This is a genomic window from Pseudoalteromonas tetraodonis (genome assembly GCF_002310835.1).
Classification (GTDB): domain Bacteria; phylum Pseudomonadota; class Gammaproteobacteria; order Enterobacterales; family Alteromonadaceae; genus Pseudoalteromonas; species Pseudoalteromonas tetraodonis.
On sequence record NZ_CP011042.1, the window covers coordinates 1 to 57,671 of the forward strand.

Sequence of the window (57,671 nt, forward strand, 5' to 3'; positions counted from 1 at the left end):
TATTTAACCATACTTAAACTTCTTTATTTATACTAAGCAATCTTAAAGGTGTAAAAATTATTTTATATGTCATGTATTTAAAAGACATGTCGCCTTAAATAGTTGTTTACAGCTAATTGAATGGACATTATACTAAACACCTAACTTTGAGGAATAAAGTATGTCTATCAATAAAAACGCGCTAGATACTTATCGACTTTTGAAAGCAACCGCAGAAGTTGCTGAAAAATCACTAGAAGGACGTATCCAACATTATCGCGCCCATCTTAAATCTGAAGAAAAAGAATTAAGAACTTACACCCAAAAAGCAGCAGCTGATTTACTTGGCTGTAATAATCGTACCTTAAAAAGACGCCATGACAATGGTGACTTTGACGATTTAAATATAAAACGCGGTGCAAACGGCCACTATGCCTACACCTTAGTTAATATTTTTGCTATGGCTGATATTATGGACATACAGCCTGATCACCGCGCATCAACAGACAAACTCCAAGTTATTGTTATTAATTCATTAAAAGGTGGTTGTGGTAAAACAACAAGCATTGTTAACATTGCTGCTGCACTCGCTACCACTAACATTAAACGTTACCGTATCGGTATAATTGATTTAGATCCTCAAGGGTCATCATCAAGCTTTTTCCCATCTTCAGAGCCCGATCCAATTACCGTTGGTGATTTGATGCGTGATTGCATTGACCTTGATGAAGGTGAAACATGGCCAGAATTTGTGTCTAATTCTTTTTTACCTACTCATATTCCTAATATTCGTGTTTTACCATCAGGTATGGATGACTTTTACTTTGAACACGAAACAGCAACATTACTCAAAGACACCTCCAATTATGAGCAAACACGCCATTACCACAAACTACTAGAACGAGTAATAAATCCGGTAAAAGATGAGTTTGACATTCTTTTAATTGATACAGCGCCAACGCTTAACTTTATGTTTTACAATGCATTAATGGCTTCAACGGCGATGCTAATTCCGGTTCACCCTGAAGCGGTAGACTTTGATGCAAATAATAAATATTTAAAACGTTTAGGTGAGATTTATCATACAGTTGCCGCTCTTGGCCATGATGGTTGGGATTTCATGCAATTTTTAGTTACTAATTATGTGAAAGGCAATCACTCACAACGCGACATAGTTAAAGATGTGCGTAGTGCTTTTGGTCGCCAAGTAATGAGCTATCCTATCAATCATAGTTCAGCAATTACCGCCAGTTCATCGTCGTTCAATACTATCTTTGACCAAAAAGCATCTGACAGCTTAGCAAGTAGAGAGTCATTAATGCGCGCACAAGAAAATATCAAAGATGTAGTTGATGAACTCGAAATGCTAATTCGTTCTAATTGGCAATCCACTCAATCTAAATTAAATACGCCTAAGTAAGGATGTTGACTAAAAATGGCTAAAAAACGTAAAAATGACACCCGCTTAGATCCCTTTGCAACCGCTGTTGGCAGTAGCAGCTTAGATGCCCTTTTAGAGCAAGCCAATGCAGGCGATGTTATTCGTATGCCTGCTCCTAGTGATCCTAATCGGGAAATTACGCTTGTTTGTAAAGTGATAGCACATAACGAGATTGAAAACTCAACTCAGGTTTATGGTAAAAATCGTCGCGTACAAGCGCTTTTAAACGAAAAGTCAGTCGCAGATATTCTTCCTGCTATTAAAGAAGATGGCCGTAATCAGCACCCTGCTCTATTGTGGGAGCAAGGTGATATGAGCCTTGTATTAGCTGGCTCTAGACGTCGTAAAGCCTGTATTTTAGGTGGCGCAGACTACCTCGTATTGAGTTCTAGTGACTTTAGCGAGCAAGATGCCAAAGTACTTGCGGTTTCATCAGATCAATACATTGCCCCAAGTCTTTGGGAGTTGGGTCAAGCGTATCAGCAAACTAGAAACGATCTTATTCAACAAGGCAAAAAAGGCTCGTACCGTGAAATTGCTGTTATTGAAGGGGTATCGCATACAGCGATTGCTGATGCGATAAAAGCGTATGAGCAAATATCTGCAGATGTTATAGCCCTTTACCCAACAGCTAATCATGTTGGTAGAGAAGTTGCTAAAAAGCTGATTAACGCAAAGGAGCGCGATGAGGAAGCATTTAACGAGTTAGTTGTTGCACTTGCCAGCAATGATGAAATTAACGCCTTAGAAGCCGACGACAAGCGCGCTATGCTAATTACTAAATACCTAACTGCAGAGCCTAAAACAGCATCAAAACGTGAAGCGGTTTTAGAAAATGACTTTATTAGTGTGCAACGCAACCTTAAAAGTGGTGACGTTTCAATTAAAATAAATAATAAAGTGATGACAGACAAGCGCTTAGAGCAACTTACTAAGTTATTAAGTGCCTTTAATTAGTTAGTAATATCGTGATCTGTAAAAGGGGTTGGGTTAGTTAAAACATGATCTAAACCTCTTTTTTAGTTGGTAAAAATCTGATCTTTAGTGGCATAAAAAGGCTAAAAACATGGCTTAAACCATCAAGGATCATATTTTTACTAACTAAACACCTCCTTTTAATGCCATTTTTCACCTTGTTAGTAAAAACCTGATCTAAGCCTAACTAAATCTCCTTTTAAAGTTAATTAATTGTTTTTATTTTGTAATTTAAACGTACTTTTTTAGTGAGCAAAATTAAACAATGATCGCCAATTCGCTATAAACCAATTTTTTACTAACCAATCAGATCCAACCAGTTTATTTTAAAAATAATATTGCTTTAGCTCAGCGCTGATAAGGCATATACTGGAAAAATTGTTTTTAAATTTTAATACTTTGAGTGACATGTCTGCTAACTTATCAAAAAATGATTTAATGGCTATTTTTGAAGAAATTAAAAATGAGCAGGCTACCCAGTTTCCTCTTTCTGAGCGATTCATAAAAAAATTATTTAAACCCGCGGTGTTGGCCAAAGGAAAATCGTACTATAAAAACGGCCAAATCAGTTGGTTAGAACATAATGCAGATTTTTCTGTGGTTGACTCTACGGTGCAAGGTGATAAAGGAATCGCGTTCAACCAACGTATTGAGATCAGTAAATTACCAACTGGTTATTCGGTCGATACCCACTGTACCTGTAATGTTAAAACAAAATGCCGCCATTTGGCCGCTATTTTGTTAAAGCTTAAAATTGAGCATTCTGGTGAGTACGGTGAAGATTATTTTATTAATGATTGGTTTAGTGAACTAAGCGCACTTAAAAACACCGACCAAGCTCAACCCTCGCAAGTATTACTGTTTGTATTAGACATAGAAAACAACAAAGTATTTTTAACCCCTAAAATTGCCAACTACGATAAAAATAATAATTATGCACTTGGGCGAAATTTAACTGAGCAACAGCTTAATAGTTTTGTAACCCCTAGCGATTTGCTCGAAAGTGATTTTAGATTATATAGCTGGATCCGATCGCAAAATGCGGTCGGTAATATTGAGCTTAAAGGTCAATGGGGTTTTAATGCGCTGCAGCAATTACTAGCCACAGACAGATTATTTTTACAACGCTCTCGAGTACCTATTAAAGCGCAACCTGGTTTACCTCTTAACTTTGTTTGGGAAAAACAAAAAGAGGTAACCCAGTTAAAAATTCACTTGGATCAAATTCCTAATTGGGCGTTAATTAAAACAACGCCGCCTATCTACTTAGATTTAGATAAATATAAATTAGGCCGTATTCGTACGCCCCTCAGTGCTGATGAAATTGCGCACTTACAAACTATACCGGCGCTGCACGATACAAACTTTGACCGAATTTATAAGCAGCTTGCTGATAACTTTGGAGTAGGTGTTATTCCCCACCCTACTAATACACCAAGCACGCCTGTTAAGTCGTTGAGTAATGCCATACTTAAAGTTAGCATGTCGGGCTCAGTAATGGCTATTTCGTTATCGTTTAAGTATAAAAATAAAAACTATTTAGCGGGCACCGCGCCTGCAAAGTTAATTAATAGCGCCTTTGAAAACACCGTTACCAATGAGTTAGTCAACTTAGGCTTCGATTTTTGTAAAGGGGGTTTACACAGCGAGTTTATTTTTAGTCAGGAATCGGCTATTCACTTACATTGGCTAGTTCACGAGGTACTGCCCAGCTTTAAACAACGCGGTTGGCAAGTATCAATGAGCAAAGTTAATGTTGCTGATACTAAAAGCCAAATCTCATTGCATGTAAACAGAGCTGCAAATCATCAAATGCATAGTAAAGTAATGCTAAACGATACCAAAGTAGCCACCCTATTAAATGTAAATAATAAACTGTATGAATCGTTAAACCGTCAAAGTGAATTATTTTATTACTACCCTGTTGGCCGTCAATTTGGGGTTATTGATAAAGCAGCGTTTAATTTATTAATTGAGTTTAAACTGCGGTTTGAATTTATTAAAACCCGTGACGAATTTAACATTCCGCTTTCATACTTACCTGAATTAGTTCAGCACACAGCTATTAATGTAGAGCTACATGACCCGTCATTAGAGCGTTACCTTGATGAACTAAATAACGATGCACTGCTATCACCTAACACTGCCATTCATGGCTTACACGATTCTGTAGTATTAAGAGAGTATCAGCAAGAAGGCGTGGCTTGGCTTAACTTTTTAAAGCGTAATCAGTTAGGTGGGATTTTAGCGGATGATATGGGCTTGGGTAAAACGTTACAAGTGATTGCCTACTTAGCAAGCTCATACAATACACCGCAAGCAGGGCCTACGCTTATTGTGTGCCCTACAAGTTTAGTGAGTAATTGGCAAAACGAAATTACCAAGTTCGCAAAAAGCTTAAAAGTGACCACTATTTTTGGTGCACACCGAAATGATTCGTTGCAGCATTTGGCACAAGCGCAGTGTATTTTAACCACGTATCCGCTATTAAAACGTGACATTGCTTATTACTCACCGCTGTATTTTGAAAACATTATTCTTGATGAAGCCCAGTATATTAAAAACGATACCGCACAAGTTTCGCGGTTGGTAAAACGTTTAAATGCCGACTTTAAGCTTTGTTTAAGTGGCACACCAATTGAAAACAATTTATTTGAATTAAAGTCATTGCTCGACTTTGCAATGCCCTCGCTTTTAGGTTCACAGGCGCACTTTAAGCAGCATTTTCAAGGCCCTATTGAACGCGAAAGCAACATTGAACGTGCAGAGCAACTAAAAGCGTTAATTATGCCGTTTATTTTGCGCCGTACTAAAGCCCAAGTGGCTCAAGAGCTGCCGCAAAAAACCGAACTTATAAAAGAGTTTGAGTTTGAACCTAAACAAAAAGATATGTATCACGGCATTACGCGTGCGCTTGAAGAAAAGCTCATCGATTTATTTGCTGAGCAAGGTGTGCAAAAAAGTAAACTCGCCTTTTTAGAAGCCTTGTTAAAGTTACGCCAAATTTGTTGTCATCCTAAACTCATTGAACCTGAAACTGAGGCAGCCAGTGCTAAATTAGAATGGTTATCGAGCCACTTACCTTTAATGCTAAGCCTTGGCCGTAAGGTCATTATATTCAGTCAGTTTACCTCTGCCCTTGATTTAATTGCCGAGCGTTTAAATGAGCTAAATATTAATTTTAGTATGCTAACGGGGCAAACGCGTCATCGGGATAAAGTAATAGACGAATTTACCAGTGGTAACACTTCTGTGTTTTTAATTAGCTTAAAAGCCGGTGGCACAGGGCTTAATTTAACCCAAGCCGACACGGTTATTCATTTTGATCCATGGTGGAACCCTGCCGTTGAAAAACAAGCCACCGATCGTGCTTATCGAATTGGGCAAACAAACCCAGTGTTTGTTTATAAACTAATTATGGCTAACTCTATTGAACAAAAAGTATTTCAAATGCAGCAAGATAAGCAAGCGCTTGTAGATGCATTATTTACCGAAAAATCAATGAGTTTTACCCAGTTTGACGAACAACAAATGCTGTCTTTAATTAAAAGCTAAAATAATTTTAAAAAATCATGACGAGTTTTTGAACTTATTTAAATTGTAGGCGTCTATTAATATGCTTGGTTAAATTGCAGTTTCTCCAAGCTTTCATGTTGATATCCCATATAGTAGTTACTAGACATAGTAATGATTAAGCCAGCCAGTAATGCGCTGGCTTTTTTTTGCTTTTAAAAATATTTATTTTTTATTTAATTTATTTTGAACTAATCACAAATGGCTGGGTCTATTATTATGCTTGTAGTTGATGTGTTGTTATACAAGTTTCATGTTGATTTCCCTGTTTGATTACTAATTTAGTAATATTGAGCCAGCTTTATTAGCTGGCTTTTTTTATGCCTCAAATTCAACTTTTTTAAAATTATTTTGAACTAATTTAATCAGAGCGCGTCTACAATTATGCTTGTAGTTGATATGTTGTTTTACAAGTTTCATGTTGATTTCCCTGTTTGATTACTAATTTACTAATTTACTAATTTAGTAATATTGAGCCAGCTTTACTAGCTGGCTTTTTTTATGCGCTTAATTTAGTGTTTTACCCTACTGCTAAAGAGCGTAATTCGTTATGATGGCATGTCACTAAATTTTAAAAGTTTATTCTATGTTTACTTCGTTTTTATCCCATTTAGATTGGTTAAGTGTTGGTACTGGCGCTATAGCCGGTATGGCTATTTTCAGCGTTGTATCAGTCCAGTTAAGTAAAAAAATAAAGCGCCAAGTGAGTGAGCAGCAACAAGAGTTATTGTTATTACAAAGCCAGTATGAGCATACGCAAAATCAATATGCCTCTTTAGTGGAAGAGCACGACTTGTTAGGGCTTACTCATCAAGAGCAACGTGATCAGGCGCAACATTTTAAAACGCGATTAACTGAGCAAGAAAAACAAAGTCAACTTTATAATCAATATTGGCGTAAAACCGAAGCCGAGCTAACCGCCCTGCGCGAGCAATACAATCTGCGCGATGTCGAGCTTAATAATATACGCACCACCCTTGAGCAAAAGCAGCAACATTTCAGCGAGCAACTCGCCCATATAGAGCAAAGTAAAGAAACGCTTAAAAAAGAATTCGAAAATTTAGCCAATCAAATCTTAGAAGAAAAATCGCAAAAATTTAAAACCCTCAATCAAGAAAGCATAGAGCAGTTACTCAAGCCGGTTCAAGGTGAGCTAAAAGGCTTTAGAGATAAAATGGAATCTATTCACGTTGAAGACTTAAAACAACGTGCTGCGCTTAAAACCGAACTATTGCATTTACAAGCCAAAAGCCAAGCCATTACCGAGCAGGCTGACAAGCTCAGTAATGCGCTGCAAGGACAAAAGAAAACCCAAGGTAATTGGGGCGAGTTAATGCTTGAAAACGTGCTTGATAGCGCAGGACTTCGAGCTGGCACAGACTATAAACGCGAAGTGTCGTTTAATACCGAAGACGGCCGTCTTCGTCCTGATGTGGTGGTGTATTTACCTCAAGGTCGCCACTTAGTGATTGATGCAAAAACATCGTTAAATGCCTATACCCGTTATGTAAATGCCGAAACAGAGCTGGAATCTCAACAAGCGATTAAAGAGCATGTAAATGCCGTAACTTCCCGTATAAATGAGCTGGCCAGTAAATCGTATGACCGTTTACCAGGGATAAACTCGCCTGAGGTTGTTATTATGTTTGTACCGATTGAATCTGCGTTTGTAGAAGCACTTAAATACCAAAGCGACATTTACCAGCAAGCAATCGAAAAAAACATTTTGGTTGCTACTCCTACTACCCTGCTAACCAGTTTAAATATTGTTAAGCAGTTATGGCGCTTTGAAGAGCAAACTAAATATTCAAAAGAGCTGGCTAATCGTGCTGAGCGTTTTTACAGTAAGCTCAACGGCTTTTTAACCAGTATGGAAGGGGTGGGTAAACAGCTCGATAAAGCCAAAGAAACCTACGATAAAGCATTCTCTCAGTTATACCGTGGTAAAGGTAACTTAATTAAACAAGCCTCAGAATTTAAAGAGTTGGGTGTATCGGTGCAAAAAGAGTTACCTCAAGAAAGCGTTGAACGCGCTCACTTAGAGCTTGATGAATAAACACCACATATAATATTTGCGCACTGAGGTTGTGCGTTTATGTGGCTAGTTATTTACTAACTGCGCAGGCACTATAATAATATCTGTCCTTTAGGATTAACCACATGCAACGCCCAACCGTCTTTTTCATTTCTCATGGTGGCGGCCCAATGCCATTACTAGGTGATGCTAACCATGCAGAAATGCGAGCCTGCTTAGAACAAGTTGCCGCTACAATCCCAAAGCCTAGCGCTATTTTAATGGTCAGCGCGCATTGGGAAGCTCAACCAATTAGTATAACTGCGCACTCTTCACCGCCGCTTATTTACGATTACTATGGTTTTCCTGAGCAGGCGTACCAATTAACTTACCCTTGTACTGGCCAGCCGCAACTTGCTAATTTAGTACAGCAAGCGCTCGCAACACATAATATTGACTCAAAACTCGATCCACAGCGTGGTTTTGATCACGGTATGTTTGTACCGTTAAAAATTATGTACCCAGAGGCCGATATTCCTTGTGTGCAAATATCCTTGCATCCAAGTCTTGATCCGCTGTTGCATGTTGAAATTGGTAAAGTGCTGCAACGTATTGATTACGATAACTTATTAATTATAGGCTCAGGCTTTACCTTCCATAATATGCGCGCTTTTGGTGTTACTCAATCAAACGATGTTAACCAGCAAAATCAGGCATTTGAAAATTGGTTGGTAAGCACAATCGCAGATCAAACATTAACCGAGCAACAGCGTGAACAGCAATTATTAGCATGGCAGCAAGCTCCAGCTGCACGCTTTAATCACCCCAGAGAAGAGCACTTGTTACCGCTACATGTATGCTATGGCGCTGCTATGTGTGCAAGCACTGAGGTATTTGAATTAAATATTGCCAATAAGCGAGCCAGTATGTATTTGTGGCAATAATAAAAAACACGCCAGACTTTGCTAGGCGTGTTTTTTGGTTCTACTGTATTTATTACAGTGGTTAAGCGTAAGCAATTACCATTTCATTTCGCCTTTATGAACTTTAGCGCCAATGCTAAGAGCCATAGGTAATACAGCCTCTGGGTATGAGTTGGTCATTTTATCTATCAGCAGCTTACTGCTATCACTACTTTGCTTAGCGTGTGCAAAATCCTTTAAATACTGGATTGAAAAATCAATATTTGCAGCATCTAATTGAGTGCCTGCTTTCATATGCCCAGGGATCACCACGTCAGGGTTGAGTGCTTTCATTTCATTAAGTTGCTTTGCCCATGCATTTTGCTCTGCCTGAGTTTGTGCATCGGCCATCCATAAATGAACATTAGCGTATACAGCCACATTCCCTAAAATAGCTTTATTATCAGGGATCCATAAATAAGGGCGATGATTATGCTCACCCTCTGCGCCACGAATTTCAATGGTATGGCCTTCTATTTTTAAGATATTACCATTAAATACCTTAGGTACGACGGGGTTTTTTGGTGCGTTTTCACCCATTTTTGGGGTCCAGAAAGCAAGTTTACCTTTAAGCTTTGCTGCTATTTTTTGGTGCACTGCGGGCGTAGTAATAACCTCTGCATTTGGGAAAAACTGCTGTAACACTTCAGCGCCAAAGTAGTAATCAGGATCGGCCTGGCTAATAAAAATAGTTTTTAGTTGTTTACCAGAGTCAATTACTTTGGCGGCAATGCGCAGTGCATCGGCTTTGGTAAATCCGGTATCAATTAAAATTGCATCGGTACGGCCATAAACCAGCGTGGCATTAACATGAAAGCTATTGCTGTCAGCGTTATACACATCAAGGGTTAATGGGGTTTCGTCTGCAATAGCGATATTGCTGGTTAATAGTGTGCTTAATAAAAGCGTGCGTAGGTTCATGGTATTTTCATCATTGGTTGCTAATGCGAGCATAATAAAGGTTTGATATGTTCAGAAAAACAACCAATAATTAGCATCATTGTTTCATAAATCGTGCAAATACTATGGATAAACTCACCGCAGCGCAGGTTTTTGTTGATGTTGCCTACTCAGGCAGTTTTACTGCCACTGCCGATCGGCTTGAAATGTCACGCCCTATGGTTACTCGTCATATTGAGTCGGCAGAAGCATGGCTCAATACTCGTTTGCTACACCGAACTACCCGCAAAGTTACACTTACCACCGCTGGCGAGGCCTGTTTACCCGAAATAGAGCAATGGTTAGCACAGGCTAACCGTTTAGTTGAACAAACTAAAAGCCAGCAACAGTTGTCAGGTAAAATTCGAGTAGCGACCAGTATGTCGTTAGGCTTTGCACAATTAGCCCCTATATTTACACGCTTTATGAAACGTCACCCTAACGTGCAAATAGACATAGATCTTGAAGACTCAACCACAGATCTAATAGAGCAGCGTGTTGACTTAGCAATACGTATTGCAGCCAATCCTGATCCTTCGTTAATAGGTAAACCTATTGCCGAGTGTGAATCTATATTAGTGGCCTCAGCTGATTACCTCGCAGATTATCCGCCAATAACGACACCACAACAGTTAAGCACTCATCAATGTTTAGGCTATAAAAACTTTGACCGATATATTTGGCATTTACACAACGGGGATGAATTTCAATCGGTTGATGTTAAATGTAATTTAAGTGCAAACGAGGCCACCACATTACTTCATGCAGCCATAGCCGGTGGTGGTATTTCAGTGCAGCCTACGTATTTGGCAAATCAATATATACTGGATGGTCGCTTGCAGCGTGTATTAGCGCCATGGACATTAAACCCAATGAAAATATATGTGCTTTACCCTTCTCGTCAGCATTTATCAGCAACAGTAAGAGCACTAATCGACACGCTCAGTGAAGAATTTAAAAATCCAGCATGGTAATTAATTATAAAAGTTTGGGTTTAAACCATAGCTTTGTGCGTTAAGCATGCTGATATTGTGTAGGTTATTTTGTTACAGTAAATGTAATAAGCGCCTTAATCTATAAAGGTCAACAGACCCAAGGAACAATAACAATGAATCTGATCAAAACATCGGGCTTGGCACTGGCCATTGTTGCGGGCTTAGGCTTGCAAGCATGTTCAAGTACCAGCATAACAACCAACAATAATGCAGCGATGAGTACCGTGAATAATCCATTAAGCCTAGCGCAAATTTATAAAGATAAAGAGTTTAAAACCCAGCGAAGCACTTACTTTAAGTGGCTAGACGATGGTACCGGCTACACTGTGCTTGAAGAGCGCGAAAGCGAAAAAGAAAAAGCAGACGATAACAACACCGATGACGACAGAGAGCACGGTGTAAAAGGCAACGACATTGTATTTTACAATGCTGACGGCACAGGCCGTAAAGTATTGGTTGAGTTTGAAAAGCTGTTGCCAGAGGGCGCAGACGAGCCATTTGCAATCGAAAGCTATCAGTGGTCAAAAGACGGTAAATGGTTGATGGTATTTACCAACAGCGAGCAAGTTTGGCGTTCGCGCAGCAGAGGCGACTTTTGGTTACTTAACCTTGAGACAAACCAATTACAGCAATTAGGTGGTAAAGACGTTGAGCCAACTAAGTTAATGTTTGCTAAGTTCTCGCCAGATAGCTCAAAAGTGGCTTACGTACGCGACAACAATATTTATATGCAAGCGGTTGGTAGTAACGATGTAACTGCGCTCACAACCGATGGCAGTGCCACCCTTGTTAACGGTAATTTTGATTGGGTATACGAAGAAGAGTTTACTATTGCCGATGGTTTTCGTTGGAGCCCCGACAACAAATCAATCGCCTATTGGCAGCTTGATACTAGTGACGTTAAATTTTTCACTATGATCAACAACACTGACGAACTGTACCCTACCCTAAAAGAATTCCCTTATCCTAAAGCCGGTGAAACCAACTCTGCCGTGCGTGTTGGTGTGGTAAGCCTTAGCGACAAACAAACCCGTTGGGCTGAGCTTGAAGGCGATAACCGCGACCGTTATATTCCGCGTATTAGCTGGGCAGGCACCGGTAATGAATTAATGATTCAAGACTTAAACCGCCCACAAAGCCATAACAAAGTGTGGTTGTTTGATTGGCAAAAGCAGCAACTGACCAAGATTTTAGAAGACAAAGACGATGCGTTTATCGAATGGTTTTATAAAGCAAACTGGTCAAAAGACGGCGAGTTTTTTATTTGGCATAGCGAACGCGACGGTTGGCGTCATCTTTACCGTGTATCGCGCGATGGCAAAACTATTATCGACCTAACCCCTGGTGATTACGACATTATTGATATGCTGAGCATCAATGAAGATAAAAACGTAATGTATTTTATTGCCTCGCCAAACGATCCTGGTCAGCGTTATTTATACAGCACACCGCTTGATGGCAGCAGCAAACCGGTACGGGTAACGCCTGCTGAGTTTGAAGGTTCAAACAGCTACTACATGTCAAAAGATGCCTCATGGGCTGTGCACACTTACTCAAAATTTGGTACGCCACCGACTAAAGAGATCATTAAAGTGAGCGATCATAGTAATGTAAAAACCTTAGTTGAAAATACAAAGCTTAAACAAAAACTGGCTGAGCAAAGCTTACCAAAGCATGAGTTTTTTAAAGTAAACGCGCAAGATGGCACCGAGCTTGACGGCTACATTATGTTCCCAGAGAACATGGATAAAAGTAAAAAATACCCAATTGTGTTTTACGTATACGGCGAACCATGGGGTTCAACCGTGCAAGACCGCTGGGAAGGTAACAGTTACTTATATAAATCGTTACTAACGCAAAAAGGCTTTATTGTGGCATCGGTTGATAATCGTGGTACACGTGCACCAAAAGGCCGCGATTGGCGTAAATCAATTTATAAAAAAATTGGCTCAATTACCGTGCAAGACCAAGTAGACGCGCTTGATGCTATGGCTAAACGTTGGGATGTAATAGACACAGACCGTGTTGGTGTGTGGGGGCATTCAGGGGGCGGTAGTTCAACCCTTAACTTATTGTTCCGCCACGGTGATAAATTTAAAGTAGGCATTGCCTCAGCACCCGTGCCAGACATTCGTTTATACGACACCATTTACCAAGAGCGTTATGCGGGTAACCCAAATACCGATCCTGAGAGTTACTATAACACCTCGCCGATTACCTTTGCTAAAAACCTAACCGGTAAGCTATTGCTTATTCACGGCACAGGCGATGATAACGTGCATTACCAAGGCTCAGAGCGTTTAATTGACGAGCTTGTAAAGCATAACAAGCAGTTTGAGTTTTTCTCATACCCTAACCGTTCACACAGCTTGCGCGAAGGCAAGGGCACCACTTTGCATTACCATACTATGATGGCTGACTTTTTTGAAAAGCACTTACTAAACAAGTAATCGCTTTAAAAAAATAAAATACTAAAGCCGCACACTAATTATTAGTATGCGGCTTTTTTAATCAAAATGTAACGGGGATTTACAGCTGGGTTTAAAGGTTAAAGGAACAAGGTCAAAGAATTTTAGTTACGGTAAGTTGGGTATAGCCGAACAAAACCCAACAAGGAAATACTGCTCAATAGGTAATAAGTGAATCGTTTAATGTTAAACACAGCTTGGTACGAGAATAGAAATAAAAAGAGTAGCATCCATGCTACTGCAAGTGCGATATTAATAAAAATTAAGAGCTTGGTTGCGAAGGTTGATACTTATTAACGAGAATGTGCTGCAAACTTTTAAGTGCTCGCTTTATCGCTTGCAGCATACTTCTTCCCTTTGTATTTACATTAATACTGGGTAGCCCAGGCAAAAGAATATTAATTTTGCATTGCTGCAAAGTGCCGTGGCGCTCACTCGAAAAATCATTTATTTGAATCTCAACTTTACGAATATTCAAAGCATGTTTTGCCAATTGGCTTTTTATCAACTTCAAAAGCGACATCTTTTCACTTGCGTTAATTATCTTGTTTTTAACTGTAAGTTTTAGCTTCATGCAATCACACCTTTTAATAGTAACTATGTTGCAGGCATGACTGTAATCTACTAACTTAGTGGCAAAGGAAAAAGCTGATTGTTTCTTACTTTAAAACAGGTATTTTCGAATGATTACCAACATTAACTACAATCACTTATATTATTTTTGGCAAGTAAGTAAGCACGGCAGTATTGCAGCGGCGAGTAAAATACTTAATTTAACGCCGCAAACGGTCAGCTCGCAAATTACTAACTTAGAGCAACGACTAGGAAAACCGCTATTTATTCGTCAAGGGCGAGGCCTACAGTTAACGGAGTTTGGCCATGTAACTCAGCAGTACACTAATGATATGTTTGCTATTGCTCACGAATGGCTAGAAACCACGCAAGGTGATACCACGCACTATTCACGAACACTAAAGGTCGGTATTTCAGATGTGTTACCCAAATCACTGGTGTCGAAGTGGCTAGCGCCTTTAATTAATAACGACCGTATTACAAACTTGCACTGTATTGACGGCCAACAAGATGAACTGCTTGCGCAAATGGCGATTCATAAGCTCGACTTAGTGTTAGCTGATAAACCACTCGATACCACCTTGCCATTTAAGGCGTTTTGCCATGAAATAGGTAAAAGCCAAATCGCTCTTTTTGGTAACGAAACATGGCATTCGCAACTACATAAGCAGTTTCCGCAGTCTTTAAACAATAAGCCTTTAGTGCTCCCCGCAAAAGAAAGCCCCGTCGCGCGAGCTATTTATTATTGGCTGCAAGAGCAAGACATTGAAATGACAATAGCTGGCCATGTTGACGACAGCGCATTAATGAAGTCACTCGGTGAGCAAGGGTTTGGTATATTCCCTGCGCCTATTTTGGTAAGAGCCGAAGTAGAGCGCCATTACGGCGTTAATTACATTGGTACAATTGATAATGTTTATCAGCATTATTATGCCTTTACACCTGACAGGCTCATTAAAGACAGTATTTATGACGAATTTATAAAGCACGCGCAAATGACGTAGATTTTAGTTAATCGTTTTAAGATTGACGGGCGTCGGGGTGCGGGTTACGGGGGGGCTAAAAGCTATTATTTAACCTCGACGCGGGGTGAACCCGCTGTTACTAGTAGCTAATACGGTAGCAGCGGCTTTATGCCTCGTCTTTTTAAGGCTCATATAAATGCTCTTATCGAGTAAACATATTGATTGCCATTACAATTAATAAGCCGGCAAATACTTTCTTTATGGTTGAAACTGGCAAATAATGGGTGGCTTTAGCACCGAGTGGCGCGGTAAACCATGAGGTGCATACAATACCCAATAAAGCGGGCAAATACACAAAACCTGCAAATCCTTGTTTTAATGTAAATAACTGGCTGCCTGAGCTGATATAACCCATTGAACCAAACAGCGCTATCACAATGCCTGAGGCCGAGGCGCAGCCAATGGCTTTTTTCATATCAACAGAAAAAAACGTCAGTAACGGCACTAATACTGCCCCGCCGCCAATACCTATCATGGCAGACAAGCCACCGGTTATGGTCGTATAAACACTTAGCAACCCTTTGCTTGGCAACGGGCGCGCTATTGCTGAATCATTCTTACCAGAAAAAATCATTTTTAGTGCAATTAGCACCACACTTACTGCAAATACCAAACGCACTACATGCTCAGGTAACAGCGCAGCTATAAAGCCACTAATAAGCGCGCCAAAGGCAACGCCCGCCATAACCCAAGGTGCAATATCCCAGGGTACATTGCCATTTTTATGATGCGCAATAGCCGACGAGGTCGAAGTAAATAAAATAGAGGCCAGCGAGGTCGCAATGGCAACCACCACTACTTGTTCAGGTGGCAAAGCATTAAAGTGCAGTAATATCATGCTGAGTATGGGCACAATCACCAGCCCGCCCCCTATCCCTAAAAGGCCAGCTAAAAAACCAACACCACTACCTAATATGGCGCAGTATATAATTAACACTATTAAATCACTCATTCCTTTTGTCTCTTCTTATGTTAAGGGTTGTTATGCTCTGTGGTGGTGAGTTGCGTGTAAAAAACGTTCAATAAAACATCTAAGCTCACCAAGGTTTATTCGAGTATATCAACAACCGTTTATGCAAATGGCACTTTAAGTACTTATAAGTATTGAATAATACTCACGTTTTGTATGAATAAATTACAACAACCGTAAAAACATCTAGAAATCTAGACTTCTAAAGTGGCTTTTGTGAGAGGGTCAAAGGCAATTCGCTGAATTTACCCATTTAACTTTGCTACAGAATGAATCTGACTCATGTTTTACCTGAAATAATACCGTTTTTCTTCATGCTACATACCGCGTATAAATTTATTAACTCTGCAGAGCACCATTACAGCTAACCCGTTATGTCGGTTTTAACAGCGAGTAATGCGTCATCAATAAAAGCAGCAACAACTCAGATTGAAAGGATACGGCTATGAGCACTGATCTTACATTTACTATTAAAAGCACTAACTTGGATGAAAACTACCATCCATCAAATAACACACGTATTACGACCAATTTCGCTAATTTAGCAAGGGGTGAAAGCCGCCAACAAAACCTGCGTAATACCCTAAAAATGATCAACAATCGTTTTAATGCTTTGGCTAGTTGGGATAACCCACAAGGGGATCGTTACGAGGTTGAGCTCGAGATCATTTCGGTTGATTTAGACATTGCAGGCAGTGGCCAAGCATTTCCGTCAATTGAGGTATTAAAAACCAATATTATTGACCACCAAACTAATGAGCGAATTGAAGGCATGGTGGGTAATAACTTTTCATCCTATGTGCGCGACTACGACTTTAGCGTGTTATTGCTTGAGCATAACAAAAGCAAACCGCAATTTAGTATCCCCGATAATTTTGGTGACTTACACGGTAAGTTGTTTAAATGCTTTGTAAACTCAGATACCTATAAACAGCATTTTAAAAAGCCGCCAGTTATTTGCTTAAGCGTGTCTGATAACAAAATCTATCAGCAAACCGAAAACTTACACCCTATCTTAGGCGTAGAGTATCAGCCTAATGAGTCGTCGTTAACAGAGCAATACTTTAAAAAAATGGGCCTACAAGTGCGCTACTTTATGCCACCAAACAGCGTTGCACCGTTAGCGTTTTACTTTTTTGGTGACCTACTTAACGACTACAGCAACCTTGAGCTAATTAGCACTATTAGCACCATGGAAACGTTTCAAAAAATTTATCGTCCAGAAATTTATAACGCTAATGCCGCCGCAGGTAGTCGTTATAAACCAAATTTAAAAAATGATGATCATTCATTAACGCAAATTGTGTATGACCGCGCAGAGCGAGGTCAATTAGCGGTTGAGCAAGGCAAATTTACCGAGCAGCACTTTATTAAGCCTTATCAGTCAGTGCTGCAGCAGTTCTCGGCAAGTATCGCTTAATCACACAACAAAATTAAAGGCAGCATTTATTATGAAAAAACTATTACCCACTTCATCAGCAGGCAGCTTGCCAAAACCGTCATGGCTTGCTGAGCCCGAAACCTTATGGTCACCGTGGAAATTACAAGGTAGTGAGCTGATTGATGGCAAACACGATGCCCTGCGTATTTCCCTGCACGATCAACAAACCGCAGGCGTAGATATAGTCAGCGATGGCGAACAAACTCGTCAGCACTTTGTAACCACCTTTATTGAACACTTAAATGGCGTTGATTTTGAAAACCGTAAAACAGTTAAAATTCGCGACCGTTACGACGCCAGCGTACCCACAGTGGTTGGCCCTGTGTCTCGTACTAAATCGGTATTTGTTGAAGACGCCAAGTTTTTACGCCAACAAACCAGCCAACCAATTAAATGGGCACTGCCTGGGCCCATGACCATGATCGACACCCTGTATGACGATCACTATAAAAGCCGTGAAAAACTAGCATGGGAATTTGCTAAAATACTTAACCAAGAAGCCAAAGAGCTAGAAGCCGCTGGGGTTGATATAATTCAATTTGATGAACCTGCTTTTAACGTGTTTTTTGACGAGGTAAACGACTGGGGCATAGCCTGCCTAGAGCGAGCTATAGAAGGGTTAAAATGCGAAACCGCCGTGCATATTTGTTACGGCTACGGCATTAAAGCCAACACCGATTGGAAGAAAACCCTCGGCACCGAGTGGCGACAATACGAAGAAGTATTCCCTAAGCTGCAAAAATCGAATATAGATATTATTTCGCTAGAATGCCAAAACTCACATGTACCCATAGAGCTACTCGAACTGGTGCGCGGTAAAAAAATAATGGTAGGCGCAATCGATGTAGCCACCAATACCATAGAAACTCCCGAAGAGGTGGCCAAAACCCTACGCGAAGCACTCAAATATGTTGATGCCGACAAACTCTACCCCTGCACCAACTGCGGCATGGCCCCCCTGCCCCGCAATATTGCAAACGGTAAGCTCAACGCCCTAAGCAAAGGCGCAGAGTTAGTACGTAACGAACTATTAGCAGCAAATGTCGCTTAATTTTTAGTTATAGCTGCTGTAAAAAGCCACACCTTAGCACATGTTGAGGTGTGGCTTTTTTAATCAAAATGTCATGGGGGTTTACACAACGAGGTTAAAGGCAAAAGGTGCTAGGTGAAAGGTTTAAGTTCGTTGAGTGTTAGTTGGGTTGAGTGCAACAAACCTAGCAAAAGTAATTAAACCTAACCGAGCCGCAAGGTATTATTGATTGAGTAGGGAGTGTCATTTGCAGAGAAAGGCAACGCCCGCCTAACATGCATTGTGTTGGTGTGGCTTTTTGCGTTGCTTGCCAAAACCATGGCAAAGTTACATTGTCCTTGTTTAACAGCTTTTTAGGCGCTTTTAGAGAGTACCTCATATTCTGGATTACCATATGAGCCAATTAATATATCTTCGCGTGTTTCTTCGCCTCTAGAATCAAAGAAATTGTAACCATCCAGATTCAGCTCGTTAGCAAGCTTTATTGCAACATCTATCTCTCGATTCTCTAAATATTGGGAAATAGACATGATTCTCTTTTCAGGGACATCATTAGAACCAAAACTTGTAACTCTAAGTACGCCATTTGTAGAAAGTACCTCTTTGATACGATTTTTATCCGCTAAATGCTTATTGACACCAATAAGGAGTGAGGTTTCCGGTGCACCTTGGTTTGGCTCATTTACAAAACTCAGTTTAGATAACTTCTCTTCTATTTTTTCTATAGAAATAGTTAACTCGTTTAATTGAACTTCGTTTTTAGGGACTTTAACTGGCTCGTTTGTCTTTTTATTTAAATAACTTGAATAATAAGAGTCTTCTTGTAGCTCTGGCCTAAATTTAGTTTGTAGTAAAAAAACAGAACCTAAAAATATTGGTACATTGATTATAGCCGCTAAAACTAATGCGCCAGACTGCCATGAATTAACATCAAAATTTGCAGCGCCAACTAAGTAACAACTATTTATAGAAAACAGACCAACTAACCAAGCTCCAAGAAGTTGGATAGGTTTAGTAATTTTTTCAGGTTTAATTTGATTTTCTGACATACTTAGATGCAACTCCTTAAGCGCCTAACGCCGCCTTGAGCGGTGAGTAATAGTTGGCTAAAATGTGAAGCGAAGCGGAACCGAGCCAACTGTTACGAACCGACTTTAAGCCCTTGTTAGGCGAAATATTGCAACCCATACTTTTTACTATTTTCTTGAACATTTTCTAATGTTTCAATTTCTGAATAATACTTATAACCATGCCCCATATCAATTTCTTTACAGAAGATTAATCGCTCATAAGGTTCTTGGTTTTTTTCAGAGAAGTGACAGAAAATATGAGGGAAATAGTCATACTCATCTCCGTAAAAATTGATAGTTTCAATATTAACAAAGGGAATTTCACCTACAAGAAAAACTCTTTCGTCACCTTGCTCTCCACTTTTGGTATCTCTGAACCTTAAGCTTCCATCTTCACAGAGTGAAAGCGCTCCAGCTTTTAAAAAAACTTGAACTCCACGATGATAAAGTTGAGCTAACTCAACCTTAAACCAAGGAGATATTCCATCATCATCTGATACTTCTGGGTAATTATCAACGCGATCTAAGTCGCGGAGAATAACCCTACGCCTTAATTTCTCGTAATTTATTTTTTGAATATATTCAGATAACTGCTGTCTTACGGCTTCTTGGTGTTTAACTTTTTCACCATTACTGGAAAACTTAGGGCCTACAACTTTAGGCTGTTTAGCATAGGGTTTTAATGCGCTAACAAATGAATCAATTAGTTTTTTCTTAACTTCAGCTTTGTCAGATATATTTTTATCACTTAATTCATAGCTAATAGGCCAACGCTTGTGAGCTAAATCGAAAGGAATATTACCATTTGCCTCACCAAAAGAAGTATTAATTACGTTAATAACTCTTTCATCGCCTAAAGCGTACATTGCATAGCCTAACTCTATTAGCACATTTGGGTTGGATAATGCTCTGCCACTTTCAGAAAATGACACAAAAGTAATATCACCAATAAAAATATCACTGCTTTCTATTTTAGATAAAATAGTTGTAGCTATATCGGGAGATCCCGGAACGCCCTTCGTATCGTGATCTTCTCGCATCGATTCTTTAAGATCGAACTCTTGATTGACTTTCTTTACAGCTGCCTTAAGGCAATCTAGTTGAAAATATCGATTGTATTTCGCATTGATATCACTTTGCCAAGAATAGAAAACCTTTATTGTCACAGATATGCCTTAATTTGAGTTTCGCCTAACATTTTAGTATTTATGCGACACGCTGTTTGTGTTGCATAATCGCTTGTTGGACTGAGCCGCTACCTGCTCGGTGTATCAGAGTTGGTGTTGTTTATGCTATGGACTTTTTATATAAAAGAAGGGCTTTTTATGACCTAAGCTAAATCAGCTAATTTAATCAGCTGACCAATTATAATTTAAGCTTTCCCTGCGTCGCTCAGTGTTCATTATTTATCCATTAAACCTAATATTTAACCGTTAAGCAAGGATATTTTTCGCTCGCACAGCCGCTATTAGCCTGAGCAGTTAAGCAGGTTAACTCATTGATTTGATGCAGCAACCAAGGCAGCTAACTTTTTCGAACTATTTCATTCGTAGCAATACCTGAGGTTATCCCTCCGATACAAAGGACAAAGGAGGAAAATCTTAACTTCAGGCATCAAATACTTTGGCTGACCCATTATCAATATTTTGCTTATCAGTAACAGTCTAAAACAATAAGATAAACAAATAACCCCTACTTTTAGCTATTACTTAGTTTGATTTCTAACTAGCACTTACAAACTCAACAGTCCTTCTACCCATTCTAAAACAAAGCGTGTGTTTTGGGTTTGTTCGCGCTGCTGATTAATTACTTTATCAACCCCCACCTACATGCGGTATTTTTAACCAAACCGTAACGGGGGTTTACAGCAACGGCTTAAAACGCGGGTGCTGTTACTGTACTTTATTAACTGATAAGGTGATTAAGCGAAGCAATAAAATTGCGTTTTAGTAACGATTTAAACAGGAGTCATTAATGGCAACTACACTGGCGTTTGATGTATACGGTACGCTTATAAACACTCATGGCGTGGTGTCGTTACTTGAAAATATGATTGGTGATAACGCGCACGCATTTTCAACTACCTGGCGTGAAAAGCAGCTTGAATACTCGTTTAGACGCGGCTTAATGCAAAACTACGTGCCGTTTTCTGTGTGTACTGAGCAGGCACTTAATTATGCGTGTTTACTGCACAAGGTAACTTTAAGCGATGAGCAAAAAGCACAGTTATTAGCACGTTATAAAACCCTCCCCGCATTTGATGATGTAAAAGCGGGGCTTGAGAGCTTAAAAGCACAAAACTATCGGTTGTTTGCGTTTTCTAATGGTGCGGCCAGTGCGGTAAATACCTTGCTCGAAACGGCGGGTATAAGTGAGCTTTTTGAAGGTGTGGTGAGCGCCGATGATATTAAAACCTTTAAACCCAACCCCGGTGTTTATAGTCATTTTTTACGTCAGGCAAATTCAACATGCGCTAATACCTGGTTGATATCGAGTAACCCGTTTGATGTTATTGGGGCGTTATCGCATGGTATGCGTGCTGCGTGGATACAGCGCTCAAGTGAGGCTATTTTTGATCCCTGGGAACTAACGCCTACAACAACGGCGTGCGATATACATGATTTAAAAACCAAGCTAGCCAGTAATAACCAATGATTTAGTTGGCAGGGGTTAAATTACACCAATGAAAGGCTAGGTTTGCGCTTACAAACCTAGCCGTTTTAGGGTCTGTTGATCTTTCAAGGTTAAATTTGCAGCAGTCTGTTTGGTATTTAGGCAAGGCAGAGCCTATGTGGTGTGGTTATTCCCCATAAATAGGCGATAACGCAGCATCAATGCCAAACAGGCGCTGCCCTTCGGGTTCTGCCTAGGGGCGATTTACTCTTTGTTGCTCGGTTTTTACTTAGCCCACTAGGTTACAAACCTCGCGCCGCGATTAAACCGCCCCTAGTTTGAACAAATTTTAATCCGCAAAGGTCAACAGACCCTAGTCTTTAATTGCAATGGCAATTTCTATTTCGTTACTGTTTTTATAATACTCAAAATCACTGGTGTAAGTACGTTCATAGCGGCAATCGTCTGAGCTGAAGTATTGCCAAATTTCGCCCCATAAATCGATTACTGCATCGGGCATTTCACCTTCACCTTTAAATACCAAATAACGCCCCGCTTGGGTGGTTACTTTTTTAGCTTCAGGGAGTTTAATTGATAAATTATCGCAGCAGGCAATTACGTCAAAATCGCCAGTGAGATCGCTTTCGTAATTAGTATACACACCATACACTTTGGTGTTTTGGGTAAGGCTGTTGGCAAACTTTTCACCAAATTTTTGCCAAAGTTCAGCTATATTTGCAGTGCCAGCGTTCATTTCATTGGCGTTGCAGGTTCTTACTTTTAAGCCGATTAAGGTCTGACTTGCTAATTGTTTTACTTCCATCATGACGTCCTTTAGCGTTAATACAAACACCAACGTAACAGAAAAACCGCCAATACTTTAAATTTTGTATTAAATATTTCATAAACAGTGATTATTGAGCTCAATTGCGTGTTTATTGCTCATGTTTAAATAGGTGCCAATCGCTAAACGTGGCTTTGCTACCGCTAAAATAATTGCTCAATTCCCCCTTTTTTAACTTTATTTTTGCATGTAATGCTTGTCGTTTAATAATATGGCTTATCGATTTTTGTTAAAAATATACGACAAGCTTATTAGCTCTAATTTAAAAAAAGTTGTTATCTAATCCTTTTTCATTATTGTAAATAGAAATCATTATCATTAAGATCCTTGCACCTAAAAAGTGTACTCAAGGAATGTTGATGTGTCTCAATCTCACGTGTTAAATATTAATACCATTGAAAAACAGGCTGTATTTGAACAAAGCGGCCTGCCCCCACAATTCAATTTAGAGCAGTTCATTAATTATCAAATAGCGTCTTTGCAAGGGTTGTCGGCGGTACAGCAAGCGATGGCTAAAGCCCAAAAGCCATTTTCAGGTGTGTCGGTAAATGCGTTAGCAAAAGTAGTAAACGATGTTGATTTATCAAAGCCTTTGGCTGACTTTCCGGCGGTGCTTGAAGAGCTAAAAGGCGTGTATTTAGATCATGCCGTGTATTTTCATCATCCTCGCTACATGGCGCATTTAAACTGCCCTGTAACCTATCCTGCTGTGGTGGCCGAACACATTATTGCTGCTATTAATACCTCGGTAGATACGTGGGATCAAAGTGCAGGTGCGACCTTAATTGAGCAAAAGCTGATTGATTGGACATGCCAAAAAGCAGCATTGCCAAGCACTGCCGATGGAGTATTTACTAGTGGCGGCACACAATCAAACTTAATGGCAATGTTAGTTGCTCGTGAAGTAGCAGTTAGCCGATATGCGCCAGAACATCAGGTAAAACTTCAGGGCTTACCAGCTGTTGCCTCGCGCTTTAAAATTTACTGCTCTGAGGTGGCGCATTTTAGTATTCAAAAAGCGGCGGCGTTATTGGGGCTCGGTTACAACGCTGTGGTGCCGGTGGCTACAAACAGCGAAATGCAAATGGATATGCATGCACTTAAAACCGCCATAGCAACAAGCAAAGCGCAAGGCGATTTACCCATTGCAGTGGTTATTACCGCAGGTACAACCGATTTTGGCTCAATCGATCCAATCCATAATATTGTCATGCTAGCTAAAGAAGAGCAGCTATGGTGCCACGTAGATGGCGCTTATGGCGGCGGTTTGTTGGTGAGCGAGCACCACCGAAATGCGCTTAATGGCATTGAGTTGGTTGATTCAATAACGATTGATTATCACAAATCATTTATGCAACCGGTTAGTTGTAGTGCCTTTTTATTAAGTGACAAACGCCATTTTAGCCACATTACTTTATATGCCGATTATTTAAACCCATTAGCAGAGGCTGGAAATGGCACGCCTAATTTGGTTGATAAAAGCCTACAAACCACCCGCCGTTTTGATGCCTTAAAGTTATGGCTAACACTGCGCACCACTGGAGAAGCACCGCTGGGTCGCGCGTTCGATAAAGTTATTGGCCTTGCGCGCCAAACGCATATTGTACTTAACGACCATCCCGACTTTGAAGTAGTAAATTACCCCGAGCTTAGTGCCTTGGTATTTAGATTTGCCCCTGATGATTTAAAACATGACCTTGATTTACTCGACTCTTTAAACCTGCATGTACGACAAACGTTTTTACAAACCGGTGAAGCCATGGTTGCCCGTACAAAAATAAATGGTCGTCATTACCTTAAATTTACATTGCTTAATGCGCAGTGCCAATTAACAGATGTACGCGCTGTTATTGAGAAAATTAGCCACATTGCATGGCAAACTTATAGGGAAATTGCATAATGGATAATCAACCTTACGATTTTATAGCTATTGGCCTTGGGCCATTTAACTTATCTTTAGCGTGTTTAAGTGAACCGCTCGAAGATGTAAAAAGCCTGTTTTTAGAGCAGCGCAGTGAATTTGATTGGCACCCAGGAATGATGCTTGAGGGCGTTACATTACAAACTCCGTTTATGTCGGATTTAGTAACCATGGCAGATCCAACCAGCCAGTATAGCTTTTTAAATTATGCCAAATTAAATAATCGTTTATACCCGTTTTATATTCGCGAAAGCTTTTTTTTATTGCGCCGTGAATACAACTTATATTGCCAATGGGTTTGCTCGCAGCTTTCAAATGTTAACTTTGAACAAACAGTCACTCACGTTGAATTTTGCCCGCAAAGTGAGTGTTATACCGTTAGCTGTAACACCCCTAATGGCATACAACATTATGTGACTCGCCATATTGTTTTGGGCACAGGGCCTGCACCGTATATTCCTGATTGCGCTGTGCAAAGTAACTCAAATAACGTAATGCACAGTAGCGATTTTTGTCATCGGCTTGATGAATTAAAAGCGGCTAAACGGGTTACCGTGGTAGGGGCTGGACAAAGTGCAGCAGAAATTTACCACACCTTATTGCAGCAAGCAGTACCGCAAGGCTTGCAGTTAGATTGGATAGCACGCTCACCGCGCTATTTTCCGCTTGAGTATACTAAACTCACCCTTGAAATGACCTCTCCTGAGTATGTAGATTACTTTTATAATTTAAAAACTGAGCAGCGAGATTGGCTCAATCAAAACCAAAAAAATCTATTTAAGGGCATTAATGGCGATTTAATTAACGACATTTTCGACACCCTCTACGCGCAAAGCCTTGATGGGCCAATTTCTACTACATTTAAAACTAACAGCAGGCTAACAGGTACTCAAAAAGTAGGTAAGCGTTTACTGACTGAGTTTTATCATCAGGAGCTTGAGCAGCCCTTTTCAATAGAAACCGACTTTTTAATTTGCGCCACGGGCTTTAAATATCAGCGCCCTGCTTTTTTAAATAATATTGCCCATCAACTACCCCAAGATGAGCAAGGTCGTTATTTAGTGAGCCGTGACTATGCGGTAGATACAGAGCAAAAACGTATTTTTGTACAAAATGCTGAGCAGCATACTCATGGTTTTGTAACTCCAGATTTAGGTATGGCTTGCTACCGTAATAGTATTATTTTACGTGAAATTTTAGGTTATTCGCCTTATCAGGTTGAGCAAAAAATTGCTTTTCAAAACTTTGATTTAAGTGATGTCACCCTATCAACACAACAGCAGAGTAGCGCCGCATGAGTCTTCGTTTAGCGCTAATTTTGCTGACGGTTATTTCGGTGGTATGCGATACCTTGCTGCTACCGTTTTATCCGCAATTTTTTGCTAGTGAATTTGCTATTAGTAACGCCACTCTAATCGGCCTCTTTGTGGCTAACTGTTGTATTACTGTAATGCTGGCTTTACCGCTATGGGCTAAGGTCGCTAAAAAATACAATGAATTGGCTTTGTGGTTAGTAACCCAAGTAGTAGCCGCTGGTTTTGGCCTGCTTTGCTACTTTGCGACCAATGTGTGGGAGTTTTGGGTTTACTACCAACTTATGTTGGTGCTCAAGGCAAGCTACCTACTTATATACCCATTTGCACTGCGATTAGAGCAACAAACTAAGCATTTATCTATTATTGGTTTGTTTTCTGTATTGATGCATTTTGGTGCGATTGGTGGTGCTTTAATTGGTGGTTACTTCTTTAGTTTAGCAGAGCCACGCTATGCGTTATTACTCAGTAGTGCCGGTGACCTAATCCAGGTTTTATTATGCGCCTACTTAATGTATTCATTAAAAACAGGTATTTATCAGCAAGTAATAGCGACTGAAAAACCGCGAGAACGTATTCCCTATTTTATTTGGCAATTTTGCTTTTTAAGTGTGGTGGTTTATTTTAGCGCGTTTTTAATTCGCCCTTTCTTTACTACTCATTGGCAAGCATTAAACGCACAAAGCAGCACCTTGCAAAGCGCTGTTGTATACGCCATTCCTGCTTTTTCAGCGCTTGTTATGCTGGTTTTTAACCATTTCAGGCAGCATCTACCACTGCCAACATTAAGCCGCACTAGCACTTTGTTATGTGCACTTATTTTAGGGGCGCTTGGGCTTTATTTACAAGCGCAGGCGTCGGTGGGGTTAGTGATTTTATCACGTGTTTTATATGGCTTTGCGCTATTTCAAGTGATGGTACTGCTAGAGGTAATGCTATTTGCTAAAAGTGAGCCTGCACATTACGGCAGCGACTTTGCCAAAGTGCACATTGCTCAAAATATCGGGGTTATTTTAGCGTCGTTACTAGTGGGTATGAGCGTAGAGCATCTTTCAACCACGGTTGTGTTTTACTTTGCTGCCATTGGCTTTGCAAGCCTTGCCTTTATTTTGCTTTGGCGGGTTAAGGCTGTTGCTCGAACTGCGCGTTCAGCGTCTTAGTTTTTAAGATTTATTGGAGTTTTTATGTATTTTTCATCTTTTGTAAGCACCCTACAGCATACCGGCAAAGTAACGATGCGGTTATTACAGCAAACAGATATGCCAACAATATGCGATTGGCTTAAGCAACCGTATGCGCACTTTTGGGGGATGCAGCAGCAAACCGAGCAACAAATAACTAAAGCGTATCAAGCTATTATTGATACGCCTCATCATCAGGCATACGTGATCGAGCAAAATAATAACCTATTGGCTTTAGTTGAGCTTTATAGCCCAGAGCACGAAAGCTTAATGAAAGCGGCGTACGAAGTTGAACCGAATGATGTGGGTATGCATATTTTATTAGCGCCTAACACGGCACCTAAGCACCATTTTAGTTTTGAAATGATGCAGTGCGTGCTGCAAAGTATTTTTGCTCAAAACAGCGCCGCTCGTGTTGTGGTTGAGCCTGACATTGCTAATAGTAAAATTCATACATTAAATAAGCGTTTGGGGTTTGTGCATACCCAGCAAATTCAACTGGGCGAAAAAGCCGCTTATTTAGGCTTTTGTAATAAAGCAGCCTTTGATAGGCACAGCCAACTATTTACTGATTCGTTAGCGCCTTTACAAACTGATTACGTGATACAGCCACATTGGCAATGGGCAAATCGGCATTTACAAGCTAAAGCACTCACCGAGCTTGTGCACGAGCGTTTATTGGCCGCAGAGACAACAAAGCAAGGCTTTAAAGTGAATGTTGAAGGCGGTTACTTTATTTTTAATGGCCGTGCTATGGCACTAAACCATATTGATATAGACGAGCCAAGCCTATGCTTTTACAACCTTAACGAAGAGCTGCAGCCGCTAGATGTGTTGCACTTTTTTAGTATGCAAGGGCCTGCGCTAGGTTTAACGGGTAAGCGCCTTGCCACCTACCTTGAAGAGCTAAATGCTACTTTAGCCAGTGCGTGCTTTAAACGCGAAAATAACACCTTAACAGCGGCGCAGTTAGCTAATTTAGGGCTGCAAAAAATAGAAGCTGCAATGAGTGAAGGTCACCCTGCGTTTGTGGCTAATAATGGCCGCATTGGTTTTAGTAAAGCTGACTTTTTACGTTATGCGCCAGAAGTAGGCAAACCGTTTAAAATACTGTGGTTAGCAGCGCATAAAGCGGTATGCGACTTTGCCCATAGTGAATACTTTGCCGATTACCCAAGCCATATAAGTGATGAGCTAGATTTAACCACCCGAGATGCGTTTAACAAAGCGCTAAAAGCTCAAAACCTTAACCCCGATGATTACTTACTCATTCCTGCTCACCCTTGGCAGTACCAACACAAATTGAGTGTGGTATTTGCAAATGAGTTGGCAAATCAGCGATTAGTGTATTTAGGTGAAGGTGACGATTTATATCAAGCGCAACAATCAATTCGGACCTTATATAATTGCTCGCACCCGCATAAGCCGTATTTAAAAGTGGCGTTGTCGATTTTAAATATGGGATTTATGCGTGGCCTATCGCGTGCTTACATGGCGGTGACTCCTGCCATTAACGATTGGGTATTTGAAAAGGTTAGCCAAGATCAACAACTCGCAGGCGCTAATTTTACAGCGCTTAGAGAATACGCCACCTTAGGTTATGCCCATCATACGTTTGAGCAACACGCCCTTGGGGATACACCCTATCGTAAAATGTTTGCCTGCTTATGGCGAGAAAACCCAAACCATAATTTAAATAGTGATGAACAACTGACCACTATGGCAGCGTTATTACACTTAGATAATAATGGCCAAAGTTTAGTGGGCGAATGGATAGCGCAAAGTGGTTTGAGCACGCAGCAGTGGTTACATGAGTACTTTAATGCCTATTTAATTCCGCTAGTACATTGCTTTTACGCGCATAAATTAGTGTTTATGCCCCACGGTGAAAACCTCATTTTAAAGCTTAAAAATTCGGTGCCAGTGGGCGCATATATGAAAGACATAGGTGAAGAGGTTGCCTTACTTAATAGCACTGAAGTATTGCCTGCAGGGGTTGAACGTATTCATGTTTCTATGCCTAAAGAGCTTGAGCTGTTAAGTATATTTACCGATGTATTTGACTGCTTCTTTAGATACTTAGTGGCAATTTTAGTGCGAGAAGAGCGTATTACAGAGCATGACTTTTGGCAGTGTGTTACGCAAAGTGTTAAAGCATATCAACATGCTAACCCTGCTTTAAATGAGCGATTTAAAGAGTATGACTTTTTTAGTGATGAGTTTGCTCACTCTTGTTTAAACCGCTTACAGCTGGGTAATAATGAGCAAATGGTTGATTTAACGGATCCGGCAGGTAGTTTGCAGTTTGCTGGTAACTTAAACAACCCCGTATCGGCAAAGCTGTATGGCTAAACCGATTACCCTTGCGCAGTTTTTATATTGCCATCAACCCGTACAACGAACTTTTAAACCGAGCTTATTATTAGTGCGCGCTTTAACAGTTCGTTGTAAGGCGCAGTACCCGACTGCGCCTAAGCAATTTATTAGTCGGCATTTGTATTTGCAGCTTTGTTGGCAAGCTATTTACGCTTATTGCTATTGGTTTGCTTGCAAGCAAAGTACGGCTGACCCCATTAACATGCCGTTAGCGGTAAATGGCGCTTATTGTCGTGGGTTTAACCTGAATAATGGCGTGTTAGTAAGTAAAGCTGAGCAAACCAAAGCGTTTACTCATTTTATAAGCCAAGTTGGTGAATGGGTAAATACCGACTACGCGCTGGGTAAAAAAGAACAAGCACGGTTATTACTCGATTCGTTAAGTAGTGCTATTGAGCGAGCTCATAGCTTAGCCCTTGCAACCACTTTACATATCAATAATTGCCATCGTCAGCTGCATACCCTTATTTGTGAGCACTTTAGCCTTGATGCGCCATTTACTGAAAACCCCCAGCGTTTAACCTGTTGCCGCTATTATTTAGCCGGTTATAGCAAATGCCAAACCTGCCCTAAAAAGGATATTAAAACCAATGAACCAACGTCTTAAAACGATTGATCTTGCGCGTGGTGCGAGCGTTTTCATTATGATTATTGTGCATACCTTATGGATGTATGCCACCACAGCGCTTCAAAGTGAAAGCGCATTTGGTACGGTTGTACATATACTTGGCAAAGGCACCGCCTCGTTTTTGGTGGCAATGGGGCTATCTATGGCGCTTTCGCGCAGGCAAACACCCTTGCTATTAATTAAGCGTGGTTTACAGCTTTTACTGCTTGCCTATTTAATGAATGCGGCCAAGTTTTGGCTACCTATTGAAGTATTTAATACCATGCCCGAGGCGTTTATAAATGCTTATGGCTGGCAAAGTCCGCTCAGTGCTGGGCAGTTACAATTTATGGTGTTAACAGGTGATATTTTACAACTGGCTGGAGTTAGCTTATTGCTGTTTGGTGTGCTTAATATTGCCCGTTGGAAAACAATATGGATTGCGGTTTTAGCCATTGCAATTGCAGTTATGAGCCAGTTTGTGAGGGGGCAACAATTTACGCTTTCACCTTATATTAGCGATTTGTTTTTTGCTAATAACTATCAAGTGTATTTTCCGGTATTTCCTTGGATAAGTGCGATATTAACGGGGTATGTACTTGGTCGTTTATACCTTAGTAATCAACAAAATGCCGATTACTTATATAAAGTATGTGCACAACTTGGTGCTGCTTTACTTGTTATTGGCGGCATATGGTTAGCCATTGATTTTAAAGGACAGTTTGGCAACTTTTTCCATTTAAATGGCGGCGGTATTAGCTATTTAGTTGGCTTAAATTTATGTGCCCTAGCGGCTATACAGTATATTTTTGCTGATAAATATAATGGTCCTATTACACGTGCTCTTTTATATGCCAGTAAACATGTAACCGCGCTATATGTTATTCAATGGGTACTTATTTGCTGGTTTATGGGGGCGCTTGGTTATCATACCCTTAGCCTTTGGCCGACACTTTGTATGATGGTACTAATGACTTTACTGACTTTTGCTGTGCATAAGGTTTATTTAAAAAGCAAACAGAGCTTCACAGACATTACGCAAAAAACTAAACGTACAGCTTAAGCTGTAAAGGGGCTTTACGGGCGCTGATTTGGGTGCCCTAGCCTGCTTTTATTGCGTTAATAACGCTATGCATACGCTTTGCTAATGGTCTATTTCGGTGATGACTCACATAAATATTTTCGCTAATTGGTTTGGTTAAATGATGCGTTTTAATAAGCGCAGGTTTATTAAAAGCACTTACTGCGTGTGCTGGTAAAACCGTAAAACCCAGCCCTAAACTTACCGGCTCCAGTATTAAACTTATTTGGTTAGAAAACCCCGTTTGCTTAATTTGATCAACATGTTCAAATTCTGGGAAATTTTCACTTAATAAAAGCTGTGCATGATGTTTTGCATCGGGGTGGCTAATAAAACCTAGTTGATTTAATGCGCTCCATGTTGGGTTTTCTATATGTGCGGGCGTTACTAATAATAGGCATTCTTTACCAATTTTGTGGCTGGTAACTTCACTAAGGGTAGGCGCTTGAGTTAAAAAGCCAATATCGGCACTATGATTGGCCACTGCTTGTTCAACACTGGTATTTGGAGCAAAGCGGTAATCTATAATTAGCTCCTTGTACTCTACTTGCAATGCTAATAGTTGATTGTAAAACTTTAGCCCGCAACTGCCTGGCGACTGTATTTTAACTAAACCGCTGTAAGGTGAATCATCTTTTAATTGCTGCTCTAAAAACTGCCATTCTTTGAGTAACTGACTACCCTGCTGATATAAATTTTGACCCTGAATAGTAAGCGTAAATTGTTTACCGTGACGCTCAAGCAAGGCGCAATCTAGTTGCTGCTCTAACTTTTTTATATGTTGGCTTACGCCTGACTGGGTCATATAAAGGCGCTCGGCGGTTTGGGTAAAATGATTTACATCAACTAAAGTACAAAACGTGTTTAACCATGTCGGATTTATCATTACAAAATATACTCAAAATGATGATTAATGATAATTTTACTTAATGTTGGTCAATTCGTAAACTAACTCCATCAACTAAACATAGTTAAGTAGGAGTATTTATTATGAGTCATACATATCCACGTAGTTTTTCGCACATTGGTATTTCAGTACCGGATGTTGAAAAAGCCGTAGAGTTTTACACTAAGGTGATGGGCTGGTACACCATAATGGAGCCGACAGTGATCACTGAAGATAACAGCCCCATTGGCGAAATGTGTACCGATGTATTTGGTCCAAATTGGGAAAAATTTAAAATAGCGCACCTTTCAACAGGCGATCGTATTGGTGTCGAAATTTTTGAATTTAAAGACCAAGAAAACCCTAAAGACAACTTTGAGTACTGGAAAACCGGTATCTTCCATTTCTGTGTACAAGACCCAGATGTAGAAGGCTTAGCAGATCGCATTGTTGCCGCAGGTGGTAAAAAACGTATGCCAGAGCCACGTTACTACTACCCTGGTGAAAAGCCGTACCGCATGATCTACATGGAAGACCCGTTTGGTAACATCCTTGAGATTTACAGCCACAGTTACGAGCTTATATATAGCGCAGGCGCATACTAAAAGCACATAGCTTAAAGTATTTAGTAAAAACAAAGCCGCAGTATTTATTACTGTGGTTTTGTGCCTAAAAAGAATACATTGCCTAGATATGTTAGTGCTGATAACGTGATAAAACAAAACTACTTATAACTCCATGTTTTAAATTAAGGACAATAATGAACATTTCATTGGAAGATATCACTTCTGCTAATTACGAAGAGGTATGCGATTTAGACGTTACCAAAGCGCAACAAGAATACGTAGCGTGTAATATGTGGTCGTTAGTTGAGGCGCACTACAATAGTGGACATACCTGTAAAGCTATTTACCAAAATAATAAGCCTGTAGGCTTTTTTATGTGGGTGCAAGAAACCCCTACAAAAGTTTCTATTTGGCGTTTTATGGTAGATGAACATCATCAAAATAAAGGTATTGGCCGCCAAGCATTATTAATGGCAATTGCAGAGATTAAAACGACTTCTAAGCTTGAACAAATCGAGATTTGTTATAACCCGCAAAACCCTGTTGCTAAGGATTTTTATTCTAGTTTTGGGTTTGAAGAAGTTGGCCTAGATGAAGACGAAGAAGATATGTTAGCCATTATTAATATAAAAAGTTAACCCAATTTTGTTTAGCGCGTTGCTTATTGCCATAAAGATTAGTGCTTAGTAAGGTGTGGAGGATGTTGCAGTGCTAATTTTTTTAGCTGTGTAATGCATGAAAGCGCTAAGTCATGATATTCATCATCGCTATACAATATCTCGTTTAGCAGATTAATAGATTGTATGAGTGCATTGTGCGCAGCACTTTGTTCGTCTAAAAAGTGAAGTGTGGAATAAAGGCGCTCTGTAAGTGAGGTAATTTGTATGATTTGCTGTTTATTCGCACAGTTATACATTTGAGCTAATAAGGACGCACTTTCAAGTGCACACCCCAAATACGGCAATGCTTGTGCAAATTGGTATCGTTTAAACAGCGCTTCGCCACTTAGCTGCGCATTTTGAATATCTATAATTGCTTGCTCTGGTTGACATAAAACATGTTGTTTGTGTCGAGCACATAAAAAAGGTAAGGCCATGGGACGTTCCATATCTGTATATTTTTTAAGACTGTAAAACAGAAATCTTAAAACATCAAATGATAATTGTTTTTATTTGCATTTATAGGTTTAAAGCAGTTTGTTGTGTATACTAACTTCATTGTTTTGATTCTTATTTTTATAAAAACCGATATGAAAAACCCATTTTTAGCACTTGTTTTACTCAGTGGATTATCAGGCTGCAGTACAAACACAGTATCAATATCTCAAAATTCATCCTTGTATAATTACGGGCTTTATAATGCAAATGGCCAGCGAGTTAATTCAATATTGTCAGAGTCCACGCTTTTGAATGCCGATGTTGTTTTAGTCGGTGAATGGCATACACACCCCGGTGTGCACTTATTTCAGGCTCAGCTATTTCAGCAATTAAGCACACAAAATAAGCCTATTGCCTTATCGCTTGAGCAATTTAGTCGCGCTGATCAGCAAACACTAAACCTTTATCTTGAGAGTAAAATAGGTGAACAATACCTAATTGATAATACTAAGGCTTGGCCTAATTATAAGAGCGATTATCGTGCGTTAGTGGAATTGGCGAAGATACAAAATAGCGATGTAATAGCTGCAAATGCGCCTAAGCATATTGTTACCTGTATTGGTCGCCAAGGTATTAATTATATTAATAAACCCGACCCACAACAGCGTAGTTTTATTGCAAAAGAGATAGATACTTCTCCAAGCCTTTATAAAGAACGCTTTATGCAATCCATGCATCATGGAACGGCGAGTAAAAACGAAAAACTTTACGCCGCGCAAGTTACTTGGGACGAAACCATGGCTGAGTCTATCGTTAACTATATTAGTCAAAATAAGGGCACGCAGGTTATACATTTAGCTGGTGACTTTCATGTGAGAAATGGTGAAGGCATAGCGCGGGTAATTAAGCGAATTGCCCCAGAGCTTAATGTTGTATGGGTTTCGCCAGTATCAAAGGTACAATCTGAGCAAAGTGGTTATCAATTAGAAGTTAACGCTTTGCCTGCTCGCTATGTGCAAAAAGCACATCAACAAGCTGCATTTAAAGCTTTAGCCAAACGAGGGGAGAAAACACAGTGCCAATAATAGGTTGGCACTGTGTTTGTGTAATACACTTTTTAATATTTACTTAAGCGTAAATGTGCTTTTCATCATGGCGTAATGGCCAGGAAAAGAGCAAAAGAAAGTGTAATCGGTTCCGGCGGTTAAGCCGCTGGTTTTAAAAGTAACGTCGGTTGTTTTACCGCCGCCAATAATGTCTGTAGCACCAATCACACGACTATCATTAGGCTTTATGTAGTGGTTGCTAAGCCCTGCAGCGTTGCCATCTGTGATAATACCTTGCATGTTTTAATCGTAGATAGCACCCAGTTATGACCCATTACATTGGCAGGTAATTTACCGGTGTGGCAAGGGCGTGTTGATCTTTGATGGTTGAATTTGCAGCAGTGTGTTTGGTTTTTAGGCAAGACAGAGCCTATGAAGTGTGGTTATTCCACATAAATAGGCGATAACGCAGCATAAATACCAAACATGCGCTGTCCTTCGGGTTCTGCCTAGGGGCGATAAACTCATTGTTGCTCGATTTTTACTTAGCCCACCAGGTTACAAATCTCGCGCCGCGACTTAATCGCCCCTAGATTGAACAAATTCCAATCCGCAAAGTTCAACACGCCCTATGCTTTACGGTCACTTGCTTACAGCTTTTAGGGGCGCTTAGTGTTTTAGTTGAAAACTGCATCATATCGTTTGCATCTATATTTAGTGTGCATTCGTCTGCATATGCAGCATTGGTACTCAGTAGCAGTGTAGTGCTTAGTAAGGCTATTAATTTTTTCATACTGTCTGTGCTAGTTGGTTTGAGCTGTTTCGAGCTTTATTTGTTAAGGCTACAAGTGCTTTTCGCACGGCTAATGGGCTATCGCACTCGTTCGCAAAATTAATAAAGTAATTACGCTTGTGGCTTTGTATATAAAAGCCTGTGGGTAGTAGGCCGCTCATTATTGGGGTGTTATCGGCTACGTTATAGTGCTGCATTAATATCAGCGACATAGCATCTTGATGATCTTCATTCATATGAGTGATCATGCTTTGCTGCTGGCTTTCATCCCACTTTTTAGGCTGAGCTTGCCACTCGTTTTGCTCAAGCCAAAATATTTTTCCAAAACCGCCAATATAACGCACCCGTACTGCATCTAATTGCCAAAGCTGAAAATCATGCGCATTGCGATAGCTTGCAGCCTCAGGGTACAAAGCTATATATTTATCAAGTAGCACTTCGCTTTGCTCTTTTGCCACAATAGAGCCATCACCTACGAGTGTTACTCGCCCATGTTCGTTTTGATCGCCATAATCGGCGGCATCAAAAATAGTCAGACTCATGCGTGAGTCCTGTTTTAAATTTTTGGTATGCTGAGCTATGTCACTAATAAAAAAGTAGATGCGACCTTGTTCGTCACACATATAAGGTGTAACAGAGCCAAACGGATAGCCGCGTAAATTATTTGAAATGGTCGACATTACGCCGGCATGGGTTTTAAAAACGAGCGTACGTGCGTCGTTTAATGCTTGCTCTCTCATGAAAACTCCTGACGTTGAGAAAAAACCATGGGCGCATCGTTATAAGGATGAGGGTTAACGTGCAATTTCATGGCGTACATTTGTTGTAAGTTTTGTGCTGTTAAAACGGTATTTATAGACCCGCTTTGCAGCACTTTTTGGTTGTGTAATAAAATAGCGTTGGTTGCATAAAGGCTTGCTAAATTAAGATCGTGTATAGCAATAATGGCGCTGTTTCCTTGCTCTACAAAGGTTCTAACACAGCTAAGTAAAGTATGTTGATGACGCATATCTAGCGCTGATGTTGGCTCATCGAGCAACATTAATTTAGGCCCCGTTTGCGCAGTAAAAGCATCTAACTGTGCTAATGTGCGCGCCATATGAACACGCTGTTGTTCGCCGCCCGAAAGCGCACTCATTCGACGTGTTAGGTAATGGGTTAAATCCATAAGTGAGGCATATTTTTGAACTTTATTGGCTTGTGTTTTAAGAGACTCTGTATAGGGATAGCGACCCATAGCAATGAGTTCAACTACACTAAAATCAAAGCCAACATGGTTACTTTGCATCATTACAGCGCGCTTGCTAGCTAATTGCTCTTTAGAAAATGAATGCAAAGGTTTGGTATTAAATAGTATATCTCCCTCAAAGGGATGCATGCCTGCCAAAGTATGCAGTAAGGTCGATTTACCTGCGCCATTTTCGCCTATCAGTGCGACAAGTTGTCCTGCTTAGATATTGCCGCTAATACCCTCTAAAACACGATGGGTGTTAAAGCCTATATTGAGGTTGTTAAACGTGATCATGACCAATCTCGCTTATTTTTAATGATCAAATATATAAATAGTGGAGCCCCAAGTAACGCCGTTATAATGCCTATCGGCAGCTCCGCAGGCATAACAACCAAGCGTGCTAACCAATCTGAAAGTAGCAACACTATGACACCTAAAAGCATACAAAGTGGCAGCATATTTCGTAAATGAGGCCCAACCATTAGGCGTGCAATATGAGGGACAACTAAACCAACAAAGCCAATTAAACCTGTTAGCGCAACCACCGCACCTACGCCCAATGCCACTAATATAATGACGTATAATTTAAGCTTGCTGGTATCGACGCCTAAGTATTGAGCTTGTGATTCACCGATAAGAAGTAGATTCATTGGCTCTTTTAATCGCCATAGCCCGATAAGGCTCAGTAAAAGCAAAGGACTCGCCTGTTTTATATTATCCCAGCTCGCACCGCCTAATGAGCCCATGGTCCAATAGTTAATTAACCGCAGTGCGCTGTCATCGGCATAAAAACTTAATAATCCAATAACAGCGAATGCCAATGCATTAATGGCGGCACCGACTAATATAAGCGTATTTATATTAATTTGTTTTTGTTGTTTTGAGACTAAATATACCAGCGACGTTACTGAGAGTGCGCCCAAAAATGAGGCATAAGGTAAGTAGTGTTGGGCGTTAAAATTAAATTGTGCACTAAGGGCGATAAAAGCAACCGCGACCATTGCAGCGCCTGCGCTTATACCAATAATAGAGGGATCAGCAAGCGGGTTACGACATAGCGCTTGGGTTGCAGCCCCTGTTTGTGCAAGTACTAACCCTACCATCACTGCAAGGACAAAACGAGGCAGGCGTATTTGTGTAACCACATTGATTTGTAGCGCATCAAATTGACTAAAATGTTCAGGAGCTAGCCATGCAATAGCTAAACGCCAATCCCATCCTGCGGCTCCATAGCCTATGCTAAGTAATGCTAAAGCAAAAATGCAGCCATAACTTAATAGCATCCACTTATGCGGGTTACTCAGTGTTATGGCGTTAAAACGATTCAAAGTTAACGTGCTCATAAGCGTGTTTTATACTCATGCAATGCTTGAATCGCAGTTGCAATACGCGGCGACATGCCCAGTGAAAGTAAGCTGTCCATGACCAGTAACTGACACTCTTGCGCTGCTTTTAATAAACGAAGTGTAGGTTGTTTACAAAAGGCTTGTTTCCCACCAAGGCTTTGCACAACATGCGCTGGCGCCACTAAAAAATCGGGCTGACTTACAGCCAGTACTTCACTGTTAATTGCTTTAAAGCCTGTATGCGTAGCAGCTATATTGGTAATGCCCGCATAATTAAACAGCAAGTTGGGCACCGTTTCTTGTCCTGCTGCGACGAGCCCACGCTCATTAGCTGAAAGTAAAAACAAAGCGTTGTGAGTCTGTGTTTTTGCTTTAGTAGGTAACGATTTTTTTATTTTAGTAATTAGGTTTTGAGCTTTTAGGTTTGCATCTAAATCACTACCAAGGCGCTTAATTAGCTCAAGTAGTTCATTTACAGAAGTCGGTTTTTTATAGTGAATAACCTTCACTCCGGTCGCTTCTATTTGCTTGAGCGCCTGCTCTCTTCCTGCACCTTCAAGTGCAAGTAACGTAGTTGGGCGCATTGAAAGCACTCCCTCAGCGGCTAGGTCTCGATAGTAACCTACCTGTGGCAACTGTGTTGCTTGTTGCGGATACATACTTGATTGGTCAACCGCGACTAAACTATTTTGTTTTTCTAGTGCGTAGATTATTTCAGTTAATGTGCCGCCAGCACTGATCACACGCTCTTTCGCGAGTGCTGATTGAGTGGCTAAAGCCAGAAAAAAAATTAGGTACTTCATAACAAACTCCGATTTTATTTTTTAGTATTATAACTACTTTAATCTAAATGATAATGATTATCATAATCAATTGATCTTATTTCGGGTTGGTTGTACCATTTGAAAGTAAATAATAACTATTATCATTTGGAGTGGAGATGAATCCCTTTTCTTTTAAATTTACAGCATTAGCCTCTTTGTTAATTAGCTCTGGTAGCGCACTGGCCGAAAATGTTATTGACGATCATATTGTGGTTAGTGGCTCTCGTTTTGAACAAAAGCTTGAAGATGTGACTGGCTCAGTAACGGTTATTACCGAACAAGATATTGAGCGTCAGCTCGCTGTAGATTTACAAACTATGTTTAAATACGATCCAAGTATCTCAAGTACTGGCAGTGGCGCAGGCGCGCAAACATTAACTGTACGGGGTGTTGGTGGCAACAGAGTTGTTTTTATTAAAGATGGAAGACGCACAAACGATGGCTACGCTGGCGGCGGCGGTTATTTAGTGGGTCGAAACTACTTTGATGTTGCGGGTGTTAAACAAGTTGAAGTTGCAAAAGGGGCGGCATCATCGCTATATGGTTCTGATGCACTAGGGGGAATTGTAGTAATAACAACTAAAGACCCGAGTGATTATTTAGTGGATCAACAAAGCTTGGTAAAAGTAGCGTTAGGCTACCAAGGCCAAAGTAATCAGGTTGCTGCTGATATTACAGCAGCAAAAGATTTAGGTGACTTTGCTATTAGCGCTGTTTATAGCCATCGCGATAGTGAAGAAGTACAAAACTACGTTGAAGATTTACCAGGTTACGATGCCCGCTCGGACGCTTTGCTGCTTAAAGTTGAGCAAAAACTTGATGAAAAACGCACCCTTAAATACACCTTAGATTACTTTAATCAAACGACAGAACAAGTAATCACTCCATCCATTCAAGAAACCGAAGACGAAGACACAAATATCTCATTTGCACTCGATTATGATTCAGATATGGCAACAGCTATATTTGATAAATGGTATGGGCAACTATCTTATAGTCGATACGAGCAACAAAGTGACCAAATAAGCGCAGCTAGAAATTACATCGATTATAATGACTACGGGTTTGAGCAAGATATTTTAGGCTTAAAAGCGGTATTTAGTAAGGAAGTTAAAGGAGAAAATACCGAGCATGAATTTGTCTATGGAATCGATATTGATTTATATGATACTACTCGACCACGCTTAAAAACCCGTGTATTAAATGATGGTACTGTTGATTTTACGAATGAAAAACAAAAAGCATTTCCTGGCGCCGATACTTCTTTAGTTGGTGTATATATGCAAGACAGTATTAAATTTAATGAGACTGATTGGTCGTTAGTTGCGGGTATTCGTTACGATTATTATGCACTTGAAGCAAAAAAAGATGCGCTATACGCTGACATCGAGCTTGATGATATTACCGAGTCTGCGTTTTCACCAAAGCTGGGTGTGATTTATCAGGTAGACGATAATTTATCTTGGTATGGGCAATATGTTCGAGGCTTTAAAATACCGCCACATGACCAAGCTTATCAAAGCCATGGTGTTGAGCCATTTTATCAAATATTACCAAATGCAGATTTAGACCCTGAAAGCAGTGACTCATTCGAGATCGGATTAAGATACGCAAGTAGCGATATTAGTGTAAATCTAAGTACTTTTTATGCTGCCTATGATGACTTTATCGAAACAACAATCGCGGGTGTTGAACCAACTTATATTCCTAATGTAAATAAAACATTTTACCAATATCAAAATATTAGCGAAACCCAGATCAGCGGTGTAGAAGCTGGTATTGCTATGTATGTTACCGACGATATTTTATTAGAAGCCAATGTTGCTTACGTAGATGGTGAAAACAAAGATTCTGACCAGCCACTCACTAGTATTAGCCCGTTAAATGGTTCTATATTAGTAAGCACTGAGTTTGGCAATGTTAATTGGACCGCTGCTTGGCGTTTAGCTAAGGCGCAGTCTGATGTAGTACTTGATACTAATGGTAATAAAACAACACAAGGTAACGGTTATGGTGTTGTTGATTTATATGCAAATTATCAGTGGCAAGCATGGCAAATGAATGTAGGTTTACTTAACCTACTCGATAAAGAGTACGTACCGTTTGAACTTATTGCTGGTCAATCCAAAGGTACTGATTTTAGCCAATATAGCCAACCAGGACGTAATGTTTCGGCTCGGATAAGCTATCAGTTTTAATTAATATTAAAAGTTGTATATATACCAATCGGCATAAATATCTGAATAATTTAACGGATTGAATTTTTTTATGTTTAAGCTGATTGGTATATAAAGCACTAGAAAACACTGCGTATTGCACCATAGTGTAAAGGGGGTTTACGTCTCTATAATTTTTGTACTGCTCATATATTTCAATAGCACTATGCATACATTTTCAAAAGAGTGCGTTTAAATCAATATTGGTTTACTAAAGGCACTTATGGCATGCGTATTCAACACGAGAAACCTAAGCTAATTATAAAAAGGAGGTATCAGCTCGAACAGGTTACATCACTCATACCAAAAGTATGCGTTAAACCATCAGAATTTTTATCAATTACTATCAGATTATTCTTTTCAATGTAAAACGTGTATTCGCGCATCCAATTGAGTTTAGCAATTCGCTTTAGCTCATAACGGCCAAATGCTAGCGGGCAATTTAAATACGCATAATGATAGGCTTTCCCCATTGCCCCAGGGTCTGCGGTATAAATATAAATAGTACGATCAGTAAACGTGTTTTGTTTGTGAATATAATCAGGCGTTGATAATGAAGAACCATTGACTAAAATCCCTAAACACAAAAAAGGAATTTGTATTACACCGACTAATGTAAGAATGATATAGAACAACCACTGGGCTATTTTATTTTTAATTATGCTTTTAATTTTTTTAGGTTTGGTGAAAAGCAGTATTAAACCCGTAATTACCAACACTAATTTTATATAAAGTAGATTATGGCTTAATGTATCCATAAGCCGTGGTGAGTGCCAATTTAACCCCCATAGCGCTCCCCCGTGCATGCTTTCTAGGAATGGTAACAATAAACATGCAGAAATAAGAAAAATAATTAACGAGCTATTATTGCTGCTTGTATCCATTTATTTTTGTCCTTTAAATCTAACCGGAGTCGCTGTATTTTAGTGTGATATTTATAACATGTTTTATAATACAGCGTACCTAAAATGTCATAATGCAGACAGCTATTTTATGATATGAAAGTGACTGTAAAGGGGGTTAACAGCGGCTATGTATTATACAAAAAAATAAAAAAGCGCCTTAACCACTACATTAAGACGCTTTGGATGAAAAACTATAAATAACTAGACGTTAAAATAGCTAATCGGGACTATGAAATTGTTAGAATTGATAGGCCAATGACATCTTAAATTGAGTAGGCGCACCGGGGTAAACCCATAATGCGTTGTAGCTACTTTGAGCATATTCTTCATCAAAAATATTGTTAACACTGATATTTAACTTGGTGCGCTCGGTTAAGTTTACCTGCCCAAAAATACCAACTAGTTGATAACTCGGTAAGTTAAATGTTAAATCGGCGGCATCGCCTAATCGTTCACTGGTGTACTGATAACTAGCCCCTAGCTCAAGCTCTTTACCAAGCAAGGCTGTTTGATGGCTAAGCGTTAGGTTTAAGTTATTTTTAGGCACATTGACTAATGGGCTGCCTTTTTTTATTGGCACGCCCCAATCAGCATTTATTATGTCGTTTGCCGTACTGGCATCTATATAAGCGTAAGATAAATTAAACTTTGTATCATCAGTAATGTAAGTACTTAAATCGAGTTCAACACCTTTACTGTTTGCTTTACCAATAGGCGCTGAAAAACCAACGTTTACAGGGTCGGCTACTAACATATTACTTTTAGTGGCATCAAATAATGCTAGGGTTCCCGTTATGCCTTGGTAGCTAAATTTAGCGCCTACTTCAAATGAGTCACTGTATTCAAAGCCAAATGGGTCGCCACTTGCATCTGTGCCACTTAATGGTAAAAAGCCTTCAGAGTAACTGCTGTATAAGGTTACAGCGTTGTTTAGCTCGTATAATAAGCCTATTCGCGGGCTTACCTGGCTCTGTGAGCTACTTGAAAGCACAGCACTTTTGGTTTCTAAAATGTCTTGATCTACGCTATCGAACCTAAGGCCAACTAATAGCTTAAATTTATCAGTCAGATCCATTTGATCTTGAACGTATATACCATAAGCATCTTGTTGTTCGTTGTTTTCGTAGAGTAAACCTACTTCAGGACGCGCAACGTTATAATTAGGTTGATAAATATCAATTGTGTAGGTGCCGTTACCGCCGCGATAACGATAAAGTCCAGTGCGTAAGTCGTATTTGTATGCATCGGCTCCCATTAATAAATGATGGGTAATGCCTGCGGTATCAAAATGCCCGCTTAGCTCAAATTTAAGGCTGGTATCATCAACTTCATAATCGCGGTAGCGCTGTTGGCGGGTAAGTGTGCGGCCATCATCGAATAATGATTGGCGCGAGGGTGCAAGTTCAGCATCAGACGAAAACCCAGTTAGTGTAGAGCTGCGGTAGTTTGCGCCTACAACGAGTGACCATTCATTGTTTATATCATGATTTAAAGTCACTTGGTGACCACGAGAATATACTTGCGTGTCACCATCGTTTGGATTGCCTAAATAGCGCGAGTTAGGGACAGTATTAAAATTATCATTAAGTACAACAACCCCACGGTCAAATAGCTGGGCTAAATCAACGTATTCAAATTCATAAGTGATGCTGGTTGAAGCGTTTATTTGATGATAAATCGATGGTGTAACCACCTTTTTATGGGTGTACACCTCATCGCGGTAGCTGTCGCTATCTTGCCATGCGCCATTTATTCTAAATGCAGTGTTATCGTTAATGCCGTTTGTATAGTCACCTTCAACGCGATTAAAATTATCACTACCTAAGCTGAGCTTTAGCTCACCCTGTTGCTCAAACTGAGGTTTTTTGGTCACGATATTAACTGTACCGCCGGGCTCTGAGCGGCCATAAAGTGCGGAGCCTGGGCCTTTTAATACTTCAATGTACTCAATGTTTGATACATCACGAGGGCCGCTGAATCCGCGCCCACCGCTAAAACCATTAATTAAGTAACCCGATGGCATGTTTTCGTTACCCGATAATCCACGAATCGAAAAGCTATCCCATAATGCGCCACTGTTATTTTTACGTGAAATACTGGCAGAAAAGTCCAGCGCATCTTGTAATTGAGTTATTCCTTTTTGATCAAGTACCGCGTTATCGAGGGTTTCGATTGATTGTGGCATTTGCTTTTGAGGAATATCGCCTCGGTAAGCTTGTTTATATGTAACCGCAATTTTCTCTATTGGTTGACTTTGGGCAAGGCTTTGTGCGCTTGCACTTAAGCAGGCTAAGTAAATTAATGAGTACTTCATAAAATGCTTTTTAGTAACGTTATATTATAACCAAAACTATAACATGTGTTACTTTATAACAAAATGTTTTTTTGCGCTCTATGTGTGCGTCTAATTTTTACACTAGCGACTATGCAGCTATCACGTTAAGATGGATAAAAATAACACAATAAGAACAATATAATGTTAACAAAAACAAATGCATTAATTTACTTTTTAGCGTTTAGTAGTGGCTTTAGTATTATGGGAATAGAGCTATTAGGTGGGCGAATTTTAGCGCCTTACTTTGGCAGTAGTGTGCATATCTGGGGCAGTATTATTACGGTATTTATGCTTAGCTTATCATTTGGGTATTTACTGGGGGGTAAGCTGTCTATTCGTCATCCTTCGTTGACCAAATATGGGTTAATCTTTTTAGTTGCCAGTATTATGGTACTACCCATTGCTTTGTTTGCTGAGCCAATTATGGCATTTATTTTTTCGCATATTGAAGACAGTCGCTATGGCTCGTTACTCGCCTCAACCGCGTTATTTTTTATACCCACCATTATTTTAGGCATGATCTCGCCCTACTCCGTACGTTTACTGGTCACAAATAGTGAGCGCAGCGGCCAAGTAGCAGGTGGCCTTTATTTTGTAAGTACCTTAGGCAGCGCACTGGGCACCATTATTACCTCTTTTTATATGGTACTGGCGTTTGATGTTAACGCGATTATTTTAGGTTTTGCTGGTGTATTGGGCACGCTTGGGCTAATTGCTATTACCTTTGACAAACTTAAAGTACGAGAGGCCGTTTATGCTTAAGTTTAAATCCCTGTTTGTTTGTATTACGGCGCTACTGCTTTCATCATACAGTGCAGCTAATGTTGTGCATAAAGAGCGCTCCTTGTATCGAAATCTACTCGTTGAAGAAACTGGCGATTTACGCTGTTTAAAGTTTGATGAAAAAACCCGACAAAGCAGCCAAAGTTGCATGTACATTAGCGACCCTAAAAAACTCGTGTTTAACTACACTAAGCTGGCTTTTTCTAGTTTGTTACTGATTGATAACCCTAAAAATGTGCTCATTATTGGTTTAGGTGGTGGAACGCTTTCTAATATGATTCACGAGCTATACCCGAGTGCGCATATTGAAAATGTAGAAATAGATCCTGCGGTAATTAAAGTGGCGCGCGATTATTTTAACTTTATAGAAACCGATAACGTAACTGCTAAAGTGCAAGATGGGCGTATTTTTATTAAACGTGCGGCGCTTAAAAAACAGCAATTTGATTGGATTATTTTAGATGCGTTTAATGGCGATTACATTCCTGAGCACTTACTCACAAAAGAGTTTTTTGAAGAGATAAAAAGCGTATTAGCCGAAGGCGGAATTGTGGCTGCTAACACGTTTTCATCAAGTAAACTCTATGAGCATGAGTCGGCAACCTATCATGCGGTATTTGGCGATTTTATTAATGTAACAGCCAATAATAATAGTAATCGTATTATTTTAGCTGGTTATAGCAATATCCCTACAGAGCAACAAATAGCGCAGCGGGTGACGCAGCTAGCTCCGTTACTTGCCCCTTATGACGTAGATATAAAGGCAATTAGCCAGCGTATGTTTTTCACCAAAGATGGTAAAGATTGGCCAAGTGATACTAAGGTGCTAACCGATCAATACTCTCCAGCAAATTTACTTAACTTTTAGTAGCTGTTATATGGTCACTTATATCCGGTGGCCATTACTTATTAAAAAGATAATATTTTAAGGAAGCGATAATGCACATTCACTTTATTATTCATGAACATTTTGAAGCGCCAGGCGCTTATGAAACCTGGGCTAAAATGAATGGTCATACGCTGTCTTATACCCGTATTTATTTAGCTGGAAACTTACCGCAACATGCTGATGATATAGACTTTTTAATCGTAATGGGTGGGCCACAATCGCCCGCTACATCGCTTGCAGAATGCGCTTATTTTGATAGCAAAAAAGAACAAGCCTTTATTGCCAGCATGATCACGGCAAACAAAGTAGTGTTGGGCGTTTGTTTGGGGTCGCAATTAATTGGTGAAGCGTTAGGCGCGGCTTATCAACCTAGTCCAGAAAAGGAAATTGGTAAGTTTGCTATTACCCTCACTGATGCAGGTTTGAATCATCCGTTATTTAGCCATTTTGGCAGTGAGCTTAATGTGGGGCATTGGCATAACGATATGCCAGGGCTGACTACTACAGCCAGTATTATTGCCTATAGCGAAGGTTGTCCAAGGCAAATAGTCGCTTATAGCGATTTAGTATTTGGTTTTCAATGCCACATGGAACTGACCACCGAGGTGGTTACCCTCCTCATTGCCAACGATGATTTAAGCAATGCCCAAAACCATCGCTTTGTAGAAAATCCCGAAAAGCTCTTAAGTCAGGACTATAGTGAAATGAACAATAAGCTTTATACTTTCTTAGATAAGCTTGCCGTACACTATTTATCTAAATAATACTTATTTACGTGAAGTTAAAATACCAAACATTTACTTAGCCTGCTAACTAATGCTAAAATTTGCTGGATATTCACAAGCAAGAGTTCCTATGAGCAGCACTATTCCTTTTCATGAAACACTCGATTTAACCTTATGCGGCAATATGGGTCGAGTGCACCGCTTATGTCGAGAAGCGGTGACAGTGGCGGTTGAACCCTTAGGTTTAACTCAGTCGCGCTGGACGGCAATGATTCACTTACATCATTTACCTTTAGGGGCAACACAGCAAGCGTTGGCGACCAGTTTAGGGATTGAAATGCCCTCATTAACGCGCACCATTAAGCAATTAGAGCAGCAAAATCTGGTTATTCGACAAGTTGATGAACACGATAAACGTAGTAAAAAATTGTACTTTACCGATGAGGGTATAAAGTTATTAGAACACTTAAAAGAGCTAACAAGCGATATTAAACAGCGTTTATATGCCGGTTTAAGTACTGAGCAACTTGATGGTATGGCGCACAGTTTAGTGCAAATGGAAGAAAACGCGCGGCGTTGTATTGCAAGCTTATCTGGAGATAAATAAGTATGACACCTGATCAAAAATTTGCCCGCTACGTTAAAGTTTCGCTTGTTGGTTTTATTGTTGTCTTTTTTTATTATATTGTTGCCGATGTATGGTTGCCGGTTACGCCACAGGCACGGGTTTATCATCCGGTTGTGCAAATATCACCGCAAATAAATGGCCGTGTTACCGATGTATTGGTCAGTAATAACCAAGCGGTTAAAGCGGGTGATGTATTATTTGAGATAGATAAAAATACTTACCAACTAGCACTTGAGCAAGCACAGCTTGCCCTTGACGATGCTAAACTTCAAAATAAACGCCTTGATACCAATGTAAAAGCGCTTGAGGCACAAATAAGTGCAGCTAACGCTAAATTGCATGAGCAGCAGCTATTAAAAAAGCGTGGCGAAACGCTTTATAAACAAAACTCTATTTCGGAACAAGAGCTTGAAAGCATTCGTGCAAATTTTGCAGCAAGCCAATCTAATTTAGCCGCCTTTGAAGCACAGCTTTCTGAAGCTGTTTTAGCGCGTGGCGATTCAGGGCAAGATAATTTAGCGCTGCGCCATGCGGCCAATCAGTTAGCGCAAGCCGAGCTTAACTTATCCTATACGCAAGTGCGTGCTTTAAGTGATGGTGTAGTGGCTAATTTACAGTTACTTGAGGGTTCCTATGCTGTTGCGGGTAAGCCATTACTTGCTATTGTGGCAAGAAAAGCAGATTTAGTGGCTGATTTTCGTGAAAAGTCACTATTAAATATGCAGCCAGGCAGTTTAGCAAAAGTAGTGTTTGACAGCCGACCTGGTGAAGTATTCGACGCTAAAATTGAAACCTTCGAAGCAGGTGTTAGTGACGGGCAACTTAGTGCGAATGGATTACTTAGCACCACCGAAACCAGCAACCGCTGGGTTCGTGACGCTCAGCGTCAACGTATTCATTTAGTGCTGCCAAATAACACTCAACTTATAAATAATATGCCCAGTGGTGCGCGTGCCACTGTGCAGTTACTTCCACAATCGGCTATAGGTCAATGGTTGGGATCAGTACAGATCCGCTTTATTAGTTGGTTACATTACATTTATTAGTGGGGCGAGTAATGACACAACATGTTAGCCAAGCGCCACAACTCGATTCAAATGGTTTACGCCAAGCGCTACGGATTGCTGGCGGCTGCACTATTGGTTTTACTTTGTGCAAGTTAATGAATTGGCCCAATGGAATATTTTTTACAGTTTACCCTATGTTATTACTCGGTTTAGTGCCAAGTATTAACAAAGGCGTGATCCGTCAATTTGTTGCCAGTGCTGCCTACAGTGCGTTTATAGTGCTTATTTTACAGGGCTTATTTTCACACTTGCCGGTGTTAATGACGCTCATTATTTTTGCCAGCTTTTGTATATTGTTTTACTTAATGAGCTCTGGTGGTGCGTTTTTATTTGGTGCGTTAGGTGCGGTGAGTTTATCGATTCAGTTGCACTTTGCCAGCCATGTTGATCAAGGAAGCAGCATTTACCCGCTTATTTTAAGTAATGGTATGGCTATTTTTATTACTATTATTATTGCGCTCTTGATGCATGGTTTGTTTCCTGATGTGACAGCGCGGCCCATGCGGGCTGTGCCACACAAGGATAAAGAAAGTATTCGTCACGAGGTGTTGCTATGCGCTAGCGTTGCGACTTTATCATTCGAGGTTTTTCAGGTACTTGACTTACAAGATTCAATTTCGGCGCAAGCGGCGTCTATTTTAATTTTGTTTTCGTTGTGTTTTAAGGCTGCGGGCACCGCAAGTTGGCAACGTATTATTGGTACACTGATAGGCTGTAATGCTGCTTTAGTTGCGCAATTGTTTTTGTATAACCATACTGACGTTTTGCTTTTTCCGGTGGCTATATTATGGATTTTGTCTTTTATATTCAGTCGTTTTCATATTTTAGGCGGTGGTCCACCGGGTGTTGGGTTTGGGGTATTGACCACGTTTGGCATTTTATTTGGTCAGTCGTTAGGCCCAGGGCAAGATTTAATATACAGCGCCATGTATCGATTTAGCTCGGTGGCTGTTGCAGTAACAGTAAGCTTAAGTGCAGTGTATGTAGTGCATCGAATCCTCAACCGATTTAGCGTCACCCGCCATCATACTTATGATTAAATTAAAGGCTGCATCCGCAGCCTTTTTTATACTAGCCTATTGCAAGTAAATTCAACGCAGTTAGCGCTGAAAATAGCTGCTTGAGATAGATTTATTATCCAGAGTTCAGATTACTTAAGTTATAGCTTAATATTACCGCGTAGGGCTTTGGTTTGGCCGTGTTTGGTTTTTTTGTCCATGCGTTTACGCTGTGAGTTACGGCTAGGTTTGGTAGCACGACGTGCTTTATTAACTTTAGTCGCGCTTAAAATTAAATCTTTTAGCCGTTTTAATGCATCTTCCCTGTTGAGCTCTTGAGTGCGGTGGCTTTGCGCTTTAATTATCAATACCCCTTCTTTGGTGATCCTTGAATCTTTTAAAGCAAGTAATCGTTCTTTATAAAAGTCAGGTAATTTAGAGCGATTAATATCAAAGCGTAAATGTATAGCACTGGCTACTTTATTAACATTTTGCCCGCCTGCACCTTGTGAGCGAATAGCGCTGAGCTCTACTTCCCATTCATCTATGGTTACGGTATTTGAAATAGTTAACATAGTGCCCCGCTCTTTTTGCAAAAAATGTATTATATCATCAGTACATTGACTTGTGGTGAATCAAGCGGTCATTGCTATTTACAGTCTAATATTTGTTAAATAAACACATAAAAACTAATTTATTCTACACTTACTATATTGCTTTTTAATTCGCTTTAATTATATGAAACAAATATCTATTTTAATGTTTTTGGTGTGTATGCTCGCTATTTCATATGCTGTTTATGCTAAATCATCACAAACATTTAGTGCTGGTGTAATTGCACAAGAACAAGTTTATCCAATCAAAGTATTAGCTTTGGGTGATTTTCAGCGTTGCTTTGTTGTTGCTGCGCAAAAAGAAGATGCTCTGTATTCTGCGTGTTATATCAAAAAGAGCGCGCAATCGATTTGGGTTGCTGAATCTGCGGGAGCGCGTTGTGAAATAAAATGTGAGTCGCATTTAAACAGTGATGGCAAAACACAGGTGCAGTACTTTACTACTGATTTATAGTAAAAATGCTGTGCCAAGGTTTCTTTATCGCGGTGGTGAGCCCTTTTATTTGTTTAATCACTTGCGTATCACAAGCTGTTTGCTTTGCATTATGAGGTCCTGACAGCATCAAATAGTGGGCTTTACCTTTTATTGCTCGTTCTGCTATGAACAGTGATGGGTTTTCCCTTAGTAGTTTTTTGTTAACGGATTTTTTAGAGGTATATGCACCATACTGGCAAAAATAAGTCTCAGTATTTTTGGTTTGCATATCGCTCCACTCCCCTATTTTTCGCCACTGTGGTGAGGCATATCGCCTTGCATCAACCATAAAGCTACCATGAAGCGCTGGTATTGAATAAACATCATTAATGGTTTGTTGTGCTTTAGCTGCATTGTTATATGGGCCTGCAACGAGGTAATAGCTATCACGACGTTCATGCTTATATAACTGCAAAGCATAGGCTGCTTTATCAATTTTATTCGCAACAGTAAGTGCCGATTGAAACTTTTTGAATACGCCTAATTGCACAAAATAAGGTGTTTGTTGGTTTGATTCAGCCGCTATTGTAGCTTGTTCAGTTAAGGTATCAGCGTTATTTGTGTATACAATAATATCTTGCAATATTATGGTATCGCCGCTTTTTTCAGTGATGACCTGCTCAGGAAGATTTTTTATAGTTATGTTTTCTGAGAGTTGCTCATTTTTTTCTATTTCAAGTATATAATTTCCTTGAGAAACATTGGGGAAATAATAATAACCATCATATTCAGTGACCGTTGAATAATGCTTTTCGCCGTCTTTTTCTTTAAGTACAACCGTCAGTCCTGCGATAGGTTTACTCTTTTCATTGCTCGATAGATAAATAGTCCCCTCAACCTCGTTGTAGACCACTAAAGGAATATTTACTTTGGTTTGTCCGCCTCTATGAGCCAATGTTTTAATTTTTCCTAAAGAGGGCTGCAAGTAAGGATTAGACAACGAGCGTAAATTAACATCTAAAACCTGGCCACCGTAACTGCTTGGTAGCAAGACCTTTCCGTCATTATTGGTGTATTTATCTCGCCATAGGTAGTTGCCAGTAAAATTAACGTCTTGAATTGGCTCATCGCCTTGGTCAAAGATTTCATTTTCATTCCAATCTATGAACGAACTAACTTCTATTTGCCCGGAATTTAATGAGCGAGGAGTGTCAAAGTTAAAGTCTGCTTCTAAATGATCAAAACTAAATGTGCCATTTAAACCTAAAGATAAGCGCCAATCTCCTTGATTATCAACTTGCCCTGATACTTGTATATTAAATATCTCATGGCGGTAAGTATATTGATGATTTAAAAGCGTACTTGCCGCAGAGTTAGACTGATACGTCAGCTGGGTTTGATTAAAGGTACTTTGTGTTTGTGGCCAGCGTAAACTACTTCTCAAACGAGTGAGTTCTGCGCCATTATTAGCCTGCCAATCTAAGGTGTTGGTCCATTTCCAAGAGGCAATATCTATTGAAGAATAAAGCCGGTTTATTAGGTTATTGGTATCGTCATCATAAAATAGTTGGCTTGACCATGTTCCTGCGACATAACTTTTATTGATGCCTAATGAGAACCGATTTTTAGTGTTAGTATTTTTACGTACTTCATTGTTCCACCTCATATTCCAGTTAAGGGAGTTAAAAAAATCAGTGCGGCCATTGAGGCTCAGTGACAGCCTATTTTTGAGTGAGTTCTCTTTTGCTACAAATAAAGCGCTAGAAAAGTTATTAAGGGCACTGTATTCAACATTAACATTGATATCGTTATAAAGTTTATTAGAAAGTAGGCCTCTAAAACCGGCAAAATAAGCATAGCCAGCATCGAGTTGTTTTGTGGCTAAAAAACGGTAACTGCCGTGATCTGTAAGTGTGTTTAGCCCAGATGATAGGTAGCTGCTGTTATTTTGTTCAGTTTGCAAATGAGTAATTTGAGCGTCATAAGTAATAAACTCACTAATGCCATAAGAGAGATTACTTTTAAAGGCATTACTCATCGCCGTTGAGGAGTTACTGGATTGATTAAAAACGCTTTTATCTGTTTCTAAAAACTCCACCTGATAGCTTATTTTTCCGGGCGATAGTGCGTCTTGCCCTATTGTATATTTTTGAGTGCGTGTAATTTGCTCACCCTGTGAGCCAAAAAGTTTAATTTCAAAGATATTGTTGCCGTAAAAAGTTTCAACATCGGTAAATCGAACCAAATTTTCGTCGTTAGCTTGAGTCGTGGCAATAAATTGGCCATTTCGATGCAGCTCTGCTTGCCAGCCCGGTAGTGCCGGTTCTTCAATGGTGATAGTTGAAAAATTTTGTGCCGAATGCGGGTTAGCATTTGAAATATAAAATCCCCGGCCTTGGTTTGAGCTAGTAATAAGCTGATCTGACTGAGATTGAATATCTCCCAATTGGTAGTGAATGCGTGCCAGTGAGTGATCTTGTTCACTTAAGTTAAAGTCTTTAGTTATTTTTAAAAAGGTATTAGCGGTGTTTTCGTTTTTGTTGAATCGTAGTTCAGCTCGATGATGAAATAAGTCAAAGTAGCTATTAAGTCTGAGTAGTCCCTTATAACGATTATTAGACGATTTATAGCTTGCTGATAGCGAATATTCAGACACGGGGTAGGTTAGCGCTTGGTATTGGTCGTCTATAAAGTGGTCGTATTGCAGTGCTTTGGACTTAATTTTTTTTGTAATACCACTCGTTACTTGGTTGTTATTATAAGTAAGCAAGTTACTAGAAAATGAAACCTGCATCAGTGAGTAATCAAAGCGCGAGTCGGTATTTAAAAGTGTATTTATAACAGATAAATCAACATAGTGGTCGTAGTCATCGACAGCCCACAATGAAACATTTTCTGAGGGGGCTAAAGTTGAGGAAAGCTCAGCATTCAGCACCTGCTCACTTGAGTCAACGTTAGCAGACAGTGTATTTTGTGACACGTTTAAGCTAATTCCCATGGTCGATTTCAGGCCGCTTATGGGAAGTAGCAACTTATTTGATTTTGAGTAGTAAGCTTCTAAGTCGGAGACAACTGAGCGCCCATTTACCCTGACATTTATAATCACAAAAGACTCCTCATCAATAGGCCATTGATAAAGAGTCGGTAACTGCTTTGCGATGATTGCTTTGGGTACAATTAACAGTAATGTACAAAGTAACAAGCGAGCCGTTATACCATAGTATAAGGCATTAATGTGTAGCATTTGTTATTTGATATTAATAGGGATCGCTAACTCGATTTTACCGCCGTAAAGCTCGTTTTCTTTGTAATTGAGTGTCACAGGCCCTGTCACAGGGGCTTGTAAAGTGATGTATACCTTGCGACGTGATAAAGGGGTATAAACGGCCACATTGGCTATTTCACCAATCATTACATTATTCTCATCGACTAATTCAAAGTTTCCATACACAGAGCGATTCCCTGTGAGTGTTTGCCAAAATGTTAGAGTCGGACGCCCATTTTGAGTAATTAATTGCGGGTTTATTAATTCTGAGTCAGCCTCTAATTGGCCATGACGAACAATAACAGGCACGCTGTAAGCAACTTTAGGTCTAATGCTTATTCCATCAATGTCGGGGTTTTGTGACTCAGAGGCTATGATTTTAAGCACCGCCCTATATTCGCCTACAGCAAGCTCAGCTTTTTTGCGAACGGTCATTCTGATAGCTTGCATCCCTTTTGGGGCAATAGTGCCGCGACGTGGAGAAAACCGTAGCATGTTTTTGGCAGAGCGTCCTTCAACTTGTTGCGGAGTAACATCTATAAGTGCTCCTTCTTCGGTCATATCTTTATGGGTAACAACAAGTTTAAAATCGAGATTTTTATTAGAGGTATTTCTGATAAGTAGTGAATTATTTTTAGTACGTCCATCAAAGTATAAACGGTATTCAGACAGCGCAAGGTTGGCACTACAAATTTCAGGTAGTAAAAGAGTTAGGCAAAGGGCGGCCCAACAAAAAAGTTTAAGAATCATGGGACAACTCAACATGATAATAAAAAGTGGAGCGCGTTGCTCCACACATTTTATTTTTAATGCGCAATTGCGCAAAAAAATAAACTGAGGCTAACTAAGTAAGTTAGCCTCAGCTTTCATAGTCTTATTGGAAAGACACATCTACAGTGTAATCTACAGTGTAAGCAGCGCCCGCTGTCAGTGTAGAATCAACTGTCATATCACCATATACACTAACAGTAATATCGGTTGCACTTGCATCAGTAGTGAAAGCAGACGCAACATTGTCAGCAGTTGTTACACTGGTTGTGCCATCTGTAGCCGTTGTTACTGGAACAAAAGTTAAGTTAGTGCCTGTGCTTCCAGATACAGTAATATTCATTGCTGAATTTGGCGCTAAACCAGATACAGTAATTCCACCTAATTGAATGTTTGCATCTGACGCATCACAGTCACCCGATACAGCGCCTGCATTATCCATCGTACAGGTTGAGCTTGTAGATAAGCGAATTTTACCAAAGTGCAGTGGGCTATCTTCTGCAAAAGTAGGCTCAGTCCAACCATTTACACTTGCTTGAAATGTTTGGTTAGATGCAAGTAAAGAAGTTGATGAAATTGCTAGCAAAGCGGAAGCAGCAAAGATTTTTTTATTCATAGTTTTTCCATTTTTAAAAATTATTATTTTTTTACTTCCGTGCAAATTAGTTTTGAGGGTTATCTCAGTCCATTGTTTCGGATTTAAACACAATTGTTATCAAAATGAAGTCTTTTGTTAACATTAAGGCTTTTTAAAAGAGATAATTAGTATGAAGTTATTAATTTTGACCAGCAAAATGCAACAAGAAAAATAGCACCGATGTTAATTATTTTTTAACGCTAGAGGGAGTTATTTTAAGGCATAGTCAAAGCGACTTAATTGATGTTGAGCCTATATGAATGTTTATAAACTATTTTTAATCTTTCATAACCACTTTGTAGTTTTTTATGGCAGTCGCTCTGTGCTTAAGCGGTGAAATAAAGTGACTGCAACATCTATGCGAAATGTTTATTTTTTGAGCATAATTTACGCGTTGTATCTCTATTGTTACCTTCCCAGTTAAAATCATTACGGATTAAACTGCATTTATCAAAGATCAGATTTTTACTAGCATGTCGGTTTAAAAGTATAAAATTTAATTTTCCAAGCCTGTTTTTTCATCGTTTTGATTGTTTTTTAGCTTTCTTTGGTAATAAGTTAGTAAAAAATCGGTTTATGCCAGCGGTATTTTATGCCTTGTTGGTAAAATACTGATCCAGTGTTATTTGAGAGAAATTTATAGCTTAAAAGGTCTCTAATTATTAGCTTCTTATATCAAAATTACCTGTTAAGGCTATGGAAAAACTTATTAAATACAGTGCTTTATTTAACTTTTAATTTCATACACGGACGTGTGTTTACTGTGTCTTTATGTATTTAGCCGGTAACAGCAACGCATCCAGAGCAAGCATTCACTTAGATAGGTTATTTTATAGCTGACTTTTAATCTTTATATAGATCACTATTTAACTAACTCAATTAAATGCCTATTGCTGCATTCAAATACAAATAAGAATTACTATCTTTTGTATTTGTTGGCGTTATAATATCGCCATCTTTTTTTAGCTATGTTTAAAAGGAATTTGCAGTTTATGCAGGCCTCCAACCGTCTTTTAGACTTTCCCAAACCCGTTTTTTCTATGTTATGGCAATTTATGCAGCGCTTTAGCTATGAATTAGCGGTTTTATCGCGTTTTTTTATTGCTATTGTTGGCGGGTATTTTTTTACAGCCGTTAGTGTGTCGCTATTAAGTGCAGTAGTGCCTGTGCCTAAAGTTGACGCGGTTTTGCTTAGTGTGTCTGCGAGTATTTTAATTTATGCCCTAGTGTTTATTTATAGCTTTTATATTCATTCATTAAAAACTGTTTGGATCAGTATTTTACTAAGTATTGCAGCGCAACTTGTCTTGTTATCGCTATTGAAGGGATGGTTATGAAAGGGAGTTTTTTTCGTTCAATGACGTGGTTACATACATGGGTGGGTTTGCTCGTGTGTTGGTTACTGTATTTAATATTTTTTGCAGGCACTATTAGCTTTTTTAGAGATGAAGTGAGCTTATGGAATCAGCCAAGTGTCCATAATATTGAGCAGCAGGCAGATCGTATTGGCGCGCAAAAACAACAAATCGTGTCGGGTGTTGAGTATTTATATGCGCAAGCACCTAATGCGCCTAATTGGCGTATAACGCTTCCTGAGGAGCGTATACCTTATTTAACGTATGGTTATGCAAAACCAAAAGAGCCTGGACAACGCAGAGCGCAGTTTGAAAATGCCCGTTTAAATCCAAATACCATGCAGCCTTTAGCACCCTTTGTAGATACTCGAGGGGGTAATTTCTTTTATCGCCTGCATTTTGATTTGCATTATATTGATGTAAAAACGGCGCGTTGGATTGTCTGCTTTGCTAGTTTATTTATGCTCATTGCGTTGATATCTGGCGTCGTTATTCACAAACGTATTTTTAAAGATATGTTTGTTTTTAGAGCTAATAAAGGCAGCCGTAGCTGGTTAGATGTGCATAATTTAAGTTCGGTATTTGCCTTACCGTTTCATTTAATGATTACTTATACGGGCATTATTACCCTGATATTTATGATTTTCCCCTACCCCGCGCAAACCGTTTATGAGGATGGAATACGAGGCTTTTTTAATGATGTTTCGCCAAGTAGTTCTGCAACAGAGTCGTTGCAAGGCACTGCACCGTTAGTGCCTATCAATACTGTTTTGGATCAGGTTTATACTAAGTGGCCAGAGGCTGATATAACTCGGGTGATTATAAATAAGCCGAATAAGGCCGCTGCGACTATTATGGTTTTGGTCAGTCCTGGAAAAACATTAAGGGATC

Annotated in this window: 49 protein-coding genes and 1 pseudogene (1 of these 50 running past the window's edge); 30 read left to right on the forward strand and 20 right to left on the reverse strand. The window is 39.8% G+C overall.

What is annotated here, in order from left to right; all coding sequences use genetic code 11:
- Positions 1-160: 160 nt before the first annotated feature.
- The 5 genes from PTET_RS15840 to PTET_RS15860 all read left to right on the forward strand — a co-directional run bounded on the left by PTET_RS15840 (position 161) and on the right by PTET_RS15860 (position 8,926).
- Positions 161-1,399: an AAA family ATPase gene (locus PTET_RS15840; protein ID WP_013462768.1), complete on the forward strand. Its 1,239-nt coding sequence runs from the start codon at positions 161-163 to the stop codon at positions 1,397-1,399.
- A 15-nt stretch (positions 1,400-1,414) separates the two neighbouring features.
- Positions 1,415-2,377 (forward strand): transcriptional regulator, encoded by a 963-nt coding sequence (locus PTET_RS15845; RefSeq protein WP_013462769.1) that lies wholly within the window; start codon positions 1,415-1,417, stop codon positions 2,375-2,377.
- Between the two features lie 426 nt (positions 2,378-2,803).
- A complete protein-coding gene (locus tag PTET_RS15850) occupies positions 2,804-5,950 on the forward strand; it encodes a DEAD/DEAH box helicase (protein WP_029609892.1) in 3,147 nt (1,048 codons plus the stop codon).
- Positions 5,951-6,554: 604 nt separating this feature from the next.
- Positions 6,555-8,024: a DNA recombination protein RmuC gene (rmuC, locus tag PTET_RS15855; RefSeq protein WP_013462772.1), complete on the forward strand. Its 1,470-nt coding sequence runs from the start codon at positions 6,555-6,557 to the stop codon at positions 8,022-8,024.
- 104 nt (positions 8,025-8,128) lie between these two features.
- Positions 8,129-8,926: a DODA-type extradiol aromatic ring-opening family dioxygenase gene (locus PTET_RS15860; protein ID WP_096038933.1), complete on the forward strand. Its 798-nt coding sequence runs from the start codon at positions 8,129-8,131 to the stop codon at positions 8,924-8,926.
- A 75-nt stretch (positions 8,927-9,001) separates the two neighbouring features.
- Here the strand turns inward: PTET_RS15860 and PTET_RS15865 are convergent, their stop codons facing one another.
- The gene (locus tag PTET_RS15865; protein WP_096038934.1) at positions 9,002-9,898 is read right to left on the reverse strand and encodes an MBL fold metallo-hydrolase; all 897 of its coding nucleotides are present in this window, start codon (positions 9,896-9,898) and stop codon (positions 9,002-9,004) included.
- Between the two features lie 71 nt (positions 9,899-9,969).
- Here PTET_RS15865 and PTET_RS15870 point away from each other — a divergent pair, with 71 nt between their 5' ends.
- Together PTET_RS15870 and PTET_RS15875 are read left to right on the forward strand one after the other, a co-directional pair.
- Positions 9,970-10,857, forward strand: a complete 888-nt coding sequence (locus PTET_RS15870) for a LysR family transcriptional regulator (RefSeq protein ID WP_058155554.1) — start codon at positions 9,970-9,972, stop codon at positions 10,855-10,857.
- Between the two features lie 134 nt (positions 10,858-10,991).
- Positions 10,992-13,328, forward strand: coding sequence for a S9 family peptidase (locus PTET_RS15875; protein WP_096038935.1), 2,337 nt, complete (start codon positions 10,992-10,994; stop codon positions 13,326-13,328).
- Positions 13,329-13,608: 280 nt separating this feature from the next.
- Here the strand turns inward: PTET_RS15875 and PTET_RS15880 are convergent, their stop codons facing one another.
- Positions 13,609-13,920: a hypothetical protein gene (locus PTET_RS15880; RefSeq protein ID WP_096038936.1), complete on the reverse strand. Its 312-nt coding sequence runs from the start codon at positions 13,918-13,920 to the stop codon at positions 13,609-13,611.
- Positions 13,921-14,029: 109 nt separating this feature from the next.
- Here PTET_RS15880 and nhaR point away from each other — a divergent pair, with 109 nt between their 5' ends.
- The gene (gene nhaR, locus PTET_RS15885) at positions 14,030-14,923 is read left to right on the forward strand and encodes a transcriptional activator NhaR (RefSeq protein ID WP_090495005.1); all 894 of its coding nucleotides are present in this window, start codon (positions 14,030-14,032) and stop codon (positions 14,921-14,923) included.
- Between the two features lie 163 nt (positions 14,924-15,086).
- Here the strand turns inward: nhaR and PTET_RS15890 are convergent, their stop codons facing one another.
- The gene (locus PTET_RS15890) at positions 15,087-15,896 is read right to left on the reverse strand and encodes a sulfite exporter TauE/SafE family protein (RefSeq protein WP_096038937.1); all 810 of its coding nucleotides are present in this window, start codon (positions 15,894-15,896) and stop codon (positions 15,087-15,089) included.
- A gap of 463 nt (positions 15,897-16,359) precedes the next feature.
- On the opposite strand from PTET_RS15890, the gene PTET_RS15895 reads away from it, so the two are divergent.
- A complete protein-coding gene (locus tag PTET_RS15895) occupies positions 16,360-17,334 on the forward strand; it encodes a DUF1852 domain-containing protein (RefSeq protein ID WP_096038938.1) in 975 nt (324 codons plus the stop codon).
- A 31-nt stretch (positions 17,335-17,365) separates the two neighbouring features.
- On the forward strand, positions 17,366-18,406 hold the full coding sequence (locus PTET_RS15900) for a methionine synthase (RefSeq protein WP_096038939.1): 1,041 nt from the start codon (positions 17,366-17,368) through the stop codon (positions 18,404-18,406).
- A 332-nt stretch (positions 18,407-18,738) separates the two neighbouring features.
- Here PTET_RS15900 and PTET_RS15905 read toward each other — a convergent pair whose 3' ends face one another.
- Complete coding sequence (locus tag PTET_RS15905) at positions 18,739-19,434, reverse strand: hypothetical protein (RefSeq protein WP_096038940.1); 696 nt, start codon at positions 19,432-19,434, stop codon at positions 18,739-18,741.
- 116 nt (positions 19,435-19,550) lie between these two features.
- Complete coding sequence (locus PTET_RS15910; protein WP_244186394.1) at positions 19,551-20,621, reverse strand: hypothetical protein; 1,071 nt, start codon at positions 20,619-20,621, stop codon at positions 19,551-19,553.
- 808 nt (positions 20,622-21,429) lie between these two features.
- Here PTET_RS15910 and PTET_RS15915 point away from each other — a divergent pair.
- The gene (locus PTET_RS15915; RefSeq protein ID WP_096038941.1) at positions 21,430-22,110 is read left to right on the forward strand and encodes a haloacid dehalogenase type II; all 681 of its coding nucleotides are present in this window, start codon (positions 21,430-21,432) and stop codon (positions 22,108-22,110) included.
- 331 nt (positions 22,111-22,441) lie between these two features.
- Here the strand turns inward: PTET_RS15915 and PTET_RS15920 are convergent, their stop codons facing one another.
- Positions 22,442-22,891 carry a GyrI-like domain-containing protein gene (locus PTET_RS15920; protein ID WP_096038942.1) on the reverse strand — a complete coding sequence of 150 codons (450 nt, stop codon included), beginning with the start codon at positions 22,889-22,891 and terminating at the stop codon, positions 22,442-22,444.
- Between the two features lie 382 nt (positions 22,892-23,273).
- On the opposite strand from PTET_RS15920, the gene PTET_RS15925 reads away from it, so the two are divergent.
- From PTET_RS15925 to PTET_RS15950, 6 genes are read left to right on the forward strand one after another with little or no spacing between them, the layout of a single operon-like run.
- Positions 23,274-24,812: a pyridoxal phosphate-dependent decarboxylase family protein gene (locus PTET_RS15925; protein ID WP_096038943.1), complete on the forward strand. Its 1,539-nt coding sequence runs from the start codon at positions 23,274-23,276 to the stop codon at positions 24,810-24,812.
- On the forward strand, positions 24,812-26,131 hold the full coding sequence (locus PTET_RS15930; RefSeq protein ID WP_096038944.1) for a lysine N(6)-hydroxylase/L-ornithine N(5)-oxygenase family protein: 1,320 nt from the start codon (positions 24,812-24,814) through the stop codon (positions 26,129-26,131). The genes PTET_RS15925 and PTET_RS15930 overlap by 1 nt, the downstream gene beginning before the upstream one ends.
- On the forward strand, positions 26,128-27,306 hold the full coding sequence (locus PTET_RS15935; protein WP_096038945.1) for an MFS transporter: 1,179 nt from the start codon (positions 26,128-26,130) through the stop codon (positions 27,304-27,306). The genes PTET_RS15930 and PTET_RS15935 overlap by 4 nt, the downstream gene beginning before the upstream one ends.
- 24 nt (positions 27,307-27,330) lie before the next feature.
- A complete protein-coding gene (locus PTET_RS15940; RefSeq protein WP_096038946.1) occupies positions 27,331-29,679 on the forward strand; it encodes a GNAT family N-acetyltransferase in 2,349 nt (782 codons plus the stop codon).
- A complete protein-coding gene (locus tag PTET_RS15945; RefSeq protein ID WP_024602452.1) occupies positions 29,672-30,310 on the forward strand; it encodes a hypothetical protein in 639 nt (212 codons plus the stop codon). Before PTET_RS15940 ends, PTET_RS15945 begins: the two co-directional genes overlap by 8 nt.
- On the forward strand, positions 30,294-31,373 hold the full coding sequence (locus tag PTET_RS15950) for a heparan-alpha-glucosaminide N-acetyltransferase domain-containing protein (RefSeq protein WP_036955546.1): 1,080 nt from the start codon (positions 30,294-30,296) through the stop codon (positions 31,371-31,373). Before PTET_RS15945 ends, PTET_RS15950 begins: the two co-directional genes overlap by 17 nt.
- A 37-nt stretch (positions 31,374-31,410) precedes the next feature.
- Here the strand turns inward: PTET_RS15950 and PTET_RS15955 are convergent, their stop codons facing one another.
- Positions 31,411-32,277 (reverse strand): LysR family transcriptional regulator, encoded by an 867-nt coding sequence (locus tag PTET_RS15955; protein ID WP_096038947.1) that lies wholly within the window; start codon positions 32,275-32,277, stop codon positions 31,411-31,413.
- 104 nt (positions 32,278-32,381) lie between these two features.
- Here PTET_RS15955 and PTET_RS15960 point away from each other — a divergent pair, with 104 nt between their 5' ends.
- Positions 32,382-32,882: a lactoylglutathione lyase family protein gene (locus PTET_RS15960; protein ID WP_008130525.1), complete on the forward strand. Its 501-nt coding sequence runs from the start codon at positions 32,382-32,384 to the stop codon at positions 32,880-32,882.
- Positions 32,883-33,037: 155 nt separating this feature from the next.
- Positions 33,038-33,481 (forward strand): GNAT family N-acetyltransferase, encoded by a 444-nt coding sequence (locus tag PTET_RS15965; RefSeq protein WP_024602449.1) that lies wholly within the window; start codon positions 33,038-33,040, stop codon positions 33,479-33,481.
- A 38-nt stretch (positions 33,482-33,519) separates the two neighbouring features.
- Here the strand turns inward: PTET_RS15965 and PTET_RS15970 are convergent, their stop codons facing one another.
- Positions 33,520-33,939, reverse strand: coding sequence for a hypothetical protein (locus PTET_RS15970; protein WP_010388755.1), 420 nt, complete (start codon positions 33,937-33,939; stop codon positions 33,520-33,522).
- Between the two features lie 153 nt (positions 33,940-34,092).
- Between PTET_RS15970 and PTET_RS15975 the strand changes: the two genes are divergently transcribed.
- Positions 34,093-35,025, forward strand: a complete 933-nt coding sequence (locus PTET_RS15975; protein WP_167378575.1) for a ChaN family lipoprotein — start codon at positions 34,093-34,095, stop codon at positions 35,023-35,025.
- Between the two features lie 39 nt (positions 35,026-35,064).
- Here PTET_RS15975 and PTET_RS15980 read toward each other — a convergent pair whose 3' ends face one another.
- The 6 genes and pseudogenes from PTET_RS15980 to PTET_RS16010 form a co-directional block, all read right to left on the reverse strand.
- The gene (locus PTET_RS15980) at positions 35,065-35,286 is read right to left on the reverse strand and encodes a plastocyanin/azurin family copper-binding protein (RefSeq protein ID WP_051385875.1); all 222 of its coding nucleotides are present in this window, start codon (positions 35,284-35,286) and stop codon (positions 35,065-35,067) included.
- 319 nt (positions 35,287-35,605) lie between these two features.
- Positions 35,606-35,779 carry a cupredoxin domain-containing protein gene (locus tag PTET_RS15990; protein ID WP_235190268.1) on the reverse strand — a complete coding sequence of 58 codons (174 nt, stop codon included), beginning with the start codon at positions 35,777-35,779 and terminating at the stop codon, positions 35,606-35,608.
- The gene (locus tag PTET_RS15995; RefSeq protein WP_024602447.1) at positions 35,776-36,519 is read right to left on the reverse strand and encodes a HugZ family pyridoxamine 5'-phosphate oxidase; all 744 of its coding nucleotides are present in this window, start codon (positions 36,517-36,519) and stop codon (positions 35,776-35,778) included. Before PTET_RS15995 ends, PTET_RS15990 begins: the two co-directional genes overlap by 4 nt.
- Positions 36,516-37,217: pseudogene (locus PTET_RS16000) on the reverse strand (ATP-binding cassette domain-containing protein); the annotation flags it as partial. The gene PTET_RS15995 and the pseudogene PTET_RS16000, both read right to left, overlap by 4 nt.
- Before the next feature lie 83 nt (positions 37,218-37,300).
- Entirely contained in the window at positions 37,301-38,353 is a 1,053-nt protein-coding gene (locus tag PTET_RS16005) for a FecCD family ABC transporter permease (protein ID WP_096038949.1), read from the reverse strand.
- Positions 38,350-39,159 (reverse strand): heme/hemin ABC transporter substrate-binding protein, encoded by an 810-nt coding sequence (locus PTET_RS16010; protein WP_024602444.1) that lies wholly within the window; start codon positions 39,157-39,159, stop codon positions 38,350-38,352. The genes PTET_RS16005 and PTET_RS16010 overlap by 4 nt, the downstream gene beginning before the upstream one ends.
- Positions 39,160-39,296: 137 nt before the next feature.
- Between PTET_RS16010 and PTET_RS16015 the strand changes: the two genes are divergently transcribed.
- Positions 39,297-41,378, forward strand: coding sequence for a TonB-dependent hemoglobin/transferrin/lactoferrin family receptor (locus tag PTET_RS16015; protein ID WP_024602443.1), 2,082 nt, complete (start codon positions 39,297-39,299; stop codon positions 41,376-41,378).
- Between the two features lie 293 nt (positions 41,379-41,671).
- Here the strand turns inward: PTET_RS16015 and PTET_RS16020 are convergent, their stop codons facing one another.
- Together PTET_RS16020 and PTET_RS16025 are read right to left on the reverse strand one after the other, a co-directional pair.
- Positions 41,672-42,280 carry a hypothetical protein gene (locus PTET_RS16020; RefSeq protein WP_024602442.1) on the reverse strand — a complete coding sequence of 203 codons (609 nt, stop codon included), beginning with the start codon at positions 42,278-42,280 and terminating at the stop codon, positions 41,672-41,674.
- A gap of 259 nt (positions 42,281-42,539) precedes the next feature.
- Complete coding sequence (locus PTET_RS16025; protein ID WP_024602441.1) at positions 42,540-44,615, reverse strand: TonB-dependent siderophore receptor; 2,076 nt, start codon at positions 44,613-44,615, stop codon at positions 42,540-42,542.
- 162 nt (positions 44,616-44,777) lie between these two features.
- Between PTET_RS16025 and PTET_RS16030 the strand changes: the two genes are divergently transcribed.
- The 6 genes from PTET_RS16030 to PTET_RS16055 all read left to right on the forward strand — a co-directional run bounded on the left by PTET_RS16030 (position 44,778) and on the right by PTET_RS16055 (position 49,768).
- Positions 44,778-45,398, forward strand: coding sequence for a fused MFS/spermidine synthase (locus PTET_RS16030; protein WP_024602440.1), 621 nt, complete (start codon positions 44,778-44,780; stop codon positions 45,396-45,398).
- Entirely contained in the window at positions 45,391-46,287 is an 897-nt protein-coding gene (locus tag PTET_RS16035) for a spermidine synthase (protein WP_024602439.1), read from the forward strand. The genes PTET_RS16030 and PTET_RS16035 overlap by 8 nt, the downstream gene beginning before the upstream one ends.
- Before the next feature lie 71 nt (positions 46,288-46,358).
- Entirely contained in the window at positions 46,359-47,072 is a 714-nt protein-coding gene (locus PTET_RS16040) for a type 1 glutamine amidotransferase (RefSeq protein ID WP_024602438.1), read from the forward strand.
- Positions 47,073-47,163: 91 nt separating this feature from the next.
- On the forward strand, positions 47,164-47,640 hold the full coding sequence (locus PTET_RS16045) for a MarR family winged helix-turn-helix transcriptional regulator (RefSeq protein WP_024602437.1): 477 nt from the start codon (positions 47,164-47,166) through the stop codon (positions 47,638-47,640).
- Positions 47,641-47,642: 2 nt separating this feature from the next.
- Positions 47,643-48,707 carry an HlyD family secretion protein gene (locus PTET_RS16050; protein ID WP_024602436.1) on the forward strand — a complete coding sequence of 355 codons (1,065 nt, stop codon included), beginning with the start codon at positions 47,643-47,645 and terminating at the stop codon, positions 48,705-48,707.
- 11 nt (positions 48,708-48,718) lie between these two features.
- On the forward strand, positions 48,719-49,768 hold the full coding sequence (locus PTET_RS16055) for a DUF2955 domain-containing protein (protein ID WP_024602435.1): 1,050 nt from the start codon (positions 48,719-48,721) through the stop codon (positions 49,766-49,768).
- Between the two features lie 119 nt (positions 49,769-49,887).
- Here PTET_RS16055 and arfB read toward each other — a convergent pair whose 3' ends face one another.
- Positions 49,888-50,301 carry an alternative ribosome rescue aminoacyl-tRNA hydrolase ArfB gene (gene arfB, locus PTET_RS16060; RefSeq protein ID WP_013462803.1) on the reverse strand — a complete coding sequence of 138 codons (414 nt, stop codon included), beginning with the start codon at positions 50,299-50,301 and terminating at the stop codon, positions 49,888-49,890.
- 163 nt (positions 50,302-50,464) lie between these two features.
- Between arfB and PTET_RS16065 the strand changes: the two genes are divergently transcribed.
- Positions 50,465-50,794 carry a hypothetical protein gene (locus PTET_RS16065; protein ID WP_024602434.1) on the forward strand — a complete coding sequence of 110 codons (330 nt, stop codon included), beginning with the start codon at positions 50,465-50,467 and terminating at the stop codon, positions 50,792-50,794.
- Here the strand turns inward: PTET_RS16065 and PTET_RS16070 are convergent.
- From PTET_RS16070 to PTET_RS16080, 3 genes are all read right to left on the reverse strand, one after another.
- Positions 50,781-53,999, reverse strand: coding sequence for an SdrD B-like domain-containing protein (locus PTET_RS16070; RefSeq protein WP_096038950.1), 3,219 nt, complete (start codon positions 53,997-53,999; stop codon positions 50,781-50,783). The genes PTET_RS16065 and PTET_RS16070 overlap by 14 nt on opposite strands.
- Before the next feature lie 3 nt (positions 54,000-54,002).
- On the reverse strand, positions 54,003-54,770 hold the full coding sequence (locus tag PTET_RS16075) for a fimbrial biogenesis chaperone (protein WP_232311369.1): 768 nt from the start codon (positions 54,768-54,770) through the stop codon (positions 54,003-54,005).
- A 124-nt stretch (positions 54,771-54,894) separates the two neighbouring features.
- On the reverse strand, positions 54,895-55,404 hold the full coding sequence (locus PTET_RS16080; protein ID WP_036955510.1) for a hypothetical protein: 510 nt from the start codon (positions 55,402-55,404) through the stop codon (positions 54,895-54,897).
- Between the two features lie 1,013 nt (positions 55,405-56,417).
- Here PTET_RS16080 and PTET_RS16085 point away from each other — a divergent pair.
- Positions 56,418-56,762 carry a hypothetical protein gene (locus PTET_RS16085; RefSeq protein ID WP_090495249.1) on the forward strand — a complete coding sequence of 115 codons (345 nt, stop codon included), beginning with the start codon at positions 56,418-56,420 and terminating at the stop codon, positions 56,760-56,762.
- On the forward strand, positions 56,759-57,671 hold the 5' portion of the coding sequence (locus PTET_RS16090) for a PepSY-associated TM helix domain-containing protein (protein ID WP_036955507.1). 677 nt of this gene lie beyond the right edge of the window; only the first 913 of its 1,590 coding nucleotides appear in the window; it begins with the start codon at positions 56,759-56,761; the stop codon falls past the right edge of the window. Before PTET_RS16085 ends, PTET_RS16090 begins: the two co-directional genes overlap by 4 nt.

Excerpts from the sequence above, each read along its gene's own strand:
- PTET_RS15975 (WP_167378575.1), top strand. The coding sequence starts at position 34,093 with ATGAAAAACCCATTTTTAGCACTTGTTTTACTCAGTGGATTATCAGGC.
- PTET_RS15880 (WP_096038936.1), bottom strand. The coding sequence starts at position 13,920 with ATGAAGCTAAAACTTACAGTTAAAAACAAGATAATTAACGCAAGTGAA.
- PTET_RS15950 (WP_036955546.1), top strand. The coding sequence starts at position 30,294 with ATGAACCAACGTCTTAAAACGATTGATCTTGCGCGTGGTGCGAGCGTT.
- PTET_RS15995 (WP_024602447.1), bottom strand. The coding sequence starts at position 36,519 with ATGAGAGAGCAAGCATTAAACGACGCACGTACGCTCGTTTTTAAAACC.
- PTET_RS15955 (WP_096038947.1), bottom strand. The coding sequence starts at position 32,277 with ATGATAAATCCGACATGGTTAAACACGTTTTGTACTTTAGTTGATGTA.
- rmuC (WP_013462772.1), top strand. The coding sequence starts at position 6,555 with ATGTTTACTTCGTTTTTATCCCATTTAGATTGGTTAAGTGTTGGTACT.
- PTET_RS15850 (WP_029609892.1), top strand. The coding sequence starts at position 2,804 with ATGTCTGCTAACTTATCAAAAAATGATTTAATGGCTATTTTTGAAGAA.
- PTET_RS15970 (WP_010388755.1), bottom strand. The coding sequence starts at position 33,939 with ATGGCCTTACCTTTTTTATGTGCTCGACACAAACAACATGTTTTATGT.
- PTET_RS15915 (WP_096038941.1), top strand. The coding sequence starts at position 21,430 with ATGGCAACTACACTGGCGTTTGATGTATACGGTACGCTTATAAACACT.
- PTET_RS16020 (WP_024602442.1), bottom strand. The coding sequence starts at position 42,280 with ATGGATACAAGCAGCAATAATAGCTCGTTAATTATTTTTCTTATTTCT.
- PTET_RS16015 (WP_024602443.1), top strand. The coding sequence starts at position 39,297 with ATGAATCCCTTTTCTTTTAAATTTACAGCATTAGCCTCTTTGTTAATT.
- PTET_RS16070 (WP_096038950.1), bottom strand. The coding sequence starts at position 53,999 with ATGCTACACATTAATGCCTTATACTATGGTATAACGGCTCGCTTGTTA.
- PTET_RS16045 (WP_024602437.1), top strand. The coding sequence starts at position 47,164 with ATGAGCAGCACTATTCCTTTTCATGAAACACTCGATTTAACCTTATGC.
- PTET_RS15935 (WP_096038945.1), top strand. The coding sequence starts at position 26,128 with ATGAGTCTTCGTTTAGCGCTAATTTTGCTGACGGTTATTTCGGTGGTA.
- PTET_RS16025 (WP_024602441.1), bottom strand. The coding sequence starts at position 44,615 with ATGAAGTACTCATTAATTTACTTAGCCTGCTTAAGTGCAAGCGCACAA.
- PTET_RS16065 (WP_024602434.1), top strand. The coding sequence starts at position 50,465 with ATGAAACAAATATCTATTTTAATGTTTTTGGTGTGTATGCTCGCTATT.
- PTET_RS16030 (WP_024602440.1), top strand. The coding sequence starts at position 44,778 with ATGTTAACAAAAACAAATGCATTAATTTACTTTTTAGCGTTTAGTAGT.
- PTET_RS16010 (WP_024602444.1), bottom strand. The coding sequence starts at position 39,159 with ATGAAGTACCTAATTTTTTTTCTGGCTTTAGCCACTCAATCAGCACTC.
- PTET_RS16080 (WP_036955510.1), bottom strand. The coding sequence starts at position 55,404 with ATGAATAAAAAAATCTTTGCTGCTTCCGCTTTGCTAGCAATTTCATCA.
- PTET_RS15965 (WP_024602449.1), top strand. The coding sequence starts at position 33,038 with ATGAACATTTCATTGGAAGATATCACTTCTGCTAATTACGAAGAGGTA.
- PTET_RS16055 (WP_024602435.1), top strand. The coding sequence starts at position 48,719 with ATGACACAACATGTTAGCCAAGCGCCACAACTCGATTCAAATGGTTTA.
- PTET_RS15960 (WP_008130525.1), top strand. The coding sequence starts at position 32,382 with ATGAGTCATACATATCCACGTAGTTTTTCGCACATTGGTATTTCAGTA.
- PTET_RS15890 (WP_096038937.1), bottom strand. The coding sequence starts at position 15,896 with ATGAGTGATTTAATAGTGTTAATTATATACTGCGCCATATTAGGTAGT.
- PTET_RS16085 (WP_090495249.1), top strand. The coding sequence starts at position 56,418 with ATGCAGGCCTCCAACCGTCTTTTAGACTTTCCCAAACCCGTTTTTTCT.
- PTET_RS15870 (WP_058155554.1), top strand. The coding sequence starts at position 9,970 with ATGGATAAACTCACCGCAGCGCAGGTTTTTGTTGATGTTGCCTACTCA.
- PTET_RS16040 (WP_024602438.1), top strand. The coding sequence starts at position 46,359 with ATGCACATTCACTTTATTATTCATGAACATTTTGAAGCGCCAGGCGCT.
- PTET_RS16075 (WP_232311369.1), bottom strand. The coding sequence starts at position 54,770 with ATGATTCTTAAACTTTTTTGTTGGGCCGCCCTTTGCCTAACTCTTTTA.
- PTET_RS15840 (WP_013462768.1), top strand. The coding sequence starts at position 161 with ATGTCTATCAATAAAAACGCGCTAGATACTTATCGACTTTTGAAAGCA.
- PTET_RS15930 (WP_096038944.1), top strand. The coding sequence starts at position 24,812 with ATGGATAATCAACCTTACGATTTTATAGCTATTGGCCTTGGGCCATTT.
- PTET_RS15895 (WP_096038938.1), top strand. The coding sequence starts at position 16,360 with ATGAGCACTGATCTTACATTTACTATTAAAAGCACTAACTTGGATGAA.
- PTET_RS16035 (WP_024602439.1), top strand. The coding sequence starts at position 45,391 with ATGCTTAAGTTTAAATCCCTGTTTGTTTGTATTACGGCGCTACTGCTT.
- PTET_RS15865 (WP_096038934.1), bottom strand. The coding sequence starts at position 9,898 with ATGCTCGCATTAGCAACCAATGATGAAAATACCATGAACCTACGCACG.
- PTET_RS15990 (WP_235190268.1), bottom strand. The coding sequence starts at position 35,779 with ATGAAAAAATTAATAGCCTTACTAAGCACTACACTGCTACTGAGTACC.
- PTET_RS15905 (WP_096038940.1), bottom strand. The coding sequence starts at position 19,434 with ATGTCAGAAAATCAAATTAAACCTGAAAAAATTACTAAACCTATCCAA.
- PTET_RS15940 (WP_096038946.1), top strand. The coding sequence starts at position 27,331 with ATGTATTTTTCATCTTTTGTAAGCACCCTACAGCATACCGGCAAAGTA.
- PTET_RS15920 (WP_096038942.1), bottom strand. The coding sequence starts at position 22,891 with ATGGAAGTAAAACAATTAGCAAGTCAGACCTTAATCGGCTTAAAAGTA.
- PTET_RS15945 (WP_024602452.1), top strand. The coding sequence starts at position 29,672 with ATGGCTAAACCGATTACCCTTGCGCAGTTTTTATATTGCCATCAACCC.
- PTET_RS15875 (WP_096038935.1), top strand. The coding sequence starts at position 10,992 with ATGAATCTGATCAAAACATCGGGCTTGGCACTGGCCATTGTTGCGGGC.
- PTET_RS15860 (WP_096038933.1), top strand. The coding sequence starts at position 8,129 with ATGCAACGCCCAACCGTCTTTTTCATTTCTCATGGTGGCGGCCCAATG.
- PTET_RS15980 (WP_051385875.1), bottom strand. The coding sequence starts at position 35,286 with ATGCAAGGTATTATCACAGATGGCAACGCTGCAGGGCTTAGCAACCAC.
- arfB (WP_013462803.1), bottom strand. The coding sequence starts at position 50,301 with ATGTTAACTATTTCAAATACCGTAACCATAGATGAATGGGAAGTAGAG.
- PTET_RS16005 (WP_096038949.1), bottom strand. The coding sequence starts at position 38,353 with ATGAGCACGTTAACTTTGAATCGTTTTAACGCCATAACACTGAGTAAC.
- nhaR (WP_090495005.1), top strand. The coding sequence starts at position 14,030 with ATGATTACCAACATTAACTACAATCACTTATATTATTTTTGGCAAGTA.
- PTET_RS16050 (WP_024602436.1), top strand. The coding sequence starts at position 47,643 with ATGACACCTGATCAAAAATTTGCCCGCTACGTTAAAGTTTCGCTTGTT.
- PTET_RS15845 (WP_013462769.1), top strand. The coding sequence starts at position 1,415 with ATGGCTAAAAAACGTAAAAATGACACCCGCTTAGATCCCTTTGCAACC.
- PTET_RS15900 (WP_096038939.1), top strand. The coding sequence starts at position 17,366 with ATGAAAAAACTATTACCCACTTCATCAGCAGGCAGCTTGCCAAAACCG.